We start from the raw sequence: 57,671 nt of genomic DNA, 5'->3' as shown, positions 1-57,671 counted from the left end.
TCCTCTGCGGCCCTGTCGTCGATGGCGTAGTCGATCAGCGGCCTGATCGTGACCACGCCCTCCACTCCCCTGGCGAGCCGTTCGGCGATCTGGGCGGTGCTGTGGTTCTCGACCTCGCCGCGCAGCGTGACGACACCGTCGTGGACCTGGACCTGTACTTCGTCTCCACCCAGCCGCAACATCCCTTTCAGCACGTCGGCACGTATCTCCTCGCGGATCTCCTCGTCGGGGCGCAGGTAGACGTGGAGCAGGTCCGAGCGGCTGACGATGCCGGTGATGTGGTCGGCCTCGTCCACGACCAGCAGCCGCTTGACCCGGTGGCGGTCCATCTCGCGGGCCGCCTGCGCGACCGTCCAGTCGGCGTGAGCGGTGACGACGGGGGTGGTCATCAGCCCGGCGGCGTTCTCCGCGCGTGCCTTGGCCTTCTCGCGGGGCCATCCGGGCGGAGCCGCCTGCCCACCGGCGGGCTGTTCGGCCTGCTTACGGAGCAAGTCGGCTTCGGACACGAGCCCCATCGGCGCACCATGCGCGTCGGCCACGGGCACGGCGCTGATGCCGTGGCTGGACAGGACCGAGGTGATATCCTTGAACGGGGTGTCCGGGCGGACGGTGACGACATCGCGCGTCATCACCTCGCTGACCGTGCTGTGCTGGGTAGTCATCGTCGCGGCTCCTTCCTGCCTGCGCATGGCGCAGCGGACGACGGTTCACCCCCCACCTTCCACTGTGCTCCTTTGCGCTCCTTCTGCGTCCGGTCGCTTCCCAGGACACAGGTGGGAGCTGACGTGCAACCGTGTTGAACCGACCAAGGCTTCCCCCAGCAACTGGTCGGGCCTTCACCCCTGATCCTGAACACGGGTTATGCGGCTTCGGCCAGGGTAGTTGATGTTGTTCGGAGTGCTTGCTCGTAGGCGATCGGGCTGCAATGTCCGAGGCGAGAGTGGCGTCGGACGGTGTTGTAGCGGTGCAGCCAGCGGAAGAGGTCCAGGTGGGCCTCACGCTCGGTGTCCCAGGCCCGGCGGCCTTGGAGGGTCTCCCGTTTGCAGGTGGCGTTGAACGACTCGGCGAGTGCGTTGTCCGCGCTGGAGCCGACAGCGCTCATGGACTGGGTGACGCCCGCCTCGCGGCAGGCGTCGGCGAAGGCCCGGCTGCAGTACTGGGCCCCGTGATCGCTGTGGAAAATGGCGCCGACGAGACTGCCGCGGGTCCGCTCGGCCGCATGCAGGGCGTCGATGACGAGGCCGGCCCGCATGTGGTCGGCGATCGCCCGCCCCGCCAGGCGCCGCGAGGCGAGGTCGATCACGGTCGCCAGGTAGCGGAACGTTCCGCCGCTCAGCGGCAGATAGGTGATGTCGCCGACGTACTTGGTGTTGACCTCGGTGGCCGTGAAGTCGCGGCTGATCAGGTCGGGAACCTTCGTGGACGTGAGGTCGGGGATGGTGGTGCGGTGCCGGCGGCGCAGACGGAGCCCGGCCAGCCCGATGGCGTTCATGACCCGGGCGACGCGTTTGTGGTTCACCACCTCACCTCCGTCGCGGAGTTCGGCGGTGATCCTCGGGACACCGTAGGTGCCGTCCGAGGCTCGGTGGACAGTGCGTATCCGGGCGGCGAGCCTTGCGTCGGCCGCTTGCCGGGCCGCCCGCAGCGACGCCGTCCGGCGCCAGTAGTAGAAGGTCGACCGGGCCAGGCCCAGGACACGGCACAACCGCTTCACGCCGTATCGGCGCTGGTGGTCCTCAACGAACTGGCAGCGGTTCACCAGCCCGTCTCCGCCGCGAAATAGCGGGCCGCCTTGCGCAGGATCTCGCGTTCCTTCTTCAGCTCGGCGTTCTCCCGCCGCAGGGCAGCGACCTCGGCTTCCAGAGCCGAGGGCACCACCGAGGCTGAAGACGGGGCGGCCGAACGGCGGCCCCGCGGGCGGCTGGAGCCGGCCGCCCGGACCCAGTTCCGCAGCGTCTCCGCGTTGACCCCCAGGTCAGTGGCGACCTGCTTGATCGTCGCTTCCGGCCGCGACTCGTACAACGCGACCGCATCCGCCTTGAACTCGGCGGAGTAGTGCTTCATGACCACGACACGTCCATCTCTCAGATCCTCAAGATCCACTATCTCGAGTGTCCAAGATCAGGGGTGAGGGCCCTCCGCGCCCGCGCTGCCCCAGCCACCGCTTCGTGGTCCCAGACATCCGCCTGCAGCAGAGGAATCAAGGAGGGGGGACGAACGCATCACTGACGAGTGAGTACATGCCAGGCGACAGAAGCCTAGTCAGCAGCTCCACATAAGGAAGAACCGGGCGACGCGGCCGCAGGCACGGCCTGCGCAGCCTGCGGTGTCCTGCTGGTGACCGCCGCGCCTGCGGTGGACTGGCCGGGCTTCGTCGTCATGGCCGGTGCCGGAATGGGGGCTGGGCATTCCGGCGACCGTCTCCTGCACGAGAGTGCTGGTGGCCGAGTGGGTACGACATGAGGCCCGAACAGCCGGGTACTCACTGCTGGCCGTGTGGCTCATCGCACCGGGGGGAGCGGGGAGCCCTACCCGGGCTGATCGCCGACCTGCCACATAACGGCGAATCGAGACCCCGCGCGGCGGCGAGCCGGGCGGGGCTTGAACGTGCTCCTCACGTCTCGGATGTGAGGTACATGCCCACAAGTACGGCACACACCGCTACGGTCCAGCCGGTGAACAGCAGAAGCAGTGCGCGCGGCGCTTCCCGTAGTTCCATGAAGTAACGGCCGACCAGGTACACCTTTCCGAACGCCACGACCAGAACCAGTACGGTGGCGGCGTTCCTGGCTCCGTGGCCGTCCCCCAAGTACCAGGAGATGGCGGTTGCCGTCACCAGGACTGCCCAGACGAGGCCGGTGGGTGCTGTGCGGACGGGCTGCTCGGCGAGTGTCGGCAAGTGATCACCTCATGAGGTACAGAAGAGCGAAGAGAACGATCCACAGCACGTCGACCAGATGCCAGTAGCAGGCTCCAGCCTCCAGAAGGCGCAGGTTCCCAGCAGTGGTACGCGGTGCGCGGGCCAGCCGGTACATGATCGCCAGTGCGGCCATTCCGAGAAGCAGATGCAGCAGATGGATTCCGGTGAAGACGAAGTAGTACATGTAGAACGAGTTGGAGGACGGCGTATGCCCGGCACCCACCTCGGTCGCGTACTCAACGCACTTGTCGATGACGAAGCACAGGCCGCACGCCATGGTCGCCAGAATCATCCGTGCACCGCGCTTCGAATCCCCCCGGCGCAGCGCTTCGAGTCCGCGCACGACGAACAGCGAACCCGTCAGCAGCAGGAGGGTGTTCATCGCTCCGAACGACAGGTTCAGACCGCTCCTGCCCAGTTCGTAGAGCTCCGGATCTCGGGATCGCTCGTGTACCAGCACACCGAAGAACAGGGAGAAGAGGAGCAGGTCTCCGAAGATGAAGACCCAGATGCCCGCCTCACCGGGCACCTTGAAGCGCCCCGGGGGGCGCTCGACGGGCGCCTCCCGGGGTAATGCGGAGAACGGGTCCACGAAGAGGTCCGCGGACCGTCGTACGTCATCTGTCATGAGCCGGCGGCGAGTTGCTGTTCGTGGACGAAGCCCGACCGTACGTTCCGCATCGCCAGGTAGCTGAAGTAGAGCACCCAGGCACCGAAGACGACGAACGGCACCCAGAGGCACACCACGCCCGTCCAGCCGAAGGGGCCGCTCTTGAAGAACCAGACGGTACCACCGGGGATGAAGCCAACCCCTGCCCAGATGCTGAAGTAGCCCGTCCAGCGCGGGAACACGGGGTGACCGGACTTGTCCAGGAGGACGTTGAGACCGACGGCGATGGCCCAGATGGTGAACGGCGGCCATGTGCCGAGCAGGATGATGTACGCCGCGTCGTTGAACGCCTGCGTGATCTCGGGCGACACCTCGCCGGCGCGGAAGGCAGCCGTCGCCCACAGGCCGCAGTTCACGACGATCTGTGCCGTACCCGCCGCCATGCAGGTGAGCTGGACGTACGTCAGAACCGGGAAGACGCCTTCCTTGCGCCTGGTCTGAACGGCCACACAGACCCCCCAGACGCCCATGAGCGCATACGCCACGGTGGAGAAGACGAGCCCCCAACGGATGGCGGTGGAGTGGTCCTGGTAGTAGCGCGCGACCTGCTCGGCGGAGTCACTCGGGTGAATCGCCGGCGGGAAGTACCGGGCCAGCCAGACGCTTCCGATCACGAACAGGATCACCATGGCCGGCCCGCACCACGCGATCAGGAGTTGTGCGGTGCGGTTCATGTGCTGACGCTCGGTCCTGGCCGGGTCGGAAACACCCGGAACCCCTCCTGCGGGGGGTGTGCCAACTTCAGAGGTGGCCACGCGGTTCTCCCTTCCACTCGATCGATGTGCATGCGGAATAACAAACAAGTGATTGTTCGGAAGGTAACCTCGCCCGTCAGAGACGTCAATAAGCTCGCACGACACACGCCAGCTTGCAGCAAACAACTGTTTGTTCTAGCGTGCGCACGTGGCGGGGAACCGACCGCGACCGGCAGGTTCCGCTCACCGCCGTGACAGGTTTGGCCTAGCAGAGGGAGCAGGTCGTGACTGCGAGCGCACAACAGACAGGTCTCCTTGACGGACGGACGGTTCTCATCACCGGGGCCGGCTCCGGAATCGGGCGCGCAACGGCACTGCTCGCGTCCGCCGGAGGGGCGTTCGTCTTCGCCGCCGACATCAAGGGGCAGGACGAGACCGTGGCCGCCATCGGCGAGTCCGGCGGCGAGGCGGAAGCACTGAACCTCGACATCACCGACGCCGGAGCGTGGGAGAGCGCCGTGGGCAACGTCCTGTCCGCACGCGGGCGGCTCGACGGACTGGCCAACATCGCCGGCATCGTCTCCAACACGGACACCCTGCTCAGTCAGACCGAGGAAGGATGGGACCGTCTCATCGCGGTGGACCTCAAGGGGCCGTGGCTCGGTATGAGGGCGGTCATCCGTCACTTTCTCGATGCCGGTGCCGGCAAGGTCGTGAACGTGGCGTCCACGGCAGGCCTCATCGGCATGCCCGACGTGCTGGCCTATTCGGCCGCGAAGGGCGGTGTGATCGCGATGTCACGCCAGGTCGCCGTGTCGTACGCGGCCGAGAGCGTCCAGGTGAACGTGGTCGCCCCGGGCGTCATCCGCACTCCGATGCACGGCGATGTCACTCCTGAGCTGATGACCGCGGTCAAGGCGGCGACACCGGCGGGCCGCATCGGCGAGCCCGAGGACATCGGGAACATGATCGTCTACCTGCTCGGACCCGGCAGCGACTTCGTCACAGGGCAGGTGTTCACCGTGGACGGGGGCTGGACCGCGCAGTAGAGCCCGCTTCCCAGCCCCGGACGCAGAGCGGCATCCTGCGTGTGCACGCGGCCGCCGCTCTGCGTCCCGCGGACGTCACTCGGCCGGTTCTGACGTCACTCGGCCAGTTCGATGGCGCGCTCGGGACAGACTCGCGCACCGCGCCTGGCATCTCCGTCCTGGCCGGGCGACACCTCGACGCTGTCACCGCGGCGCAGGTTGTACCCCTCGTCGTCCGGGGCATAGACGGTCGGCGCCACGGTGTAGCAACGGCCGTGTCCCGTGCACAGGGAACCGTCGACGGTGTATTTCATCGGGCGTCGCCTTCCGTCCGTCCGCCGGGGAACACCAGGTGCAGCGATGTCATCGTGCGCAGCACTCCGGTCTCGTACTCCGGCGTGGTGTCCTCCTTGAGGGCGAAGTCGGGGATCCGGCGGAGGAACTCCTCCAGCACGACCCGGAGTTCGAGCCGGGCCAGGTTCGAGCCGATGCATCGGTGCGGGCCCACGCCGAAGGCCGTGTGCAGAATGCTCTCGCGGTTGATGTCCAGCTCGGCGGGCCGGTCGAGGGCATCGGGATCACGGGAGGCCGCCGCGTAGTTCAGCAGGACGAAGTCCCCTTCCTCGAACCGGTGCCCGGCGATCTCGACGTCCTTGGTCACCGTCCGTCCGAGGGCGACCACCGGCGGGTAGTAGCGGACGAACTCCTCGACCGCGTTCGGGATGCGGCTCGGCTCGCGGACCAGGGTCTCGCGGTCCTTCGGATGGGTCGCCAGATGCAGCAGCGCGCCCGCCATGACGAAGGTCGTGGTCGCGATGCCGCCGAAGGTCAGGTCGGTGATGACGCTGACCCGCTCCTCCCAGGAGCAGGGTTCACCGTCGTGCTCGACGCCCCCGGCGATCAGGTCGACGAGATCACCGCGCGGCGGTTCGTCCCGCCGCCTGGCCAGAAAGTCACCGAGGTAGTCGATGGCCCGCCCGAAGGACGCCGCCCGCTCCTCGACGGGACCATAGGTGCCGGCGTCCATCGCCTCCACCAGCATGGCGAGGTCGTCCACGGGCACGCCGATGAGGTTCTTGAAGAACGCTCGGCCCGGGAGTTGCGCGGCGAAATCGTGGATGAACTCGCAGGTGCCGCGGTCGGCGAAGGCGTCGATGAGGTCGTTGGCGTCGGCCCGGATCTGCCCTTCGAACTCCTTGACGGCGTTCGGGGCGAAGAACGGATTGAGCGCGCGGCGCCAATCGGTGTGACGCGGAGGGTCGGACTCCTCGGGATAGAGATAGGGCATGCCCTCCGGGCGGTTGGGCTGGAAACCCTTGGCACTGCTGAAGGTCCGCCAGTCCTGTCCGGCTCGGCGGACGTCCTCGTAACGGTTGAGCAGCGAGTATCCCTTACCGACCTTGCTGTGGGCGACGGGGCACCTTGCCACCATCGTGTCCAGTACGTCGTAGAAGTGCTCGTTGAAGGCGGGGTCGTCGATGTCGAAGTCCGTCTCGATGTCCCGTCCGAACCGATCGGTCTCCACGCGGGAACCTCCAGTGAGATCGGTGGTGAGCACGCCTCGGCGGCTCTGGCGAACAAACGGTTGTTTGTAAGCTAGGATTGAGCCTCGGAAGCTGTCAATGGCGCTGCGCCATGCGGTCCGGAGTCCAGAGAGCCGTCCGTGAGAGGACCACGTCGACGGCCTCGACCTCGGGGAGTTCGAGCAGCACGTCCGTGATGTAGCGACGCATGCCACCGAAGTGGACGCATGACATGTCGGTGAGGACCAGGGTGATCCGAGCCCGGCCCGCCTCGTAGCGGACGTCCTCGACCAGGCCCATCCGGCAGATGTCCATCGGGGTGCGCATCAGCAGCCCGCACGGCTCCGGCACCTTCCGCAGCTCTTCACGGATCGCTTCGACCATGCGTACGGGCGTCCGTCGACCGTCCATGCTCACACGCTCCCGGACGTCGCGCGGCCGGCGCGGATCTCCGACCAGGGCCTCACCCCACCACGCGCGCGAGCACGGCTGAACTCGTCGTCGGCGACGCGTCCGAGAGCGGTGGCGCCGTCGAGTCCGTGCACACGCAGCGCGTTCTCCCCCAGGATCCGGCGTCTGTCCTGCGCGGTGATCTGGGGGAAGCCGTACTGGTCCAGGATGTCGGCGGGGAACTCGTACGTCGCGAACGCCGCCAGCAGCGGAGCGGGATGGCTGAGGTTCGTTCCGCTGCCGTACATGAGCCGGTCGGCCCCGCAGGCCCGCAGCAGCGTGCCGAGCACCTTGGCGAACACGTGCGGGCGGACCACGATGTAGGCGAAGACCGACTCCAGCGTCGCGTACAGGTTGCGATGCCGGGCGAGCAGGGCGGCGGTCGGTTCGAGGAAGGCCGCGCCCGCGTGCACGATGTGGAAGTTCAGCTCGGGGAAGCGCTCCAGCGGACGGTCCAGGTCGTCGACGGCGAAGGCTCCGCGTGGGGCCGGCGGCAGCCAGAGGGCCTTGTGCACCGCCACGTTCCGGATGCCGAGATCGCTGGCCGCCTCCAGCAGCGGTGTGGCGAAGTCGGGATCGTCGAGCCGCCATCCGTCGCCCTTGCCGTCGTAGAAGAACGCGGGGTACAGCTTCAGGCCGTCCACCCCGAACTCCCTCACCTGCCACTCGAGTTGCCCGATGGCCGCGTCGGTGACCGGCGTGTCGACCGTGGCGTAGAGGAGGAACCGGTCCGGGTTTCGCGACCGGAACGCGGCCGCGCGGCGCGGGTCGGTGACGTAGTCGCGGGCGAAACCGAGGTTGGGCAGTGCATGGATGACCGCCAGATCCACCGGGCTCTCGACGAAGAGCGAGCTCGCGATCGCCTCGAAGGGGAAGTCGGAAAAGAACTCCTCCCGGTCGAGCCGGTAGTCGACGTGTTTCTCCCCCGTGGCCAGGAGATGTGCGGCGTAGACGGCCTCCAACTGCTCCCCCGCATCCGGGTTCCGGTTCGCCGCGGAAAGGTTGTACGGGTGGACCACCGCGTCCATCACGACGGTGTCACCGATCATGTGCACCTCCACGAATCAAAGCAAACGAGCGTTTGTGCGTGCACGATGCTCCAGCAAGGGAGACTATACAAACGACTGTTTGTTTTGCCGATGGCGCAGGAGGGCGACACGGATGAGTGAGTCATACACGGGTGCCGCGTCCACGACGGCCGATGTCCTCTGGGCCGCCGCCGACAGCCATCCCGACCGGATGTGCGTGACGGAACTGGACCGCGCCGACGGCGCCCTCAGCTACGACGGCATGCGCCGCCGCACGGCCGCGACGGCGGGGGCGCTGCGCGGTCTCGGTGTCGAACCGGGCGACCGGGTGGCCGTGCTGCTGCCCAACTCCATCGAGTACGTCGCGACCTGGCTCGGCGCCATGGCCTGCGGCTCGGTCGTGGTTCCGCTGAACGTGCGGCTGCTGCGCGACGACTATCTGCACATGCTGTCCGACTCGGGAAGCAGGATCCTGGTGACCGAGGGGGCGTTCCTCGAACGTTTCCCTGAGCTCGGGCGGCTCCCGGATCTGCGGGTCGTGCGCGCCGACGGCACCGGGCCCGGCTCCCTGGTGGCGGCACGGTCCGCCGGGACACCACTCGACCGGCCCGTCCCCCGGAACGGCGACGACGTGGCGAGCCTGATGTACACGTCCGGGACCACCGGCCTGCCCAAGGCCGTCATGCTCACCCACGACTCCTGGCGCAGCGTGGCCGACACCGCGATCCGTGTACTGGGCTTCGGCACCGACGAGGTGACGCTGCATGTCGCACCGCTCACACATGGCGCCGGATTCCTGCTGCCGCCCACCCTCATGAAGGGAGGGCACAATCTGCTCGCCCGCTCCTACGACGCCGCTCGCACCGCGAGCCTGCTCACGAGCCGGGGTGTGACCGGCATGTTCATGGTCCCGTCCATGATCAGGATGCTGTTGGATGCGCTGCCCCCCGGCTATGTCGCCCCGGCAACCCTTCGGCGTATCTACTACGCCGGATCGCCGATCGAGCCGGCGACCCTGCGCGAGGCCACCGAGGTCTTCGACGGCCGCCTCGTGCAGTCCTTCGCACAGATGGAGTCGCCGATGTTCTTCACCGTTCTCGACCAGGAGGACCACGTCCGTGCCGCGCGCGGCCCACGCGCGCACCTGGCGCGCTCCGCGGGGCGCGTACTGCCCGAGGTGGGACTGGCGGTGGTGGATGCGGCCGGCGTGCCCGTCCCGTGCGGACAGCCGGGGGAAATCCTCGCCAAGGCGCCCCAGACAATGGCGGGTTACTGGAACCGCCCGCAGGAGACGGCGGAGGCGCTCACGGACGGCTGGCTGCGCACCGGGGACGTCGGCCGTCTCGACGAGGACGGCTATCTGTTCCTCGTCGACCGCAAGAAGGACATGATCGTGACCGGCGGATCGAACGTGTACGCACGCGAGGTGGAGCAGGTGCTGCTCGGCCTGCCCGGGGTGCGGGACGCGGCGGTGATCGGGCTGCCCCACCGGATCTGGGGCGAAGCGGTGACCGCCGTTCTCGTGCCCGACGGTCCACCGCCCCCGGACGAGGAGATCCTGCGGGGATGCCGGAGCGCACTCGCAGGCTACCGCGTGCCCAAACGTGTCGTGTGGATGGACGAGTTGCCCCGCAACGCCTACGGAAAGGTCCTCAAACGGCGGCTGCGGGAGCGCCTGTCCGTCACGTCGGGCACCGCCCCGCAGTGATCATGCAGCGTTGACAGGCATTGGAGTACGCAGCTAGCGTACAAACGAGTGTTTGTTTGTAAGGAGTGCAGAAGACTGTCGGACCACCCCACGACGGAGGGTATGGAGACCAGTGACGCAGACGCCGCAGAAGACCGGCCTCACGGCGGCGGAGCGGCAGTATCCACTGCCGCCGAGCCGACTGGACGTGTCCGTCTACCGTGACCCGGACCGCTACCGCGCCGAGATCGAGGCGATCTTCCACCGATCGTGGTTCCCGGTGCATCCCTCGTCGGACCTGCCGACGGCACGGGACTTCCTCACCTGGGACCAGCTCGGCCAGTCAGTAGTGATCACCCGGTTGGACGACGGTTCGGTCGCCGCATGGCACAACGTCTGCCAGCACCGGGGCGCCCGCCTGGTCGACGGATCGGGCCACTGCGGCCGCGCCAGGTTCACCTGCCCGTGGCACGGGTTCGTGTACGACCTGGAAGGCGCCGTCAGCAGCGTTCCCCTGCGCGAGAGCTTCGACGAGGACGCCCTGCGCGGCCTGCGCTCCCCCGCTGTGCGCGTACGGGAATGGGGCGGCTGGATCTGGCTGACGCTGTCCGGTGCGGCGCCGCCGCTGGAGGACTACCTCGGCGAGATCGGCAGGCAGCTCGCCGGCTACGGCCTGGAGGGCTTCAGCACCCGGTTCCGTACGTCGGTGCGCCTGAAGGTGAACTGGAAGATCGTCATGGACGCGTTCAACGAGACCTGGCACGTACCGTTCACCCACCGGGACACACTGGCCGGGATGGTGATGTGGCGGGATGCCGTGATCCGGTTGGCTTCGCCGCACTCCTGGATGACCCTGCCGATCCGGGGCTTCACGCAGCGGGCCGCGCCCTCGGCCGACCACCGCGAGTCCCACCTCTGCCACTACCTGGTCTTCCCGAACACCATCTTCAGCTGTTTCCCGACGCACCTGCAGATGTGGAGCGCGTGGCCGGTCTCGGTGGACGAGACGCTGCTGTGTGCCTACGAGGTCGTGGGACCGCCGCCTGCGGGCAGGACCGAGGAGGAGTGGCAGCGGCACAACGAGCGGGACTGGCGGCAGTTCCTCGATGTGCTGGGCGAGGACTCCGAGGTGATCAACAACATCGCCACCGTGGCCGGGTCCCTGGGTTTCCGCCACAGCATGCTGAACACGGCCGAGAGCAGGCTGACCGCTTTCCATCGCGAGGTGGCCGAGCGGATCGGCGAAGAGGAGCCGGCATGATCACGATCAAGGTGGACCGCGAGAGGTGCCAGGGCTACGGCAACTGCGCCATCGCCTTTGCCGCCGCGTTCGATGTCGGTGAGGACGGGCTCGTCGCACTGAAGCGCGATCTGGTGGGAGAGGACGAAGCGGGGGCGCTGCGCCGGGCCGCCTACGACTGTCCTGCCGAGGCCATCGCCTTCGCCCGCAACTCCTGAACCTGAGATTCCCGAGCCGGGAACTCCTGAACGGGTTTCCCCGCGAAGGCCCTGGGCCCTGGGCCCCTACGTCTTCAGTCAGTCCGCCGACCGCAGGCAGGCTATGTGGTCGCGCCACACGACCCGGCCCGCCAGGACGTCCCGCAACCCGTAGTCGAGGGCCGGGACGTCCCACCGGGCGGTGGTCGACGTGAACTGCAACAGGGCCCCGAAGGTCGACCGAGGCGGCAGGAACGTCTCGCTCCACCGGGGTGAGGCGGTGTTGGTGCCGGTCGGCACGTATCCGTTCGCCTCCAGCGCGTCGACCGTCCTGGGCAGGTCGTCCACGAACAGGGTCAAATGATGGAATCCCGGACCCTGGCCGGCAAGGAACGGCGAGACGATCGAGTCGTCCCGCAGCGGCTGCAGAAGCTCGATCTTGAACCGGCCGAGCGCCAGGTGCAGCAACCGGATGCCGGTCGCGTCGTTGTCCCCGCCGGAGAGAAAGCGGCCGCCCAGCACGTCGGCGAAGAGCTCCGCGGCGTCGGCGACGGAAGGCACGGCGATGCCGATGTGGTCGACCGTCCGCACCCTGTCGGCCACCGAGGTGGCGCGGCGGCCCCCGGAGCCCGCCGCGCCGACGCCGTGCTGTGGGGTCACAGCCCCATCTCCTTGGCGATGATGCTCCGCTGGATCTCACTGGTGCCGCCGCCGACCATCGCGTGCTTGGCCTCACGGAAGTAGCGCTCCATGTCGTACTCCGGGAGCTGCGCGTAGCCGCCGAGGGCCTGCATCCCGTTGAACGCGGTACGGAACGCCACCTCCGAGGCGAACACCTTGGCCATGGAGACCTCTTTGAGCGCCCGTTCGCCGCGCGCCATCCTCGTGGCGGCGTCGTAGACCAGCAGCCGGGCGGCCCGGATCTCGCACTCGTCCTGCGCCATGCGGTGCTTGAGCACCTGGAAGGACGAGAGCGGCCGGCCGAACTGGGTCCGCCCCTTGGTGTAGGAGACGGTGTCGTCCAGGGCCGTGCGGGCGTTGCCGACGTAGCTCGCGGCCAGACCCAGCCGCTCGTACTCCAGGTGTTCGCCGATGTAGGCCCAGCCACCGCCGATCTCACCGATGAGGTTCTCCTTCGGTACACGCACGTCGGTGAGGAAGATCTCCGTGGTGCCGAGGCTTCTGCGGACGATCGTGTTGAGCTTCCGGATGTCCACCCCGGGCTCCGTGTTGGGCACCAGGATCAGGCTCAGCCCCTTGTGCCGGTCGGGGCTGGTCCGGGCCAGTACGGTGATCACCGTGCCGGGCAGATGCGCGCCCGAGCAGAACACCTTGTTGCCGTTGAGCACGAAGTGGTCGCCGTCGGCCACCGCCTTGGTCTGCAGGCCGGCGGCATCGGATCCGGCACCGGGTTCCGTGATGGACACGCTGAACTTGACGTCGCCGCGCAGGAATCCGGGGAGGTGGCGCTCGCGCTGCTCGTCCGTGCCGTGGTGGGCGATGTTGGTCGCCGTGAACATCGACGTCATGACGGCGGCGGCGAAGTCGAGACTGAACCTGGCCATCGCCTCGCAGAAGATCGCGTACATCACCGGGTCGGCGGCCAGGCCTCCGTGTTCCTCGGGGATCAGCAGTCCGAGCCAGCCGTGGTCGGCGATCTTCCGGTAGGCCTCCTCCGGGAACTCGCGCGACTCGTCGTGCTTGCGCGTGTAGTCGCGTCCCACCTCACGCTCCATGAACGCGTCGAGCGTGTCCCGCCACAGCTGCTGTTCGTCGGTGAACCGGAAGTCCATCCCAGCCCCTTCGCCGTCCGATGGTCGGTACTGCCGCCCCGTGTTCGCACAAGGCGTTGACCACGTTAGTAGGCACTGCTAATACTAACAAGTGTTTGTTTTGGGGGCTGTCGGGTTCAGCCCGAGGACAAGACACGGGAGGCGCCCGGTGAGCAGTGGAGTGGTGTCGTGAGCCTGGGAAGGACCTACCCCGGCCTGCGCGTGGTGGACCTGAGCGAGAACATCGCCGGCCCGCTGGCCTGCATGGTCCTCGGTGACCTCGGTGCGGACGTGGTCAAGATCGAACCGCCCGGAACCGGTGAGGCGACTCGCCGGCTGTCGCCGCGCTGGGGTGCGGAGAGCGCCGTGTTCCTCACGCTCAACCGCAACAAGCGAAGTGTGGCCGTCGACGCCCGGACCCCGTCCGGGCGGGACGCCGTCCTGCGGATCGCGCGGGGTGCCGACGTCGTCGTCGAGTCCTTCCGGCCCGGGGTGGCGGAACGGCTGGGCCTCGGCTTCGACGACCTCGCCCGCGTCGCTCCCCGGGTCGTGTACTGCTCGGTCAGCGCGTTCGGCGAGGGACCGCTCGGCCGCGGTCTGCCGGGGTACGACGCCCTGATCCAGGCGTTCACCGGCATCATGGAAATGACCGGCGACCCGGACGGCCCACCGGCCCGGACCGCGCCCTCGGCCGTGGACATCTCGACCGGCCTGTGGGCGACGACCGCGATCATGGCCGCTCTCGCACGGCGTCAGGAACGTTCCGGCGCCGAGCGGGTGACGGCCAGCCTCGTCGACAGCGGCTTCTTCCTGCTCTGTCACCAGATCACGGGCTATCTGGGAACCGGAGCGTTCCCGCCGCGTCTCGGCTCCGGCGGGCCCAGCACGGCGCCGTACGAGGCGTTCCGCACCCAGGACGGGACCATCATGATCGCCGCCGCTACCGACCGTCTGTTCCGCCGGCTCTGCGACGCCCTGGACCTGCCTCGGCTGAGCGAGGATCCGCGCTTCCGCCGCGTCGCCGACCGAGTCACCGCCCGCATGGAACTGGCCGCGCTGATCGAGGACCGACTGTGCCAGGCACCTTCCCGCCACTGGCTCGACCGCATCGCGAAAGCCGGGGTTCCGGTCGGTCCGGTCCACACACTGGCCGAGGCGCTGGCGCACCCCCTGACCGCGGAACGGGGCCTTCTGCGCACCGCGGACCCGGGGACAGTACCCGGACTGCGACAGATCCGGCTGCCCATCGACAGCGACGCCGACTGCGCGATGAAGCACCCGCCCGCACTCGGCGCGCACACCGAGGAGGTCCTCACCGAAGCCGGGCTCACCCGCGAAGAGATCGACGACCTGCCCCCGTCAACGGCGATGGAAGGGACGGCACCACCTCGATGACCACCATCTCCCCGCCGCACGATCGGCGTGCCGCCCTGGAGGCACGGCACCCGCGCTGGATCCCGCGCACCACGGCCCAGCAACTCGACGCCGCAACAGAGGAGTTCGGCGATCGCCCACTGCTCCTCGCCGACGACCGGAGCCACAGCTACGCTGAGGTGCGCGAGTGGACCCTACGCCTGGCCGCCGGACTGCTCGCGCTGGGGGTGAGGGCGGGCGACCACGTCGCCGTCGACATGGCCAACTTCCCCGAGGCGGTGGCGCTCAAGTACGCCGTCGCCAGGATCGGCGCGGTTTCCGTGTCGGTCAACTTCCTGCTGCGGCACGAGGAACTGCGCTATGTACTGAACCAGTCCGACACCGTCGTACTGATCACCATGGACGCCTTCCGGGGCATCGACTATCTCGACGCACTGGACCGGATCGCGCCGGACTGGGAACGGCACGCGGGAGGCACCGAACTGCCGTGCCTCCGGCACGTCTTCGTCAGGGGGACCGGGGGACCGCCGTCCCGGGGACGGACACTGGAGGAACTCGTCGGGCTGGGACAGTCCGTCAGCGACGAGGAGGTGTTCGAACGCACGGCGGCGGCCGACCCCTTCGCCCCGTCCGACCTGCTCTACACGTCCGGCACCACGGGTGTGGCCAAGGGCGCACTGCTCCAGCACGACGCCGTGCTGCGCACCGCCTATGCCAGTGCCTACACCCGCGCCTTCCAGGACGGCAGACGGATCCTCTTCGCGCTGCCGATCTACCACGTCTTCGGCTACGTCGAGGCAATGGTTCCCGTGCTGTTCGTGGGCGGTGCGATCTGCCCCCAACCGGTGTTCGACGCAGACCGGATGCTGCACGACATCGGCCGCCACCACATCGACGAGCTCATCTGCGTACCGGCGATGACCAGCGTGGTACTCGCCACCGCCAGGGCCGGGCAGCACGACCTGTCGTCGCTCACCACGATGTTCTCCTCCGGCGCCGCGCATGCCCCCGGGATATGGAGCGAGATGCTCGAAGTGCTGGGCGTCGAGGAACTGTTCACCGCGTACGGGCAGACGGAGACCACCGCGTCCACGCTCTGCACACGCCCCGGTGACCCGATCGAGCGGCTCGTCTCGACGAACGGCTGCCCGAAGCCGGCGGGAGTGGCGGGCGATCCCGGGCTGGGCGGCCTGCTCGCCGTCTACCGGGCCGTGGACCCGGCGACCGGCACCGAGGTGCCGGCCGGCGAGGTCGGCGAGCTGCTCGTCAGGGGACCGGCGGTGACCTCCGGCTACTACGACAAGCCGGACGAGACCGCGGCGGCGTTCGACGCCGACGGCTGGCTGCGCACGGGGGACCTGGGCCGCTTCGACGAGCACGGGTACCTGACCCTGACCGGACGGCGCAAGGACACCTATCGGTGCGGAGGCGAACTCGTCGTCCCCGGCGAGGTCGAGGCGGTGCTGGAGGAGCATCCGGGGGTGCGGGCCGCGTATGTCGTCGGCATCCCGCACGAACGGATGGGCGAGGCCGGGTGCGCGTGGATCGTGGCGGAGGAGTCCGGTTGGCCCTCCCCCGAGGAACTCGTCGCGTACTGCGCCGAGCGGCTCGCCAAGTTCAAGGTGCCCGCCGTCGTCCTGTTCACACAGGCGTCCGACGTCCCGGTCACCGTGACCGGACGCGTGCAGAAGTTCCGGCTCGCCGAGCGGGCGACCGCCGAGCTCGGTCTGGCTCCCGTCGGGACACCGGCATGAGCGCCGGGCATGACGACATCATCATCGTCGGAGCCGGGCTCGCGGGGGTGCGCACCGCCCAGACCCTGCGCGATCTCGGGCACACCGGCCGCATCCGCCTCTACTCCGAGGAGACGGAACCTCCGTACGACCGTCCGCCGCTGTCCAAGGGCTTCCTGACCGGCAGCCGGGGTGACGAGGCGATCCGCTTCCAGGCGCCCGGGGACTACGTCGACCAGCGCATCGAGCTGGTCCTCGGAGCACACGCCACCGCCCTCGATCCGCGATCCCGCACGCTGGGCTTCGCCGACGGGACCGAGACGGGATACGGCCGGCTCGTGGTGGCGACGGGCGCACGCCCCCGGGAACTGCCGGTGCTCCCCGCTTCTACCGCGGTGCACTATCTGCGCACCGCGGCGGACGCCCGGCGGCTCGGCGCGGCGCTGGGGCCGGGGCGTCGGGTGACGGTGGTAGGAGGCGGCTTCATCGGGCTGGAAGTGGCGTGCGCGGCGCTCTCACTGGGCGGTTCCGTGACCGTGCTGGAGGTGGCCGCGCTGCCGCTGGCCGGTGTCGTCGGTGCCACGGCTGCACGGTGGGTGTGCGACTGGCACCTGGCCCGGGGCATGACTTTCCGTACCGGCGTCACGGTCACGGGCGCGTACGAGACGGCAGGCGCCCAGGTGCTGCGGCTCGACGACGGATCGGAGGTCGTCGCCGACGTCGTGGTCGTCGGGGTCGGGGTGGTACGCGACACCGAGTGGCTGTCCGCGGCCGGACTTGAGGTGCACCACGGACTCGTCTGCGACCGCACCGGACGTACCGGAACGCGTGACGTCTTCGGCACCGGGGACGTGATGTGCCTCCACGACGACGCCGGGTGCCGACTCCTGGGGCACTGGACGGCGGCGGCCGACAGCGCGGCGCGCGTCGCCGAGGCAGTCGTCCTCGGCGACGTCGGCGGTGGCGTGGAGGCCGCCGAGGACGACGGGTTCTTCTGGTCCGACCAGGGGAGTCTTCGTCTGCAGTTCGCCGGACACATCGGCGCGGACGTGGAGATCACGGTCGTCGGGGACGGCCGGGGCGGCGACGCCGTCGTCGTGCACTACAAGAGCCGCGGCCGTCTGGCCGGCGTGTTCGCCGCCAACAGTCCCCGCGCGTTCCTGCGGGGCCGTGCGGCCCTGCGCTCCGCCGGGGCCATCCGCACAACGGAAAGGAGCACGCTGTGACCGGATCCGCGCCCCCTCTCGACGACATGGCGCGCCACGAGATCACCGAGTTGTACGCACGCTATTCGTATGCCTACGACGAGGCGCGCCCGGACCAACTGGCCGGGCTGTTCACCGCCGACGGCGCGTTCCTACGGGAGGGCGCACGGCCGGTGCGGGGAACCGTGGCCCTGGCGGACATGGTGCGTTCCGCCGCCCACCACTCCCCCGGCATACGCCACCTGGTCACCAACATCCTGCTCCGGCGGACCGCCGAGGGCGCCGCCGGTACCGCCTATGTGGCCGCACTCCGGATCACACCGGAGGGGCTGCGCGTCCTGGCTGTCGGCCGCTACGAGGACGACTTCGCCCGCACCACGCAGGGCTGGCGGTTCCGCAGCCGCCGGTTCAGCCCGTTCAGCCCGGACGTCCCGGTGTCCGGGACGGAACAGCTCGACACCACACAAACAACCGTTCGTTGAGGTGAGACACATGTCCATCGCCCCCTCCCTGGACGAGTACGCCAAACGGTACGAGAACATCCGTCTCGACCGACACGACAGCGGGGTTCTCGAAGTCACTCTGCACACCGGCGACGACAGCCTCGTCTGGACGGCTCAGGCACACGACGAACTCGCCTACTGCTTCACCGACATAGCCTGCGATCCCGCCAACAGGGCGGTCCTGCTGACCGGGGCCGGTGCGGCCTTCTGCGCGGAGATCGACTTCGGAAGTTTCCGGCTGGGGACGGCGGCCGACTGGTCGCACATCATGTTCGAGGGCCGGCGACTGCTCACCAACCTGATGAACATCGAGGTTCCCGTGGTCGCGGCGATCAACGGACCGGCCCTGATCCACCCGGAGATCCCCGTACTGTCCGACATCGTCGTGGCGGCGGACACGACCGTGTTCAAGGACGGGCCGCATTTCCCGTCCGGCATCGTGCCGGGGGACGGTGCGCACGTGGTCTGGACGCATGTTCTCGGCCCCACCAGGGGCCGCTACTTCCTGCTCACCGGGCAGGAGATCGACGCCCGCCAGGCACTGGCCCACGGTGTGGTGAACGAGGTCCTCCCCGCTGCCCAAGTGCTGCCCCGCGCACGGGAACTGGCCGCGGAGATCGCCGCCAAGCCGGCCCTCGCCCGGCGGTTCTCACGTGTGGTCCTCACCCATGAGATCAAGCGCCTGCTGCACGAGCAGCTCGGACTCGGCCTGGCCCACGAGGCGCTCGCCGCTCTCGACCGGTGACCGCGGGAACGAAGGGCGCCTTCAACCGGTCGCGCCACTACTTCGAGGACTTCGCGGTGGGCGACGCCGTGCTCTCCTCCGGCCGCACGGTCGACATCGGCGACATCACCTCGTTCGCCGGACTCACCGGTGACCACTACCCGCTGCATGTCGACGAGGAGTACGGCCGGGCCACCCGGTTCGGCGGCCGGATCGCCCACGGCCCCCTCACCTTCGCACTCGCCGTCGGCCGGATCGCGCTCTCCGGCTTCCTCGGTGACGCGATCGTCGCCCTCCTCGAATGCCAGAACCTGCGGGCGCTGGCCCCGGTCCGTCCCGGCGACACCATCCGGGTACGGGCCGAGGTGGCTGCGGCCGAGCCCGGCAGCAAACCGGCGTACGGGACCCTGCGCCTCGACTACACCGTGACCAACCAGAGGGACCAGGAGGTCATGCGGTTCCGCACCGTACTCCTCGCACGCCGGCGTCCGCAGGACGCCCCCGGGGGCCCCGGAGCTCCCGGATCCCACCGAGCATCCACGGAAGGAGCGCGGTGACCGCCCCCGCACCCATGGCCGAGGCCGCCTTCGTCGGTATCGCCGAGCTGCCGTCGGGACGTTACCCCGATCGCTCATTCATGGGCAGCCTGGTCGACGTGGCCGTCGAGGCCGTTCGCGACGCCGGCCTGTCCATGACCGACATCGACACCCTCCTGCTCATCCCCTGTCTGCACTCCGCGGCCGACCAGGCCGACCTCGTCTTCTCCCGCGTCGTCGAGGAGCTCGGCCTGGCCGGGCGGGCCAAGAGCAGCGTGATGCTTCACTCCGGCGGGTCGACCAGCGACAACACCGTACGCACCGCGGCGAGTCTGATCGCCGCCGGGCATGCGCGCAACGTGCTGATCCTCCAGGCCGAGAAATGGGGATCGGCGCCGGTCGGCGAAATGATCGACATGCTGACCGCCAACGGGATCCCGCGCGAGTGGGAGAAGGCGTCGGGCCTGTCCTTCAACGCGGTCGGCGCACTGATCGCCCGGCGCTACATGGCGGTCAGCGGCGCGACGGCCGAGGAGATGGCATCGGTATGCGTCGCCCTGCGCGAGTGGGCGCGGCTCAATCCGAACGCCATGTACCGCGACAGGGCGCTCACCGTGGCGCAGGTGCTCGATTCGCGCCTGGTCTCCGACCCGCTGCGCGCCTTCGAATGCCCGATGATGGCCGACGGCGCGGTGGCACTGGTGCTGACCGGCGCGGAGCGGGCCCGCGCGTCCCACGAAACCTGGGTACGCATCGCCGGCTCCGGCGGGTGCGTGTCCCACTACAGCATCGGCCAGGAACCCGACCTCGCCGTGCTGGGCTGGCCCACGGCAAGCGCACAGGCCTACGAACAGGCCGGCTGGGGTCCGGGCGACGCCGACATCGCCGAGGTGTACGACTCCTACGCGGCCGTGCTGGCGATCGCCCTGGAGGGCCTCGGTCTCGCCCCGGTCGGCGACGCCGCCCGGATGTTCGCCGCCGGTGACTTCTCCCCCGGCGGGCGGCTGCCCGTCAACACCAACGGCGGGCTGCTCTCCGCCGGGCACACGGGGGTCGGCGGAGGTACCGCGCTGCTGGCCGAAGCCGTGCGCCAGCTCCTCGGCCGTGCGGGCAGCGCACGGCAGATCGAGGGTGCCGCACGTGCCGTCTGCGGGGGATCCGGCGGTACCTACATGGACAGCCAGGTACTCCTGCTGGAAAGGGTGTCTCGATGACGGAGCCCGGCATGGCCGCGATCACCGAGCCGTACTACGAGGCACTGGGCCGGGGACGGCTCGTCCTCCAGCACTGCAAGGCGTGCGATCAGGCCGTCATGTATCCGCGCCACCGCTGCCCCGTCTGCCACGAACGGGATCTGGGCTGGATCTCCGCTTCGGGCAGGGGGGTTCTGCTCAGCTTCGCCGTCCAGCGGTTCGGCGCGCCCAGTGGATTCGACGCGGACACACCGTACGCGCTCGGCGTGGTGCGACTGGCCGAGGACGTCCAGCTGCTCGGCCGGCTGTGGCCCGACGCCGACGGCGAATGGAACGCGTACGCGTGTGACGCGCCTGTGGAGTTTCATCCCGCTGCCCCGGAGGAGGTCCTCCGGCGTCCGGTGGCCTGGTTCCGGCTCAACCCGCGGTGAAGCGGTCCGCCACCCGGGAATTCCGACGCACGGGCAGTCCGACGCAGGGCAATACGGCGTACAGGCAGTCCGGCGTACAGGCAGTCCGTCACAGGAAGGAGGGTGTTTGTGAGCAAGGTGTTCATCGCCGGCGTCGGCATGACCCGCTTCGGCCGGAATCTCCGGCGCGGCGAACAGGCCATGGTGCAGACGGTCGTACGGGAGGCGCTGGCGGACTCCGGTGTGCCCGACGACGCCGTCCAACGGGTCTTCATGGCCAACGCGGCGGCCGGCCTGGTGTCCGGTCAGGAGATGATCCGCGGTCAAGTCGCGCTGCAGGGGACACGGTTGGCGGGGGTGCCGCTGGTGAACGTGGAGAACGCCTGCGCGTCGGGCAGTTCCGCGGTGCAACTGGCCTTCGAGGCGATCCTCGCGGGCCGGTGCGAGGTCGCGCTCGTCGTCGGTGTGGAGAAGATGTCCCACGAGAACAAGGCCCGGACCTTCGGCGCGTTGCAGGGCGCCACGGACGTCGCCGTCTCCCCCCGCGGTGACGACGGCACCCCCGCGCGGAACTCGGTGTTCATCGAGGTCTACGCGCACGAGGCCAAGCGCTACCTGGACGACTACGAGGCCGCCATCGAGGACTTCGCGGCCGTGGCGGTGAAGAACCGTACGCACGCGTCGCTCAATCCGCGCGCGCAGTACCAGCAGACGCAGACTCTGGAGGAGGTACTGGCCGGACGCATGGTGGTCGATCCGCTCACGCTGCCCATGTGTTCGCCCACCACGGACGGCGCCGCCGCAGTGGTGCTCTGCTCGGAGTCGTACGCGCGCCGGCACGGCAGGGGCAGGTGTGAGATCCGCGCGACCCGCCTGACCGCCGGACAGGGCGAGGGGTCGGCGCCCGTGGCCGTCGCCGCACTGGCCGCGTACGAGGACGCCGGTATCGGCCCCGAGGATCTGCACCTGCTGGAACTGCACGATGCCGCGGCCCCGGCGGAGATCCTCCAGTACGCCGAGGTCGGCCTGTGCACGGCCGGGGAGGGGCATGTGCTGGCCCGCTCCGGAGCCACCGCCCTGGGCGGGCGGCTGCCGGTGAACGTCAGCGGCGGGCTGATGAGCCGAGGCCATCCCATCGGCGCCACGGGCTGCGCGCAACTCGTGGAGCTCTACGACCAGTTGCTGGGCAGGGCGGGCGGACGGCAGGTCGACGGGGCACAGGTCGCCATGGCTGTCAACGCGGGCGGATGGCTCGCGGGCGCCTACGCGGCCGCCGTGGCCACCGTTCTGGTCGGGGTGGGGTAGCGGATGGGCATCTCCCCCGGCAGCGCCGGCGCGGTGGAACGCGGGACCGTGTTCCATGAACGCGTGGCGGACGGCGTGGCCCTGATCACCTTGAACAGGCCGGACCACGGCAATGGCGTGGTCCCCGAGCTGGCGCGTGACCTGCTCGCGGCCCTCACCGAACTGGAGGACGACCGATCGGTCCGCTGCCTCGTCCTCACCGGCGCGGGACGGCAGTTCTCGGCGGGCGCGGACCTGAGAGCCATGCGCCGGTACCTTGACGAGCGGTTCGCCGTCGAGCAGGAGCCGTACAACGCGCGCATTCTCTTCCCGGTCACCCAGCGCCTCGTCGCCTCGCGGCTGCCGATCGTGGCGGCCGTCAACGGCGGGGCCACGGCCGGTGGCCTCGATCTGGCCCTCGCCTGCGATCTGCGTATCTGCTCCACGAGAGCGAAGCTGGGCGAGACCTACATCAACCTCGGGCTGCCGCCCGGCAACGGCGGGTCCTGGTTCCTGCCCCGGCTCGTGGGCTCCGGTGTCGCCGCGGAACTGGCCCTCACCGGCGAGGTGATCGACGCCTCCCGCGCCCTGGAGATCGGCCTCGTCAACCGCGTGGTCGGGCCGGACGAGCTGATTCCGTCCGCGGTGGAACTGGCCTGCCGTATAGCCGCCAAGTCATGGCGTGCCATCGAGGCGACGAAGCAGGCACTCCGTGCTGCCTGGCAGGTCGATCTCACGACAGCGATGAACGCCGGTTTCTGGGCTGTCGCCGCGCTGCACCACTCCGATGACCTGTCCGAGGGCATCGACGCCTTCCTCGATCACCGGCCCCCGCACTTCAACCGCCGGGCCCGTCCGAACGGCACGGCCGGTACGGACGCGGCACGGGGGCGCTCAGAGGATCACTGATCACTCTCCTGTACAATCACTTGTTAGGTAGGTGGTCGGGGAGGTGCTTCTCTTGGCGGTGCGATCAAGGACCCAGGGTCCGGAGCAGAAGGCGGGCCCGGTGTCCGTCGAACGCATCGAAGCGGCCGCGGTGGCCCTGTTCAGCGAGAAGACCTACCCGGTTGTCGGCATGCGGGACATCAGCGACGCGGTCGGGATCCTGCCCGGAAGCCTGTACGTTCACATCCGCAAGAAAGAGGACATCCTCATGCGGATCGTGGAACACGGCATTCAGAACTATCTCGACGTCATCCAGGCCGAGATCCAGTCGGCCACCACCGCACCGGACCGGCTGCGCAGGGCGATCGTCGCGCACATGCGGGTACTCGCCGAGACGCTGCCGCAGACCCGCGTGGCATTCCATCAGTGGACCTATCTGAGCGCTCCGCAACAGGAACGGGTCATCGAACTGCGCGGCCAGTACGAGGAAATCTTCACCCGCATCCTCAGGACCGGCATCAGGAAAAAGGAAATCCGGAGAGTCAAGAACCCCCGGGTCTCGGTGCTTGCCATCATCGGCATGCTCAATTCCGCCACGGAATGGTTCTCACCCGAAGGAGAACTCTCCGCGGAGCAAGTCGGCCAGGAGCTGGCCGACAGCGCACTGATCGGACTCCAGCGGCAGTCCTGACGCCCACAGCGGCAGACGACCGTTGCCCGCCGTCGCCCACGCAACCCCACCGTGCCTCCGACCTCGGCGATCAGGTCCTTCGCAGGTGATCAACCAGCTCACGGCCGCCGTTCTGGTCGCAGCCGATCCTGCTCTGCGCGAGGCACCGAGCCTTGACGGATCCACCACTCACCGCAAGGATCACCGCCGCGATCACCGCCCGCAGCTCGCGCCGTCGAACCGGCGGGCGGCTCGTCACGCTCGACGAGCACGACGTCGGGCACGCCGGCGCGGGCTCAGGAGATCACCGCGACGGCGCGTCCGTCGACCTGGCCGTTGCGGAGCTTGTCGAGGTACTGGGGGATCTGGTCGAAGGTGATCGGCACGGTCCTGGAGCTGATCTTGCCCCGGGCAATCAGGTCAAGCACAGCCTCGCATTCGGCCTTCTCGCCGTTGGAGGCGCCGACCAGGGTGATCTCCTTGAGGATGATCTTCTGCATCGACAGGGTTGCGGACTCGCGGGCCATGCCGATCTGCACGACCCGGCCGCCGTGCCGAACGGCATCGATGGCGGAGGCCGTGGTGGTGCCGAAACCGGCAAAGTCAATGATCACGTCGAGCTGGGCATCCTCGAAGTCACGGATGTCGGCAGACATGCCTGCGGGCTCGAAGGCCCGGATGTTCGGCCAGACGGCTTCGTTGATCTCAGCCACGTAGACCTGTGCGCCGAAGGCCCGGGCGATTTGCGCTCCGAGGGAGCCCAGTCCGCCGAAGCCGATGATGCCGACCCTCGTCCCCTCCTCGACACGGCCGAAGGTGCGCACGGCCCGGTAGGCGGTGCGCGCCGCGTCCGTGGCCGGTGCGGCCTGCTCGAAGCTGACCGCGTCGGGGAGGCGGACGACGAGCCGCTCTTTGACACGTACCTTCTCGGCGAACCCGCCGTCGACAGCCGTCCCGGGGCCTTCCGTCGTGGCGGGGATGCCGACGCGGTCACCGATGGCGAAGGCGTGTACGTCGCTGCCGATGGCCGAGACGATGCCAGCGGTCTCGTGGCCGAGCACGATGGGGACGGATCCGAGTAGTGCGGTGATGGTGCCGTCCACGAAGCTGACGTCACTGTGGCACAGGCCTGCTGCCTTGACGTCCACCACGATCTCGTCCGGGCCGGGCAGGGGGTCCGCCAAGTCGACCAGACGTAGTGGTTCGTCGATGCCAGTGAACTGCCATGCCTTCATGGGGTGGAGCCTTTCGTTCCTTTGTCGGGTGGTGCCGCTGGTGTTCCCGGGAGAGGGTCAGCGCACCGAGGTGAGGCCGCCGTCGACGGGCAGCAGCTGGCCGGTGATGAAGTGGGAGGCATCGCCGGCGAGGAAGACCAGGACCGGGGCGAGGTCCTCGTCGGCGTTGCCGAAGCGACCGCCCAGGGGGATGGACTTGGCGATCTCCGCGTCGTAGGCGGCGAGCTCCTCGGGGGTGAGGGAGTTGCGGTACTTGTCGAACATCGGCGTGTTCACGTAGGGGAGCACGGCATTGACGCGAATGCCGTCGGGTCCCCATTCGCGGGCGACGGTGCGGGTCCAGGTGTGGACGGCGGCTTTGGAGGAGCCGTAGGCGGCATTGGTGAGTTCGCCGGTGAATCCGGACATGGAGCCGAAGTTGATGATCGCCCCGGCCCCGGAGGGCTTCATCGCGCGATAGGCAGCCTGGTTGGTGTGGATGGTGCCGAGCACGTTGACCCGATACACCGTGTCCCACAGCTCGTCCGTGATGTCCGCGGCGGCGGAACTGCGCTGCAGGCCGGCGACGTTCACCAGGACGTCCAGTCCTCCCAGTGCGGTAACGGCATCGTCGAACGCCGCACCGGTGTCGGCCTTGTCGGTGATGTCGGTGCGACGGAACGACGCGGCGCCAGGGCCTGCCGCTGTCGCCTCCTTGGCGACGCGCGCGCCGGCGTCCTCAGCGATGTCGAACGAGTAGACCTGCGCCCCTTCACGGGTGAAGGCTCGCACCGCCGCCTCGCCGATACCTTGAGCGCCGCCAGTGACGATGATCCGTTTGCCGTCGAGCTGCTCCGCCACGACGCCCTCCTCTGCATTTCTGGGGCCGTACCGGCACCCGAACATTTATGGTACTCCGTTCCACAAATATGTCCGGTGCAGGGTTCCACAAGAGGTGGGGTGGCAGGGCAGGCTGGAGCCCCCGGCGAGAAGGGACGGCCGAGGGCGGGCAGAACATGTGCGTCGGATCGGGGAGCTCAGCCCAGATCCGCGGAGGGCAACGGGCGGAGCAGGGCGGCGACGCGCGCCATATTCCGGTCAAGGTGAGCGATGAAGGTGCCACGATCTTGATCGTCCGGCCAGGCACGAAGCTGGGCGACGAAGCCACCGTGGAACGCGCCTGCGAGCGCCAGAGGGATCACCGAGTCAGGAGCGCCGCCCAGACGGCCCGCGATGTGCTCGGCGATGACTCGCTTCCACTGCTCCCAGTGCTGGTGGGATTCCGCTTGCAGCTCGGCGACCGTGTCGAGGAGCTGGAACCGCTCCAGCCAGACCGGGCTGTCGTAGACCGCTGCCCGGGTGGACTCCACGACGGCGGCTCGGACCGTGTCAAGCACGTCGGCGTCCACAGGCGCTGCGGCAATCGCTGCGGCCAACCGTTCAATCGTGCTGTCGAAGGCGTACCAGATGACCCCGGGCTTCGAGCCGAAGTAGCGAAAGAAGGTGGTCCGGCTGATACCGGCGGCGGAGACGATCGAGGCGACGGTGACGTTCTCATAGCCGTCACGCTGCATCAGCGCGACGGCCGCCAACTCGACCTCCTCGCGCGTACTTGCACGAGGACGCCCCCGTCCCCGCCTCCCTGGCTCTGCCGACATGCGTGGGAGTCTAGTGCTGGAGCACGGCCGCCCTCCGCTTCGCGGCCAACCGAAGAACCCGCGTCACGCTGTCCGCCTCACCGACAACAGCCGCCACAGCAGCGACGGGGCCGCCAAGATCTACAACAACGCCAGGACCCCCAGGAAGCGAAGCGGCTCCCCCACGCCGACCGGTTCGCGCGCCTGACGCTCGGCGGTCGCCTGCGCACACCCGATCCTGTCGGCCCTTGTGCTCGCATCGGGTCCTACGCCCGGGCCAGGACAAGGCGAGCCGGACGGTCATCGGTGTCATTCGGTGGCGCCGACGGGGTTGTGTCGGGCGACGATGAGGGGGTCCTGCGGTGTGAAGGGGAACTGAGGCAGTTCCCGCTCCGAGATGCCGAAGGTACCGGCCAGCACCTCACGGGAGAACGCCGTCGCGGTCGCCCGGTAGCCGACATCGCCAGGCGTGGGCTGATCGAAGAAGATGAGGAAGTGGAAGCCCTCCTCGTCCAGGACCTCGATATGGTGCGGGTAGGCGCGCGGCACGAAGTACACATCGCCCGGGCCGAGTTCGTACTCGCCGAGGGTGACGTCGGGTGCCAGTACGCGCATGCGTGCTCGTCCCTTGGCCACGTAGCCCATCTCGGCGGTGACCGGGTGCCAGTGAGGCTCCCGCATCCCGTCTTCCTTGATCTGCAGGGAATACATCGAGATGTCGTCGAGAGCTGCCCAGAACTGCTTGCGCGCCAGGTTCGCTGAACCGTACGCGTACGACAGAGGGGCGTGCTGACCTTGGACGTCGAAGAGACGGGCGTTCGGCAGTTTCTGGGTGGGATCGATCGTGATGCTGCCCCGACGGGCGAAGATCTGCTCCGCAGGGGCCCGCTGGAAAGCGGCGAATGCCGTACTTGGCAGGTCGTAGGTGTTGCCGAGCACCGGGTTGGTCATGGCCGACAGACTGTCGCGCAGCGAGAAGTGCTGGGGGCGCTCGTTCCGCAGAGCGATGATGATTACGGCATCCGCGGAGCCCAGGTTCTCGATGTGGTAAACCGCACCGGATTCCACGTGATACATCTGTCCTTCGCCGACGACGAAGGAGGCGAACTCTCCCCCACTGGCCAGCAAGGAGACCAGTACCTCGCCGCTGACGACGTAAGCCAACTGGTTCGCGTTGACGTTCCACTGCGGTTCACGAATCGCCCCGGGCGCGAGGACCACACGCTTGATGGACAGTCGGCTGAGGATGGGCAGGTTCTGCCCATCAACGATCTGGATACTGCCAAGGTCGCTCTGAAATGCCGCTTCGGCCTCGGTAAGGGACACCCAATATGGCGAGCCTGTCGACATTGCTCTCCTCGCTCGTCTGCCGGAAGGAACACTCCCCGAGGCCCGAACCGAACTTCGCACAGGCCAGGGACAGCAGAAAGCCGTGGATGGCATCCGGGTGACACGAAACGGATCCGTGCTTGCCCCGAGCGCCGACAAGCCAGATGGTGTCCGAGCCGGTCGGGCGAGACGCTGCCCGCCAGGACGCGCGGGTGGGACCGGCTCACTGCCCCCGGTAGTGCGGTGACACCGCCTTCCGACGCTGATGCCGAACCTGTAGCTGTACCGGTCCGGGTCCAGCTGCCCACCGACCCTCCACTGGGGGCCGGCCCGACTGCTCGTCGGCTGTTCGTCGGCGATCGACGCACAGGCGGAAATTCCCTCGCACCGTGGCCGAACCTGGCTGAGACTCGCCTCATGGATGACATGGGGGTGTTCCGGAACGCGGTCACCGCGTGGGCGGCGGGTGGTCTCGGCGACCCCGCCCACGAACTGGCCGCGCGGCTGTCCGTCCGGGCGGCTGTCCTGCTCGAAGGACCGAGCGACGTTGCGGCGGTCAACGCGCTGGCAGAGGGCCGCGACCGGAATCTGGCGGCCGAAGGGGTCTGCGTCCTGTCGATCGGCGGTGCGATGAGCGTCGGGCGTTATGCCCAGCTCCTCGGTTCACCCGGCCTGGGCCTCCGCCTCACCGGACTGTGCGACGAGGCGGAGCGTCCCTACTACGCCCGCGGCTTCGAACGGGCCAGTGCGGCACAGCAGGGCTTCTTCGTCTGCGCGGCGGATCTGGAAGACGAGCTCATCCGCGCGTTGGGCGTGACACGGGTTGAGGAGCTCGTCCGGGAGGAAGGCGACCTGCGTGCCCTGCAGACCTTCCTGCGCCAGCCCGCACAGCAGGGCCGCGCCCCACAGCAGCAGTTCAGGCGCTTCTTCGGAACGAAGAAGGGGCGCAAGATCCACTATGGGCGTGTTCTGGTCGAGGCTCTTGACCCCGACCGCGTTCCAGCCCCACTCGACGGTCTGCTCTCCAGCCTCTGACCACTGGGATACATCGATCCCGGCAGAAACGACGCCCATCCCGGCCCCGGCTCTTCTCGCACTCGCGATCTCGGCCTTCGGAATCGGTACCGCCGAGTTCGTGATGATGGGCCTGCTGCCCAACGTCGCCGACGACGGGTTCGAGCGGCTGGAATTCTTCTACGGGACGAGGCTTTGCCGGCCCCAGTCCAGGCGGTCGGCCAGACCGGCAGCGGTGAAGGCGGCCTCCAACTCGTCGCGGCCTTCGGCGAAGTGGGCCCGGCTGTCGTAGTGGACGGGGACCACGCGGCCGGCGCCGAGGATCCGGGTGGCCTCGGCGGCCTGGGCGCTGTTCAGGACGAGCGGCTGGTTGTCGAAGAGGACGGGGATGCGGGGAGCGCCGGCGAAGAGGAGGGCGGTGTCGATGGGGACGAGGCTGTCGGCGATCTCCCGGACCGCGTCGAGCGAGGCGTTGTCGCCGCCGACGTAGACGGTGGGCAGGCCCTCGCCGGTCAGCACGAACCCGACGATGGTCGAGCGCCGTCGCCGCTCTGTTCCGCGGCGCTTCTGTCCCAAGTCTTGACCCGCTGGGCGGGTAGGTGCACTCTCTCGATAATGCGCATTAGTTAATACGCATTAACAACGCCGGCACCGTCGACAGCGCCGGGCCCTGCGCGGAGGAGAGAAGCCACTGTGGAACCCAGGAAGCGGCCCGGACGTACGCCCGCTCCGGCCGGACGTACATCGCGGCCCCGACAGGCCGAGGTGGCCCGGCTCGCGGGGGTGTCACAGGCGACCGTGTCCCTGGTGCTCTCCCCGAAGCCCGACGGCAAGGGACCCGTCATCTCCGAGGAGACCCGCCGGCGGGTCCTGGAGGCGGCCCGCAGCCTCGGCTACGTGCCCGACCCGGCCGCCCGACGGCTGGCCGCCGCCCGCAACAACCTCCTCGGCGTCTTCAGCTTCACCGCCACGTTCCCCACCGATGTGCAGCACTCGTACTACCCCTTCCTGGTCGGCGTGGAGCGCGAGGCGGCGGCGCTCGGCTACGACCTGGTGCTGTTCACCGGGTCGAGCACCGGCGGCGCGGGGGCCGCGGGGCCCGACGCCCTGAGCCGGGTCCGGCTCGCCGACGGCTGTCTCTTCATCGGCCGGCACACGCCCCGGCCGGAGCTCAAGCGGCTGGTCGAGGACGGCTTCCCGGTCGTGCACCTCGGCCGCCGCGAGGAGTTGGAGGGCGTGGCATGGGTGGGCGCGGACTATGTCGAAGCCACACGTGACGTCGTGGTCCGTCTCGCCGAGTTGGGGCATCGACGGATCGTTCTTGTCCGTGAGGACGACGACGCGCCCGCCTCGACGGACCGTCAGCGCGGCTTCCTGGAAGGGCTGGAAGAGGCAGGACTGCCCTCCGGGCCCACGACCGTCTTCCGGTCCGCTGATCCGCAGCGGGAGCTCACGCCCGAACGGCTGCGTGCCTGGGCCGACGAAGGGGTTACGGCCTTCGTCGCGGAGGAGACCGACACCGGGGCGGCCTGGCGAGGCCTGCTCTCCGCCGTGCGTGCGGCGGGCCTCGACTGTCCTGAGGACGTGTCTCTCGCCCTGCTCGGCAGCCCGCCCGCCGATCTGGCGAGCGAGCCCGTACCGACCGGATTCGACATCCCCCGGCCGCAGTTGGGCGCCGCGGCCGTGCGGCTGCTGGCCGCGCTCGTCGCGGGCGAGGAAGCAAGCGAGCCGCTCGTCGGCTGTGTCTTCCGCCCGGGCCCGACGACCGGGCCGCCGCGTGCCCGCCCCTGAGCACGCTCCACGGTCCACAGGGACCCCACCCCCGATGAACCTGACCAGCTGACCCCCGATCCAGCCAGCCCCGATCCAGCAGCAAGGAGAAGCGTGATACCCGAAGCAGACATCCTCGTCGTGGGCGGCGGCCTCGGTGGCGTGGCCGCCGCACTCGCCGCCTGCCGGGCAGGACGCAGCGTCGTGCTCACCGAGGAGACGGACTGGATCGGCGGCCAGCTCACCAGCCAGGCCGTGCCGCCCGACGAGCACCCGTGGGTGGAGCAGTTCGGCACGACCGGCTCGTACCGGCGGCTGCGCGAGGAGATCCGGCGGTACTACCGGCTCTGGTACCCGCTGCGGGCCGAGGCCATGGCGCTCACCGAGCTCAACCCCGGAGCGGGCCGCGTCAGCAAGCTCTGCCACGAGCCGAGGGTCGCCCTCACCGTCCTGGAGGGCATGCTCGCGCCCCACCGGGCGGCGGGTCGGCTGACGTTACTCACTGAGCACCGGCCGGTCTCCGCCGAGTCCGACAACGATGTCGTACGGTCGGTGACCCTGAAGGACATGCGCGACGGAACGCGTCGCACCCTCACGGGGCGCTACGTCCTGGACGCCACCGAGACGGGCGAACTCCTCCACCTCGCGGGCGTCGAGCACGCGAACGGGGCCGAGGCACGCGCCGAGTTCGACGAGCCGCACGCCCCGGACGAGGCGCAACCCCACAACCAGCAGGGCATCACGGTCTGCTTCGCACTCTCCCACCACGAGGGCGAGGACCATACGATCGACCGCCCGCAGGACTACGACTTCTGGCGCGCCTACCGGCCCTCGTTCTGGCCCGGCCCGCTGCTCGGCTTCGAGGCGCCCGACCCACGCACGCTGCAGCCGGTGCCGCGGACCTTTGTACCGAATCCCGATCTCGACCCGATCGGTGTCTCCGCCGACCAGAGCGCCGACGCCGGCGACAAGGAACTGTGGGGCTTCCGCCGCGTCCTCGCACGCAAGCTGCACAAACCGGGCGCCTTCGACTCCGACATCACACTCGTCAACTGGCCGCTCAACGACTACTGGCTCAACCCGTACATCGGCCAGGAGGCCGAAGCGCTGTGCGAGGCACGGCAGTTGTCTCTGTCACTGCTGTACTGGCTGCAGACCGAGGCACCGCGCCCGGACGGCGGCACCGGCTTCCCCGGCCTGCGGATCCGCCCGGACGTGACCGGCACGACGGACGGCCTGGCCAAGGCGGCGTACGTCCGCGAGTCCCGCCGTATCAAGGCCGTCACCACGGTCACCGAGCACGACGTGGCGATCGACCTGGTCGGCCCGTACGGCGGAACCCGGCACCGGGACTCCGTCGGAGTGGGCGCGTACCGCATCGATCTGCATCCCTCGACCAGCGGCGACAACTACATCGACATCGGCTCGGTGCCCTTCGAGATCCCCCTCGGGGCGCTGGTGCCGCGGCGGGTCCGCAACCTGCTGCCCGCGGGCAAGAACATCGGCACGACCCACATCACCAACGGCTGCTATCGGCTCCACCCGGTGGAGTGGAACGTCGGCGAGGTCGCCGGCGCACTGGCTGCCCACTGTCTGGCCGAGGACGTCGAGCCGCACCAGGTCCAGGCCGAGGACAAGCGGTTCGAGGAGTTCGCGCGGCTACTCGACCGCGACGGCGTGCAACGTCACTGGCCGGACGTACGCGGCTACTGAACGACCCTCGCACGAACGGGAGTCGCGTACGGGGCGGCTTCACTCGCCCCGCCCGGCGACAGCCCGCGCGAACCGATCCAGCACAAGGAGGTGCCCGGACATGAACACACCCCGCATCCGCGTCGGCATCGATGTGGGCGGAACCTTCACCGACGCCGTGGCCGTGGACGCCACGACCCTCGAACTCCTGGGGCAGGTCAAGGTCCCCACCAGCCACCATCACGAGGACGGCGTCGCACACGGCATCGTCGAGGCGCTCGACCGGCTCATGGAGCAGACCGGCTGTGCCCCGGCCGACGTCGCCTTCCTGGCGCACGGCACGACCCAGGCCACCAACGCCCTCCTGGAGGGCGACGTGGCGACCGTCGGACTGATCGGCATCGGGTCCGGCCCCTCAGCGGTGTTCACCCGCCGCCTCGCCTCGTTCGGCAAGCTCGAACTCGCCCCCGGCAAAAGGCTCCCGCTGGCCTACGCGCATGTCTCCGACCCTCAGGACACGTCAGCCGTCCGCCGCGCCGTCGAGCAGCTGAAGGACGAAGGCGCGTCGGTCCTCGTCGCCAGCCAGCCGTTCAGCGTCGACCGCCCCGAGGGCGAGCAGGCCGTCCTGGACGCGGCACGGCCGTACGGACTGCCGATGACCGCCGCGCACGAGATCACCTCGCTGTACGGGCTGCACAAGCGCACCCGCACCGCCGTGGTCAACGCGGCGATCCTGCCCCGCATGCTGGCCACCGCCGACCTCGTCGACGCCTCCATCACCAAGGCGGGCGTGACCGCGCCGCTGATGGTGATGCGCTGCGACGGCGGTGTGATGGCGCTCGACGAGATGCGCCACCGGCCGCTCCTGACAGTCCTGTCGGGACCGGCTGCCGGAGTCGCGGGCGCGCTGATGCAGGAGCGTGTGAGCGAGGGCGCGTTCCTGGAGACCGGTGGCACTTCGACCGACATCAGCGTCGTACGCCGTGGCAAGGTCGCCGTCCGGCATGCCACCGTCCTCGGCAGGACCTCGTATCTGAGCGCGCTCGACGTGCGCACGGTCGGCGTCGGCGGCGGCTCCATGGTGCGGATCGGCGAAGGCCGGGTGACGGGCGTGGGACCGCGCAGCGCCCACATCGCGGGTCTGCCGTACGCCTGCTTCGCCTCACCCGAGCAGTTGCGCGACGCCACGGTGGACACCGTCCGGCCCATGGACGGTGACCCCGCCGACTACGCCGTGATCGACGCGGCGGGCGGGCGGTTCGCCGTCACCATGACCTGCGCCGCCAATGCTCTCGGCCGCGTCCCCGAGGGCGACTTCGCCCGTTGCGCCCCGGAGACCGCCCGCGCCGCGATCGCGCCGCTGGCCGCCGTGTTCGGCACCGACGTGGCGACCGCGGCCACGCGGATCCTCGACGCGGGCATCGCCCAAGTGAAGACGGTGGTGGACGCCATGATCCGCGACTACCGCCTCGACAAGGACACGGCCGTCCTCGTCGGCGGAGGCGGCGGCGCCGCAACCGTCACCCCGCACCTCGCTCACACCAGCGGCATGGAGGGCCGGATCGCCCGCCACAACGAGGTCATCAGCCCCATCGGCGTCGCCCTCGCGCTCGTACGGGAACAGGTCGAGCGGATCGTGCCCGGCGCCACGCAGGAGCAGATCCTCGCCGTCCGCGCCGAGGCGGAGCGGGCGGTCGTCGCCCAGGGCGCGGCCGCCGAAGGCGTCGAGGTCGAAGTCACGGTCGACCCGCAGACCAACACCGTGCGCGCGGTCGCGACCGGCGCCACCGAACTGCGCACCCAGGACCGGTCCCACCGCGGCGACGACACCGAGCGACTCCGTGCCGCGGCGGCCAGTCTCAGGACCGACCCCGCGACGGTCCATGTCCTGGCGGGCACCGCTGCCCACACCGTCTACGGCACGCGGACGCGCCGCCGCCTGCGGCCGGCCCGCCGACCCGTACGGATCGTGGACATGGACGGCGTCGTACGCCACCACGCCGCCGACGCCCGCGTGGAGACCACCACCGTGGCCGGCGCCCCGGAGGTGCTCGCCCGGCTGGTGGGCGAGTCCACCTCGTACGGCGACGGCGGGGTACGCGCTCCCGCCCTGCGGCTGCTGCTCGGCTCCCGCATCGCCGACCTGTCCGGCGTCCTCGATCCGGGGCCCCTGCTCGCGCTGGCCCGCAGCGAGTTGCGGACCCGCGCGGGCGACGAACCGGTGGTCGCGGTCCTGGAGGTGCGGTCGTGACGGCCGCGGAGGATGAACTCGCCGATCACGACAGCGAGTTGTGGGATCCGGCGTCCGTCGACGACATCGAATGGGCCGTCCGGCTCCTGGCGGCCACACCCACCCACGAGGGCCGTGATCCGCGGTTGCTGCGCCAATGGGCCCGAAGGGCCGATGAGTTCGGATCCCGGCTCGCCCCCGTCCCGTCCACGGCGCGCGTGGTCGAGCGGGACGGCGGGCTGGAGCGGATGCTGCTCGCCCGCTACACGTCACGGCCCCCGACGGTCGAGCTCTACACCGACACGCTGGACCTCGCCGAGGAGTTGGTCGACGCCCGCGGCTGGCGTGTCTGGTACCCGCCGGGCTCGGTGCGCGCGGCCGCGCTCGCCCACGAGGCCGTGCACGCCCACCTGCACCACGGCCCGGGCAAGGCCGCGCTCAAACAGGCCCTCGACCACACCGTGCTGCGCCTCGGACGCCACCGCGTGCCCGGCCATGTCGCGGGTGCCGAAGAGGTCGCCGCCCACGCCTACGCACGAACCGTCTGCGGGCTCGGCCGCAGCCCCCTGCTCCTCACCGCCGCGCTGCGCGCGGCGGTGACCCGGCCCGGAAGAGAGAACTGACCCATGGGCGTCGTCATCCTCCTCGTCATGGCCGTCGGCGTCGGCCTGATGCTCACCCGCAGACTCCCCACCGCCTTCGCACTGGTGCTGCTCGCCGTCGTCATCGCCTTCCTCGCCGGAGCACCGCTCACCGGCGAGAACAGCGTGCTGGACACCGTTCTCCAGGAGGGCGCGCCGGCCCTGGCCGCCACCATGATCGCCATCATTCTGGGCTCCTGGCTGGGCAAGCTCCTCGACGAGACCGGCATCGCGGGCACGCTCGTCCGCAAGATCGTCGAGTTCGGCGGTGACCGCCCGACCGTGGTGGCCCTCGGCGTCCTCGCCGTGTCCGCACTCGTCGGAACGGTGACCGGCTCAGCGCCCGCCGCCATGCTCGCCGGCATCATCGGCATCCCCGCCATGATCGCCGTCGGCGTGCCCAAGGTGACCGCCGCGGGCACGGTGCTGATGGGCATCGCCGTGGGCATCCCCTTCGAGCTGCCGGTGTGGCAGTTCTTCTCCACCGCGCTGGATCTGCCGATCCCGACCGTGCGCGGCTTCATGGTGAAGCTCTTCCCGTTCGCCCTGGTCGCCGCCCTCGCGTTCGTCCTCGTCGAGACACGACGGCGCGGCACGGAGCACGCCTGGTCGCTCAAGTCCCTCAACTCCCCTGCCGCGAAGCCGCGTTCACGCCGCGCGGAGCTGGGCGACGCGCCCTGGTACGCACTGCTCGCCCCCGCCGTCCCGCTCGTCCTCGCCCTGGGCTTCGAACTCGCCATCATCCCCTCGCTGTTGGCGGGCGTCCTGTACGCGCTGGCCACCACGACCCGGCCCGGCGAGATGAACAAGCGGCTGCTGCGCACCCTGTACGGCGGCTTCGAGGTGGCCGCCCCGCCGATCGCCCTGTTCGTCGCCATCGGCATCCTGCTCGCGGCCGTGAAACTGCCCGGCGCGGTGGACGCACTCGAACCGCTCGTCAAGGCCGTCAGCCCGCAGAACGCCGTGCTGTTCGTCCTCGTCTTCACACTCCTCGTCCCGCTGTGCCTCTACCGCGGCCCCCTCAACGTGTTCGGGCTGGGCGCGGGCATCGCCGGCGTCCTCATCGCCACCGGCATCTACCCCGCGGCCGTCGTCCTCGGCATGGCCACCTCGTACAACCAGGTCTTCGGCGTCGCCGACCCCACCAGCACACAGACCGTGTGGAGCGCCCAGTACGCGGGCGTCACTCCCCAACACGTCATGGTGCGCACCCTGCCGTACGTCTGGGCGGTCGCCCTCGGCGGCCTGTGCGTCACCGCCGCCACCTACCTCTGAGCCGACAGCCCCGTCCGGACCTGCGTGAGCCGCAAACCTTCTGTCATTGGAGCCCCCATGCACGAGCACCACCTCGACCGGCGTCTCTTCCTGCGTGCCGGCGCCGCCACCGGAGCCGCTCTCACCGTCGGGACGGCCGTGGGTGCGCAGCCCGCGGCCGCGGCGCCCGGCGGATTCCCCGACTACACGTACGTCCGCACCCTGCTGACGGCGTCCCAGCTGAAGTACAACCCCACCGGCGAGATCATCTTCCCCTGCGTCCGGGGCGTCTACGACAAGCTGGGCTCCCCCCTCGGCCGCTACTACCTGTATTACGCGCCGCACGACGCGCCCGGTGGAATCTGCCTGGCATACGGCAACTCACTGGCGGGTCCGTTCACGGAGTACCCGTCGAACCCGATCGTCTCCAACAAGTGGTCACCGCACTACTCCGTCACCCATGTCTCGTCGCCTCACGTGCTGTGGAACCAGGAGGCCAGGGAGTTCTGGCTGTATTTCCACGGAGAGAACACCACGACTCGCCTCGCCCGCTCGGCCGACGGGGTCCACTTCACGTACGACAAGGTCGTGCTGTCGACATCCATGCTCCCGGCAGGCACCAAGGAGACGTCGTACGCCCGGGTCTTCCGCCACGACCTGCCCTCACGCGGCGCCCATTACGTGATGGTCTTCATGCTCAACAACACCACCAACCACCGTGACATCCACTGGGGTTGGTCCGCCGACGGCCGCTCGTGGACCTATGACCAGCAGCCGCTGATCCGGCACGGCGACGTCGGCGCCGTCAACGTCGGCGGTCCGCACCTTCTCCACCGCAACAACAGCACCTACGTCGTCTACAACAAGGACAAGGGAAGCGGCGGCGACATCATGATCACCGAAGTCGGCAACGACTTCAGCAAGCGCAACCACCTCGGCGTCTTCTACAACTCACGCAGCGCGGCTCCGGAGAACGGACGCGCCGCGGCGCCTTCCTTCGGCACCGACGGCGGCGTCCCGTACATGATCTACGAGGCGGGAGAGAGGCTCGCGGGGGCCATCGCGGTGGCCCGGGGCTGACCCGGCAGGTCGACTCCACGTCCGGCTCCGGCTCCGGCTTTGGTCCGCGACGACCACGTACAGGTAGGTCAGGACGGACGGCGCCTTGATCGCCAAGCCGTAACCACCTGAGCTTCTGCGTCGCCCGGCGATACCGCCGAAGATGACCAGAGGCCACGTACCATTGCAGTGAGTCCGTGTTCGTATGGCTGCTGCCGGACGGCGGCGGAGCGCGGGGCACGTATGACGGCTGGAGGCCGGCGCGGCAGGGCAGGGCGGCGGAGTCTTGTCGCCCTGACGGCTCTGGCGGGTGTCCTGCTCACCGTGGTGGTCGGGGTGGCCTTTGGTGTGCTGTTCTGGTCGGTCGGCAACATGCGGCAGGCCAATCTGGCGGAACGGCATTCCGTGGCGGCGGAGAATCAGGCAAGGCTGGTCGACAACCTCATCCTCGATGTCGAGACGTACCAGCGCGGCTTCGTCATCACCCGGCAGGCTCAGTTCCTCCGGCCGTGGAAGGTCGCCCAAGGCCACTTCCCTCCCCAGGCGCAGGAACTCGTGCGCATCAGCACCTCCCCCGCCCAGCGCACGCTGGCCCAGGAGATCGCCCGGGGCGGCGTGTCCTACATCCGTGATTACTCGATTCCCGTGGTCACCATGGCACAGCGAGGTGATCCGCGGGCGAGCAGTGTGGCGGTGACCCTGGACGGCAAGCGCCGCATCGACGCGCTGCGGGGCCTGTTCGACCGCTACACCACCGCCGAGGGCGCCACCGTCGAGGCCCGCGAAGCCACCACCGACTCGGACGCCCAGCGCGCAGGCATCGCGGCCGCGGTCGGCATCGGGGCGTCGGTGCTGCTCATCGCCGCGTACTCCGGGTATGTGACGCGAGTGATCGTCTGGCCGGTCCGCAGGGCGGCCCACCTGGCGAGCAGACTCGCCGAGGGCGACCTGACCGCGCGTATGCCGCGCACCGGCGCGCGGGAGATCGGGCAGCTGGAAACGGCCTTCAACACCATGGCCGGCTCCCTCGAAAACAGTCTTGAGCAGGCACGGGAGGCTCACCGAAGGCTCAGGCTCCTCTACGACGCCGGCATGGCCGTGGGCACCACCCTCAACATGGCGCAGACGGCACGGGAACTGGTGGGAGTGTCCGTGCCGAGGTTCGCCGACTTCGCCACCGTCGACCTCGCCGTGTCCGTCCTACAGGGTGAGGAACCGACTCCTGCCGGCAGCACGCCTCTGCAGCGCGTGGCCAGGGAGGGCGTCCGCGACGACGACCCACTGGATCCCGTCGGCGCACTGATCCCGTCGGCACTGCCGCTCCCGCCGGCCCGCCGCTCCGGGGCGACCGCACTGTTCGTGGCCGACCTGCGTGCTTCCACCGCATGGCAGGCCGCTCACCCGGAGGATGCGGCGGGACTTCTCGACTACGGCATGAACTCGCTGATCATCGTTCCGCTGACCGAGCAGGGCATGGTCATGGGAACGGTCGCCTTCTGGCGTTTCCGCGAGAGCAAGCCGTTCGAGAAGGAAGACGTCGCCGATGCCGAGGAGCTGGCTCTCAAGGCCGCCGTCGCCATCGACAACGCCCGTCGCTACACCCGTGAGCGCGAGACCGCGCTGACCCTGCAGCGCAGTCTGCTGCCGCAGCACCTGCCCGAACAGCCGGCCGTGGAGATCGCCTACCGCTATCTGCCCACGACCACGCGGGCCGGGGTGGGAGGAGACTGGCTCGATGTGATCCCGCTGTCCGGAACGCGGGTCGCCCTGGTGGTCGGAGACATCGTGGGGCACGGGGTCCATGCCTCCGCCGCCATGGGACGACTGCGCACGGCGGTGCGCACCCTGGCCGATGTCGACCTGCCCCCCGACGAGCTCCTCACCCAGCTGGACGACCTGGTCATGCACCTCCCGGGGGCCGACGAAGCGGCGACCGGGGAGCTGGGCGCGACCTGCCTCTACGCGGTCTACGATCCGGTCTCCCGGCGCTGTTCCCTCGCCAGCGCCGGCCACCCGCAGCCGTTCGTCCTCGCTCCGGACGGCGGGGTGACGGCTGTGACCGGACATGCCGGCCCTCCGCTCGGTGTGGGCGGCCTGCCCTTCGAGACCACCGAACTGGAACTGGCACCGGGCAGCACCCTGGCCCTGTACAGCGACGGCCTGGTGCACTCCCGGGAGCTCGACCTCGACCACGGACTGGACCGGCTCCGCCACATGCTCGCGTCGACCGCACAGTCGGCAGACTCGCTGGACGCCGCCTGCGGTGCCGTCATGGACGCCCTGCTCACGACGCCTCCGTCCGACGACGTCACCCTGCTGCTCGCCCGGACGCGTGCGCTGTCGTCCGAGCAGGTCGTCGCCTGGGACATCCCCGCGGACCCGGAGTGCGTCGCACGCGCCCGGATCCTGACCACCGAGCAGCTGGAGGTATGGCGGCTGGAGGAATCCTCCTTCGTCACGGAGCTGGTCGTCAGCGAGCTGGTGACCAACGCCATCCGCTATGGCAGGCCCCCGATCCAGCTGCGCCTCATCCGCGACACCTCCCTGATCTGCGAGGTCTCCGACGGCAGCAACACGGCACCCCACATGCGGCGGGCCCGTGGCTTCGACGAGGGAGGGCGTGGCCTGCTCCTGGTCGCCCAGCTCACCCAGCGATGGGGCACCCGGCACAGCACGGCCGGCAAGACCATCTGGTGCGAGCAGGCGCTGCCCACGTAGGGGCAATGGCGGTGGCAACCACCGAACTCCACCTTGCCGCAGGGCCTCCTCGGCTCCTTGTGCATGCTGAAGCGATCCGTCCCGTTGATGGATTTCGACGCCCGTTGCTTCGCCGACCCAGTGCGCTTCGCCGGTCTGCTCGCGGGGCGGCCCGCGGCTCGTGGTGCTCGGGATGGCACGGTGGCCTGGCCGCGCGGACGCGGTGGGGAAGTGGTCCGCGCGGCCTTCCGTGCCGCCGGGTCAGCTCGTCGCGCGTACCGCTTCGCGGATCAGGTCGGCAACCTCCTTGGGGCGGGAGACGGCTACGGCGTGGGACGCGCCCTCGACCTCGACGACGGTCGCCCCGGCCCGCTTGGCGGCGAAGCGCTCCACCTCCGGGTTGATGGCCTGGTCGGCGTCGGCCACCAGGGCCCAGGACGGCTTGGTCTTCCAGGCGGCGGCGGTGGCCGTCTCCTCGAAGGCCGCGACGGCGAGCGGCCGCTGCGCCGCCGCGAGGACCTTCGTGACCTCCGCGGGCACGTCGGCGGCGAAGACCGACGGGAACGCACCCTCGGCGATGGTGACCTCGACCGCCCGGTCGCCGTCCGCGACCGGGTACGTCCACTGCTTGAGGTTGCTCACCAGCGGCGAAGCGGGGAAGCGTCCCTGCAACTCGCCGAGGCTCTCTCCCTCTTCGAGGACGTAGGCGGCCACATAGACGAGCCCGACGACGTTCTCAGTGGTACCGGCCACGGTGATGAGCGCACCGCCGTACGAGTGGCCGACCAGTACGACGGGACCGTCGATCTGGGAGGCCACGGAGGCGATGTACGCGGCGTCGGACGCCAGGCCACGGAGCGGGTTCGGCGGCGCGATCACGGGAATGCCGTGGCTCTGCAGTTCCGCGACGACCCCGGACCAGCTGGCCGCGTCGGCGAACGCGCCGTGGACGAGAACGACCGTGGGCGTGGAGGTGGTCATGTCTGCGGTGTCTCCTCGGGTTCAGGCGGTGTGCAGGGCCGCGTGCAGGGTGTTGACGGCCATGGTGATGGCGGCTTCGGCAGCGTGGGTCTCGCGCAGGGCGTTGAGCATCACGAAGTCGTGGATGATGCCCTGGAAGCGCACGGCGGTGACCGGTACACCCGCCTCGCGGAGCTTGTTGGCGTACGCCTCGCCCTCGTCCCGCAGCACGTCCGCCTCACCCGTGATGACCAGGGCCGGGGGCAGGTCCCTGAGCTGCTCGGTGGTGGCGCGCAGCGGCGACGCGGTGATCTGGGCGCGCTCTGCCTCGTCGGTCGTGTACTGGTCCCAGAACCACTGCATGCCGTCCCGGCGCAGGAAGTAGCCGGTGGCGAACTGGTGGTAGGAGCCGGTGTCGAAGTTCGCGTCGGTGACCGGGTAGAACAGCACCTGCTGGACCAGGGGAACGTCTCCGCGTTCCTTGGCCATCAGGGTCAGCGCGGCGGTCATGTTGCCACCGACGGAGTCCCCGGCCACGGCCAGCCGCGATCCGTCGAGCCCCTTGGCCGCACCCTGCTCCACGGCCCACCGCGCGACCGTGTAGTTCTGCTCGATGGCGACCGGGTAGCGGGCCTCGGGCGACAGGTCGTACTCGGGGAACACGACCGCGGCGTTCGCGCCGACGGCGAGTTCCCGCACCAGGCGGTCGTGGGTGTGCGCGTTGCCGAACACCCAGCCCGCGCCGTGAATGTAGACGATCACCGGCAAGGGAGCCTCGGCTCCGAGGGGCTTGACGATACGCGCCCGGACGCTGCCCGTCGGACCGCCCGGAACCGTGATCCACTCCTCGTCGACCGCCGGCTTCTCGATCTCCCCGGACTGCACCTCGTCGACGGCCTTACGCCCCTCCGCCGGGGGCAGGTCGAAGAGATACGGCGGGTTGGCGGTCGCCTCCGCGAACGCGGCTGCCGCGGGCTCCAGCACCGGCTGCACAGGCCCAGTGGCATCAGACATGCGAATCTCCTGGAATTCATGGGGGACGCCGGTCCTTCCGGCGAACGACAGGGACCGTTGCGCTGAGCACACCGGTACCGCTGCTCTTCACGGTAAGAGCGCAGCACGAGCGTCCATTGCCCGTGAGCGCACCACTGGCGTCCTCGCAGTGCACCAAAATCGTCCGCTCAGTCCCGTTGTCTCTCGACGTCCTGCCCAGTGGCTCGATGAGTCGGAGACCCCAGTGCACTGAGAGCGGTGCGCTCACGGGCGCCACCGCATGCGTTCCCGGGCAACGCGTCCGCAGGTTCCGCGCCTGGCCTCGCTCACATACGCACAGCTCAGCACAGCACAGCACAGCACCCACTGGAGGCGCGCGATGACCACCAGTTCCAAGCCCGTGCACCACAGTCAGTTGCTGCATCAAAAGGGCGCGCTGATCCAGGAGTTCGGAACCGTCAAGACCGCGGCCGCCGGACGGCGTCGAGGAAGTCCCAGCCATGCTCTCGCGGCTGCTGGAGGCCCACGAGACCATTCTGACGCAGGCTCACGACGCGGCCGCCGGACTGCCGAGCTGGGCGATGACGGTACCAACGACCGCTGGTCTCGCCGGTGATCCGCACCGGGGAGCTCCAGGCGTGGTTCGTGGCAGAGCACCTGGTCGACACTTCCCTGGTGCGCGCCTGACGCGAGGGAGCAGCCGGTGCCGTGAACGGTCAGGCACCGAAGCGACAGCCGGACGCTGCCTGTTGGTGTCGGTCGCCTCGGCAGTGCTCGAGGGGAGGTCCCGCCGGGCCTCCGTGCCGCGGGCGTCGGCCGCGGCACGGGTCACCTGTCCGGCCCGGCAGGACCCCGTGCGGCGTCCCGCGGCGTCTGCGGTGCTCTTGCGCAGGCACGTGTGGCCCCTCGGGGCCGGCCTCGGTCTCAGCGCAGGTCGGAGACCGGCCTCAGTCGAAGCGCAGGTCGGAGAGCTGCCGTTCGAGCGCGGTGACGTCGTCCTCGGGCACCGCGTCGGCCGGGCGGGCGGCCATGAGGGCGGCCAGCTCGGCCCCCGCCCGTTCCATGCGCCCGGGCAAGCCCTCGGTGTAGGCGTCGCCGCCGGATCCCCAGTCCTCGGACGCCGCGTACACCGCGGTGGGAACGACGGTGGCGCGCAGGTAGGCGAAGAGCGGGCGCAGGGCATGCTCCAGGACCAGGGAGTGGCGGGCCGTGCCTCCCGTCGCCGCGATCAGGACCGGTTTGCCGGAGAGGGCTTCGGGATCGATCAGGTCGAAGAAGGACTTGAACAGCCCGCTGTACGAGGCGGTGAACACCGGTGTCACGGTGATCAGACCGCTCGAAGCCGTCACCGTGTCGATCGCCGCGGCCAGTTGCGGCGGCGGGAATCCGGTCACGAGATTGTTGGCGATGGCGACGGCCAGTTCCCGCAACTCGATGACGTGGATCTCCACCTCGTGCCCGTGTGCGACGAGTGCACCATGGACCGACGAGGCGAGACGGTCCGCGAGCAGACGTGTGGAGGACGGCGTGCTCAGCCCTGCGGACACGGCAACCAGCTTCATGCGGTGGTCACTCCCTTCGCGGAGTCCGCGGACTCCGCGGCGGCGACCAGCGCCGCGTGTGTCGGCGCGTCCGGCACGTCGGCCGGGCGACCGTTCGCGAACTCCTCGCGCAGTACGGGTACGACGTCTTCGCCGAGCATGTCGATCTGCTCCAGAACGGTCTTCAGGGGCAGGCCCGCGTGGTCCATCAGGAACAGCTGCCTCTGGTAGTCGCCGACGGTCTCACGGAAGGACAGCGTCCGCTCGATGACCTGCTGGGGAGAACCCACCGTCAAAGGGGTCTGCTCGGTGAAGTCCTCCAGTGACGGCCCGTGCCCGTAGACGGGCGCGTTGTCGAAGTAGGGGCGGAACTCCCGCACGGCGTCCTGTGAGTTCTTCCGCATGAAGACCTGCCCGCCGAGGCCGACGACGGCCTCCTCCGGCCGGCCGTGACCGTAGTGGGCGTACCGCCGCCGGTACAGCTGGACCATCCGCCTCGTGTGCTCGGCCGGCCAGAAGATGTTGTTGTGGAAGAAGCCGTCGCCGTAGAAGGCCGCCTGGTCGGCGATCTCCGGAGACCGGATGGAGCCGTGCCAGACGAACGGCGGTACTCCGTGCAAGGGACGAGGCGTTGACGTGAACCCCTGAAGGGATGTCCGGAACTTCCCCTCCCAGTTGACGACGTCCTCGCGCCACAGACGGCGCAGCAGCCCGTAGTTCTCCTTGGCCAGGTCGAGTCCCTGCCGGATGTCCTGCCCGAACCACGGGTAGACCGGTCCGGTGTTGCCACGGCCCAGCATCAGGTCGACCCGGCCGTCGGCCAGGTGCTGGAGCATCGCATAATCCTCGGCTATCTTCACCGGGTCGTTGGTGGTGATCAACGTCGTGGCGGTGGACAGGATCAGCCTCTTGGTACGGGCTGCGATGTAGCCGAGCATCGTGGTCGGGGACGACGGTACGAACGGTGGGTTGTGGTGCTCCCCGGTCGCGAAGACGTCCAGCCCGACCTCCTCCGCCTTGAGCGCGATGGTGACCATCGCATTGATGCGTTCGTGCTCCGACGGAGTACGTCCGGTGGTCGGATCGGTCGTCACATCACCGACCGTGAAGATGCCGAACTGCATGGGTCCCTCTTCTTCCTGCATTCGTACGAGAGGTAGGGAACGGTAGGCGCCGGACGAGCGGTCGCCATGACTGTGCGTGCACCGGAACGAGCCCTCCAGCGCCCTCCTCGTGCGGATGCGGAACTCGGCACTCTCAGACACGGAGCTGTGCGCCACGAGGCGATTCGCCCGGCCGTCACGTGCCTACGGTGGGGACCAGCGGAACCGGCCATGTCCGGCCCACGACGAAGGGAACTCTTCGATGGTCGATGAGACGATCTTGGTGCTTGCGGCAACCGGAGGACAGGGCAGAGCTGTGACCGAGGCGCTGCTGGGTCGCCGGGCACGGGTACGCGCGCTGGTGCGCGACCCCGAGCGGCCGGCGGCGCGGGAACTCTCCGGCCAGGGTGCCGAACTGGTGGCGGGCTCCTTGACCGATCGCAGGTCGCTCGCCGCTGCGATGACCGGCGTGGCGGGCGTCTTCGCGCTCACCACTCCCTTCGAGGCCGGCGTGGAGGCGGAGGTGGTCCAGGGACGAGCGATCCTGGCTGCCGCGCGGGAGGCGGGCGTGCCGCATCTCGTGTTCAGCTCGGTCGCCGGAGCCGACCAGAAGAGCGGGGTACCGCATTTCGACAGCAAGGCACGCATCGAGGCCGAGCTGACTTCCGGCGATGTGCCTTACACGATTCTGGGGCCGACGTACTTCTTCGACAACGCGCTCGGCGGAGCGGAGCGCATCCTCGGCGGCGTTCTCGATCTGCCGCTGCCGCCCGACCGGCCGTTGCAGCAGCTTGCCCGCCGCGACCTGGGTGCGTTCGCGGCGGAGGTCCTGTTGAACCCCGCTCCCTACCTCGGGCAGCGTGTCGAGCTGGCCGGTGACGCGCCCACTCCCCAGCAGATGGCGGCCGCGCTCAGCGCGACGCTGGGACGCGAAGTCCGCCATGAGCGAGTGCCGCTGTCAGCGATCGGCAACCCTGACATGCACGCGATGTGGACGTTTCTGAACGGCCCCGGCTATCGCGTCGACGTCCCCTCACTGCACGCCGCTCACCCGGAGGTCCGCTGGACCAGCTTCGCCGACTGGGTGCGCGTCACCTTCGCGGGGGCCCGTTGAGGCAGCCATGCCGGTACCGCCTCGGCACACATGACGTGGCGGTACCGGCATGGGCATGGCTGTGTTCGCGTGCTGTGCGCCGGCCACTGCGGATGGCTCTGCGCGACGCCCTCGCCTCACTCGCCTGTGCCCTCATGCCGCCGACGTCCCGAGCATGCTGCCGACGTCCCGAGAAGACCGGCACATGATCCGGCTCGCAGGGCCCCTGCGTCCCGCCGCGCACTTCCCCGTCCCGGTCCCGCACCTCTGATCTCACGCATCCACGCGATGCGCCGGCCAAGGCCCGGCTGGCACCGTGTCCGGAAAGGACACCCGCCGGAAGTACGGAGATCATGTCGCCGGATTCACCGCTACTCGAAGCCGACCCCTCGGCCACGCTTTACACCACGGATTCGGTGCCGACGCACCGAAGGCGCACGTACTGGTGCGAGGCCCTGTCCCGGACGTTCGGCGCCGTGGACATGACCGTCCCCGACGAGGTGGACCGCGGCACGATTCGTACGTCGCCACTGGGCCAGATGCTGGCAGTCACGGTGGACGGTGATCCCCTGCGAGCCGTGCGCACCCGACGGCTCATCGCGGGAAGCGACAACGACGACTACGTGGTCGTGAAGCTGGTGAGCAGAGGGGCCGCCCGCATCGAGCAGGACACCCGTGACGTATTCGTGCGGCCGGGGCAGCTCTTCATCTACGACATGGCGCGTCCGATCCAGTTGACCCTCCCCGAGCGCTTCCAGACGAAGTCTCTCGTCCTGCCGCGCCAGGTGCTGGGCCTGAGCGAGTCGGACCTGCGGCAGATCACGGCATCGCCCCTCGATACCGAGACGGCACTCGGCGGGCTGCTGTCGCCCTTCCTGTCCCGGCTCGTGGACACCGCGGGGTCGTATCCGCAGCGCACCGGCGAACTGATCGCCAGTAACGTCGTGAACCTGCTGACGGTGCTGGCCGACGAGCGACTGAGCAGGGACACCGTGGGCACGCCGAGCGCCGCTCGGGTGTTGCTGCTGCGGATCAGGGCCTACATCGACCGGCACCTCGCCGACCCGGACCTGACGCCGGACGCCGTGGCCCGCGCCCACCACATCTCCGTGCGCTATCTGCACAAGCTGTTCCAGGCCGAGGACATCACAGTAGGCCGGTGGATTCAGCGCCGTCGGCTGGAGGAGTGCCGGCGTGAGCTGACCCGCCGGGAGGCGGCGAACGTGACCATCGCCGCAGTGGCCCACAGGTGGGGTTTCACGAGCGCCTCCCACTTCAGCCGGGTGTTCCGGACCGCTTACGGGATGTCCCCCGCCGAGTGGCGGGACCACACGGCCCGAGAATCTCGTGTCGCCCCCGTTGCCACATGGCGCGTCTCAGATGCCGAAACCGGTGAGGGCGCTGCGGTGCCCTCGTTCCAGCCCTCCCCTGTCCGGCGTCCCGCCGACGAAACGGACGACACGGCGGGCCACGGCGGGGGAAGTTCCCGGTCCGCGGCGTGAGCGGAGTCACTCGCCCCCCATACCACGTCTGCATGGAGCTGTCGTTCTTGCGATAGTGGACCCGCGGCGCGTCGTCTGCGTCCTCCGGCACTGTCAGGCGACGCTGAAGAGCGGAGTCACCAGTCGGCGCGTGCGGAGCCCGGCTCGGGTCGGCCGGTGCGGACGAGGAGAGTGTGCGTGGCGGGGTCAGGCGGATCGCTGTCCCGGAGCGGTCTGCGCGGCCGAGAGGTCGAGCTCGACGAACTACGGACTCTGATCGCCTCGGTGCCCCACACCGGAAGCGGTGCCCTGGCCCTGGTCCAGGGCGAAGCGGGCATCGGCAAAACCACGCTGCTCGCCGAGGCCGTCGCCAGGGCTTGCGAAGCGGGGTTCTCGGTCGGCCTCGGCAAGGCCGATGAGCTGCATCACATCGTGCCGCTCTCGTCGTTGGCGGCTTGCGTCCTGCACGGCGATCAGCCGCTGCTGTCCGGCGATGCCTTTGCCGATCTCGCCCGTCATCACGATCAGCGGATCTGGCTGGTGGAGCGTCTGGCGGAGGCGATCGAAGCCAGAGCCGACAGCGTGCCGGTGCTGATCGCGCTGGACGACGTGCACTGGGCCGACCAGCTGAGCCGGTTCGCCCTGAAGCAACTTCCGGCACGCCTGCGCACCTCGCCGGTTCTGTGGATCCTCACCGCGCGACAGGAGCCCGCCGGCCCGGCGGAGGAGATCGTCGCAGCGGCGACGGAAGAACTCCCCACGGTGACTGTGCCGCTGGGCCCGCTGTCCGGTGCGGCCATCGGCCAACTGGCCGGCGACACCCTGGGGGCAGCCGCCGACGAACGGGTACGGGACTTGCTCGACGGAGCCGGCGGAAACCCGTTTCTGGCGGTCGAGATGCTCACAGGACTGCGGAACGACGGCGCCTCGGCCGAGCCCGTGCCCTCAGGGCTCGTGCTGGGTGTGCGCGCCAGACTCAGGTCTCTGGGGCCCGAAACCCTGCGCTTCCTTCGACTGGGAGCAGTGCTGGGACGCAGGTTCGGCTTCCACGACGCTGCCCTGCTCTGCGGCCAACCGTCCACCACCTTGATCCCCGCGCTCGAGGAGGCGGTGCGCGCGGGGATCCTGGACGACGACGGGGACCAGCTGGTCTTCCGGCACGATCTGCTGCGTCAGGCGGTCTACGTCGACATCCCGCCGTCGGCCCGGAAGGTCCTGCACCGCGAGGCTGCCGACCATCTGGTCTCCGCGGGCCACCGGCCGATCGACGCGGTGTCGCACATCCTCAGGGGCGCCCAGCCCGGAGACGAGGAAGCGGTGACGCTGCTGCGGCGAGCCGCTGACGACGTGCTGCCCGTCACACCGGGCCTCGCGGCCGACCTCATGACGCGCGCCCTGGAGTTGGTGCCGCCCGCGCGGCCGCAAGGGTTCGTCGTGGGTGAGCAGGCGATCGTCTGCCTGACCCGGGCCGGCAGGAACCGAGAGGCGCTGTCGACCGGCGACCGGCTACTGGCCCGCCGGCCGCCGATGGAGGTGTTCAGCCGACTGCAGGCTGCTCTCGGCGGAACGCTGTGGAACATGGATCTCGCCGACGAACTGCGCCGCCGGACTGAAACAGCACTCGCGGTCGGGGGCGCCGCCCCAGAGGTCGGGGCGAGGCTCGCCGCCCTTCGTGCCCTGGCCCTGTCCCGGGGCCATGATCTTGACGCGGCGCGTGAGGCCGGCGAGACCGCGCTGCGTGCCGCCATCACCGTCGGTGACAGAAACGCGCACGTCCTGGCCCTGTTCGGACTCGGCGAGATCGCGCTCAACGCGGGTGAGAACGCGATCGCGCTGGAGCGCTTCACCGCGCTCAGTGCCGTCGATCCCGCCTACTCCCCCGAAGAGATCGTCGCGTACCAGCACATGGACGACTTCAACACCGGCGAACGGCTGCTCCTTCAGGCAGCGGACAATGCCGGGTCGTTCCGTCAGGCGATGCTGCTGTGGGCGCAGGCTCAGCAGCATCTGGGGCTGGGCAGGCTCGACGACGCAGAGGCCGACTTCGTGACGATGGAGCGCCTGGAGGACGACGTGCAGATACCTGTCCAGCAGGTGAACGCACGCGTGATCCGCTCCCGGATCGCTCTTCTGCGGGGCGACCGGGACGCGGCGCGACAGCATCTGGCCGCGGCGCAGAAAAGGCTGGCGGCCAAACCGAACCCGGGCAACACAGCCGCGGTGCGCTTCCTGGAAGCGGTCATCGCCGAGGACGACGGGGACATCGGGCTTGCCGTCGACAAGATCCGGCAGGTGCAGGAGGAAGGTCCCTTCATGCGCTGGCGGCTGTTGCGCACGTGGGTCGATTCCGCGATACGCACAGCCCTGTCGGGCGCGGACCGCCAACTCGCCGAGGACTTGGCAGCACAGGCCGAAGCCCACGCCGAACGCAATCCGGCCGTTCCCACCGCCACGGGCATCGCCGCGCAAGCCCTCGGGCTCGTGAAGAACGATCTCGCCATGCTGGAACGCGCCACAGCACTGCTCGGCACAAGCCCTCGCCCACTGGTCCGGGCCGCAGCCCACGCCGACCTCGGCCAGGCGCTTCTGGCGGCAGGCCGCAAACCTCAGGCAGTAGCGGCCCTGACTCGCGCCCATGCCACGTTGGCGGAGTCAGGCGCCCACGCCGCCGCCGCACGCGTACAGCAGGTTCTCGATGGCGCACAGGCGGGCGGCCACAGGGCAGCGACGAAACAGAGGCCGGTCCAGGGATGGGAAGCCCTGACGGCCTCGGAGAAGAAAGTCGCGCGCCTGATCGCCGAGGGCCACACCAACCGGTCGGCCGCCGACTTCCTCGTCGTCTCCCCGCACACGGTCAACACGCACCTGACGTCCGTCTTCCGCAAGCTGTCGGTCAACTCCCGGGTCCAGCTCGCCAACGTGGTCGTGGCCTTGCGCGACCACTGAGCGGATCTTGTTGGTACGTTCGCGCGATGCGCGCCGTATCCGCACGCGCTTCGCTGGGCAACCACATCCTTCGGAGGCCAGCGACGTGCACGGACCCACCCCACCACCGCCGACCGTCGTCCTCGTGCATGGGGCGTTCACCGACGCCTCGTCCTGGGCGCCGGTCATCAGGCTCCTTCGCACCGACGGCCTCACGGTGCTCGCCCCGGCGAACCCGCTGCGCGGCCTGACGCAGGACGCCTCCTACATCAGGAGCGTGCTGCGCCAGATCGCCGCCCCGGTCGTGCTGGCCGGCCACGGCTACGGTGGCGCGGTCATCACCCATGCCGCCACCGACGCGGACAACACCGTGGCGTTGTGCTACGTAGCGGCGTTCGGCCTCGATGCCGGAGAGTGCGTTGGGGACATCACGAAGCGGTTTGCCCCCATGCCCGTGACCGAGGCGAACCTCACCGACGCCCGCCCTGCCCGCTTTCCCGCCGGCCTGGAGAGCGAGCTGTACATCCGCCAAGAACGGTTCAGGCAGGTGTACGCCGCCGACCTGTCAGCCCGCGTCACCGATGTGCTGGCCGTGACGCAACGCCCGATCGCTCAAAGCGCGCTCAGCGATACCTCGGGCCCGCCGGCATGGGCCTCCAAGCCGTCCTGGTTCGCCATCGCGGCCGCCGACCAGATGCTCAACCCCATCGCTCAGCGCTTCATGGCACAGCGCATGGCGGCCACCGAACACCTGCTGAAGGCTTCGCACGCCGTTGTGCTGTCCCAGCCCGGCGCCGTAGCGGCGATGATCCAGGAAGCTGTCGAGCACGCCACCGACTGTGGCGACGGCAACAGCGACAGCAACGGCGGCAAAATTGAACAAAATTCCCAACTGGGCAAATAAGGTAATTATTTACCCTTTCGGTCACTCTCTCCTCCCCGAGCCGCATCGGGGAGACACCCACCCGAGAAACGGCTGGACAGCCGCTGACCTGCCCTCGAAGCCGATCTTCCGCGGGCTCGACGCCACCGGTGTTCGATATGCTCGTTGAGGCGGGAGAGTCTCGTACGGACCATCCCGCCGGCGATCCGGACTCCTTGCCGTCGCGCGCAGGTTCTGCACTGCGCCGGTCGCCACGGGACGTCCTGGACTCCGTCCGACTTCCCGAGACGGGTATTGCGGCAACAGACACCACTCGGGAAACAGGCACCACCATGATCTCACCGGTCAGACCGTCGGTTCGGCAGACCAGCGCCCTCTTCGGAGCTCTCGCCCTGCTCCTGGCCGCCACGGGGTGCGGTGGCGGAGCCGGCGCCGGATCCGCCACCGGTGAGGTCACCGCGATCACTGCCCTCGACTACTACACCGATGAGCCGGAACACACCCAGTGGGGCAACCTGCTCACCGCCTGCGGCAAGAAGGCCGGCGTCACGGTCGAGCACACCAGCGTTCCCGGGGCGTCGCTGGTCCCCCAAGTGCTGCGGCAGGCGTCGTCGCGGACCCTTCCGGACCTGTTGATGCTGGACAACGCCGACCTCCAGCAGATCGCAGGGACCGGCGCGCTGACCCCGCTGGACCAGTACGGCATCGACTTCAACGGCTTCGCCAAGGGCATCCTCTCCGCTGGCACCTACCAGGGGAAGGTGTACGGACTGGCGCCCGCCGTCAACACGGTCGCCCTCTTCTACAACAAGGACATGCTCTCCAATGCCGGTGTTGCCGTGCCGGAGACCTGGGGCGAACTGAAGACGGCAGCGGCCAAGTTGACCCGTCCGGGGCGCTACGGCATGGCCGTCGACGCGAACGCCACTTTCGAAGGCAGCTGGCAGTTCCTGCCCTTCCTGTGGTCCAACGGCGGGCACGAGAAGCAGTTGGACACCCCTCAGGCCGCGCAGGCACTCCAGCTGTGGGTCGACCTGGTGAAAAGCGGATCCATGTCGAAATCGGTGGTGAACTGGAACCAGTCCGACCTCCACGATCAGTTCCTCGCCGGCAGGACAGCCATGATGATCAACGGCCCGTGGCGGATCCCCGCCCTGAACCAAGCCGAGAACCTGCATTGGGGGGTGGCGCCCGTTCCCGTCCCCCGCGCGGGGCAGACCCCCGTCACACCGCTCGGCGGTGAGGTGTGGACAGTCCCGCAGAGCGCTTCCAAGTCCCGGCAGGAGAAGGCCGCCCGGGTACTCGCCTGCCTGAACGACTCCTCGAGCATGCTCACCGTGGCCAAGGAACACTTCACCGTGCCCTCCCGCACCACGGTGGCCTCCCAGTACGCCGAGCAGGTCCCGTCCATGGCCGCCTTCGTCCACAGCGTCGAAGGGGCCCGGTCCCGTACCAGCGAACTCGGTGTGAAATGGCCGAAAGCGGCGACCGGGATATACACCGCGATTCAGTCCGCGCTGACTGGCGAGCAGACACCGGAAAAGGCACTCGAGCGTGGGCAGCAGATCGCGACCGGCTCGTGACCTGTCCGCTGGGAAGGGACAAGGACCGCAGGGACAAGGACCGCAGGGACAAGGACCGCAGGGACAAGACCGTGGCCCGGGTTCGCCTTGGAGAACGGCTCGCCCAGTGGATGTTCCTCGTGCCCGCCATGGCATACCTGCTGCTGTTCTTCGGCTACCCCATCGTCAAGAACATCGTGATGAGCTTCCAGCAGTACACGCCGACGACGTTCTACACCAGTACCGCACCGTTCGTCGGACTGCGGAACTACTCCACCATCCTGTCGTCGGACCTGCTCTCCAAGGCGCTGCTCACCACGGTCCTGTTCACCGCCGGTTCGCTGCTCGGGCAGTTCGTGCTCGGCCTCGCCTTCGCCCTGTTCTTCCAGCGCAGCTTCCCGCTGGGCGGCGTGCTGCGGTCGCTGTTGTTGCTGCCATGGCTGCTGCCGCTGGTGGTCTCCGGGACGACATGGAGGTGGATGCTCGACACCGACACCGGAGTCGTCAATGACACGCTGCGCAACCTCCACATCCTTTCGTCCGGTGTCCCCTGGCTCACCGGCACCTCACAGGCACTCGTGTCGGTGATCCTCATCAACATCTGGGTGGGAATCCCCTTCAACACCACCATCCTGTACGGCGGTCTGCAGGACATCCCGACTCATCTGTACGAGGCGGCGGAGCTGGACGGCGCCGGTCCGGTGACGTCGTTCCGCCACATCACCTGGCCACTGCTGCGGCCCACGGTCAGCGTTGTACTGGTGCTGGGCGCGGTCTACACGCTCAAGGTGCTGGACCTCATCCTCGTGGTGACGGGTGGAGGACCTGCCGACGCCACGGAGACCATCGCCACCCGGTCCTACGAACTGTCCTTCCAGCAGTTCGAGTTCGGCCCCGGCGCCGCGATGGGCAACGTACTCATCGTCATCTCACTCGCCTTCGCCATCGTCTACCTGCGCGCCAACCGACGCGCCCGGAACGTCTGAGGGGGACACCGTGATGCGCGCTCCGAAGCGGGGCCGGCCGTCCACGATCATCGGGATCGTCCTGCTCGGGCTGATGCTGTTCCCCGTCTACTGGATGGTGAATGTGTCCCTCCAGCCGGCGGGCAGCGCACTGCGGGGAAGCTGGTTCCCCTTCCACCCTGACGTCAGCGGTTACGCCACGGCAATCCGCGATCAAGGGCGCAACCTCGTCACCAGTCTCGTCGTGGCTCTCGGCAGCGTCCTCCTCAGCCTCGCGCTCGCCGCGCCGGCGGCCTACGCGCTCGCCCAGTTGCGCGTCCGAGGAGCCGACCTCGTCCTTTTCGGCGTCCTGGTCACACAGATGGTGCCGAGCATCGTCGTGGCCAACGCGCTGTACAGCGCCTACAACGACCTGGGACTCCTGAACTCCTACCTCGGACTGGTCCTCGCCGACTCCACCACAGGCGTCCCCTTCGCGATCATCGTTCTGCGTTCGTTCATGCAGGGCATACCCCAGGAGATCATCGAGGCAGCGCGCGTGGACGGTGCCGGGAGGCTGCGCGCCTTCCGCTCCGTCGTACTCCCGGTGAGCGCAAACTCCCTGATCACAGCAGCCCTCTTCACCTTCCTCTTCACCTGGAGCGACTTCCTCTTCGCTCTCACGCTGACCACGACACCGACCGTGCGGCCGATCACTCTGGGCATCTACGAGTACATCGGCGCCCACACGAACCAGTGGAACGCCACCATGGCAACCGCCGTTCTGGCCTCCGTCCCGGCAGCCGTACTGCTCGGCCTCGCCCAGCGCCACGTCGCCCCTGGAGTCACCGGCGGAGCCATCAAGTAAGGGGACATACCGTCTCCGCCCAGTGCGTCGGCGACGCACGCCCCTACGTCCTGCGCGAACGGGTGCGTCGTGTGCCGACCCCTGGACCAGTGGATCGCCCGAGCCTTCCCCTGGGTGGTCACGGTGTTGATGGGTCGGATGGGCTGTCGTACGGTCCGGAGCATCCAGCGACCCCGGGGGGCGAGATCACCACGGCCACGCCCCGGCCGGTCTGCTGGATGCCGTGAAGGCCGGGATTCTCAGTCGCTGAACCCCAGGTGGGCGAAGATGACATCCCGTACTCGCAGGACCGCATCGGGATCGATCGCGGCGAGCACCGGTATCGCATGATGCCGGCCCTCCGGGGTGAGGGCCTCCGCGAGGAGGGCCCGTGCGCGCGGGAGGTCGGGGCCGGAGGGGGGACGAGGAGCGTGGCCAGGCGGCGGGCGAGGGGCATGATGTCGAACTGGGCGTAGAGCGGAACCGGTACACGGTCGCCGGGCAGCGAAGCCACGTACGCGGCGAGGTGAGGGTGGGACCCGTCGTAGTCCTCGTACGAGATTCCAGGACGTACGGGGCGTGCAGGACCTCCCGGACGCGCGCACTGCGTTCGCCGTCGTGGAGCCTCACAGCAACGAGCAGTGGTACGAGGTGCGACACGGATCGGAGTGCACGCCGTCGAGCACGTCGTCCACCAGTCGTCCTGCCAATTCCGGGTCGTACGGCCACAGGCCTGCCGCAGCCTCCATACGGGCACGATCCTTCTCGTATCCCCTCCGCAGTCCGCCCTCGCGCGACGGTGCCTGAAGGATGTCCGCGACGCGATCGGCCGCGCCCGCCCACGCCAACGCCTGGACTGCGGAAATCATGGAGGAGGCAGACGCCCAGCCCCTGTCGACCGCCAACGACCGGTCAACGGCCGCCTCGGCGAGACGCAGTGCCCGGCCGGGGTCGCCGCCGACGACCGCCAGGGACGCACAGGAGACTCATCTCACCTGGGGTACCGAAACGACCTGACCAGGCCGTGGTGGGGGCGAACCCTGACCGCCCGTACCAGTCGCCCCGGATCTGCTCACCGTCCCGCCGGCGAACCGTACAACCCGAACGCCCCGGCCCGGTCCGTCACTCCTCGCCGCGGACGCGCGCGTTACGGAAAGGAGCAGGTCACGGCATATGGGTGGCGACAACCCCCTAGGGTGTTCTGGGGGCAGCACCCCTGCGCATACGGTGACTGGCAGGCTGCCCCGGCCGGACGACCATCCGCAGACTCGGCTTCATGACGTTTTCCACCAACCCATCCGCCCCGGCCCAGACACCCGCCACCCGTCCCCGTACGTCCGGCACCGGCACCGGCACCGGCAGCGACTTCGCCAGGCTCTCCCAACGCATCTCCGCTGCAGGCCTGCTGGAGCGACGCCCGGGTTACTACACCTTCCGTCTCGGTCTGGTGACTGCCCTGCTGGCGGCGGGCTGGGTGGCCTTCTTCGCGCTCGGCGACACCTGGTGGCAACTGGCGGTCGCCGCCTGTCTGGCGCTGATCTTCGGCCAGATCGCCCTGGCGGCACACGACCTGGCGCACCGTCAGGTTTTCCGCCGCCGCCGGCCGAGTGAGATCTGGGGCCGGCTGTTCGGCAACCTCGGTATCGGCATGAGCTACGGCTGGTGGATGAACAAGCACACCCGCCACCACGCCAACCCCAACCACGAGGAACTGGACCCCGACGTCGCCCCGGACATCCTGGTGTGGTCCACCGCACAGGCCCGCTCCAGCCGCGGCCTGTCCCGCTTCCTCGGCGGTCACCAGGCGTTCCTGTTCTTCCCGCTGCTGACGCTGGAAGGCTTCAACCTGCACGTCGCGAGCGTGCGGGCGCTGCGCTCACCCTCCATGAAGAACCGACTGCTGGAGGGCACCCTGCTCTTCCTGCACATCGCGGGCTTCCTGTCCGCCCTGTTCCTCGTGCTCTCCCCTGGCAAGGCGGTGGCGTTCCTCGCCGTGAACCAGTGCCTGTTCGGCGTCTACCTCGGCTGCACCTTCGCCCCGAACCACAAGGGCATGCCGACGCTCACCGGCGACGAGCGCCCCGACTTCCTGCGGCGCCAAGTACTGACCTCCCGCAACGTGCGCGGCGGCAGGCTCACCGACGTGATGCTCGGTGGGCTCAACTACCAGATCGAGCACCACCTGTTCCCGAGCATGCCCACTCCCCATCTGCGGCGGGCCCAGGTCATCGTGCGCGACTACTGCGCCGAGATCGGAGTGCCGTACCACGAGACCGGGCTGATCCAGTCCTATCGCGAGGCCCTGGCCCACCTGCACCGGGTAGGGGAACCGATCAGGCAGCAGCGCAGCGCGTCGTGACAGCGGCCCGGCGTGCCCCCGCACCGCGGGGGCGGCGGGCCCATCGCGGCCATGACAGGTGCTTCTCTACCGCCCAGCCGCCCCACCTGCAGCCAACCACCCATCACACCGCTGACCTGGCCGGATGATGTATCGGCACCTGCACAGTCAGCTGGAGCCGCGCAGGCGGGTCATCTGTTTGTCGAGGTTGCGGACTTGAGTCGATTGGGCCCCAAAGGCGTTGGCCACTAGAGGGCTGACGGCTTCGAGTTCGGCGAGGGCATCATCATGGGTAGCCTGATGCCGCCAGCATGTGTGCGATGAGGTACCGGGAGTCGCGGACTTGGTCCGCAGTTTCGCTGTTCAGAGCGGCGTCGGTGTTCTGGACGTAGAACCGCAGCTGCGGGAGGGCTTGGCCGGGTTTGCCAGTCTCGGCGTATGCGTGTCCCGCGTGATAGGTGCAATCCAGGACCAGGGGACTGTTCGGCGGCAGGTGCTTGCGACAACCGCGCCCCACGAGGTCGAACAAGACGGCGGCGCCTGCGTTTACGCCTGCGTAGACTCGGCAGGCCAGGACGGACATCGCCGTCACGCCGGGGGCATCCCCCTCCATGCTCAGGATCCGTGCCTACGACCAGCAGGTGTCCCGCATCGGCGGATACCTCGACAGCATCGAGCTGACGTATGCCCGTTGAGGGATCGGAAAGGCGGCCACCGCAGTGGGGGGGCGGGTG

The 57,671-nt window shown here is 69.2% G+C and carries 51 protein-coding genes and 2 pseudogenes (1 of these 53 running past the window's edge); 32 read left to right on the top strand and 21 right to left on the bottom strand.

Features of this window, described 5'->3' with window-relative positions; genetic code table 11:
* The 5 genes from FPZ41_RS02400 to FPZ41_RS02380 all read right to left on the bottom strand — a co-directional run.
* A protein-coding gene (locus FPZ41_RS02400; RefSeq protein WP_152858503.1) for a CBS domain-containing protein crosses the window boundary here: on the bottom strand, positions 1-662 show its 5' portion. 52 nt of this gene lie to the left of the window's left edge; 662 of the gene's 714 nt are visible here — the first part of the coding sequence; the start codon lies at positions 660-662; its stop codon lies beyond the left edge, outside the window.
* A 197-nt stretch (positions 663-859) separates the two neighbouring features.
* A protein-coding gene (locus FPZ41_RS02395; protein WP_322619738.1) for an IS3 family transposase occupies positions 860-2,070 on the bottom strand; the annotation gives its coding sequence in 2 pieces (ribosomal slippage) (positions 860-1,776 and positions 1,776-2,070; 1,212 coding nt in all).
* Between the two features lie 544 nt (positions 2,071-2,614).
* Positions 2,615-2,899: a cytochrome C oxidase subunit IV family protein gene (locus FPZ41_RS02390; protein ID WP_152858498.1), complete on the bottom strand. Its 285-nt coding sequence runs from the start codon at positions 2,897-2,899 to the stop codon at positions 2,615-2,617.
* 4 nt (positions 2,900-2,903) lie between these two features.
* Positions 2,904-3,548, bottom strand: coding sequence for a cytochrome c oxidase subunit 3 (locus FPZ41_RS02385; RefSeq protein ID WP_152858495.1), 645 nt, complete (start codon positions 3,546-3,548; stop codon positions 2,904-2,906).
* On the bottom strand, positions 3,545-4,264 hold the full coding sequence (locus tag FPZ41_RS02380; RefSeq protein ID WP_152858492.1) for a hypothetical protein: 720 nt from the start codon (positions 4,262-4,264) through the stop codon (positions 3,545-3,547). Before FPZ41_RS02380 ends, FPZ41_RS02385 begins: the two co-directional genes overlap by 4 nt.
* Positions 4,265-4,569: 305 nt before the next feature.
* On the opposite strand from FPZ41_RS02380, the gene FPZ41_RS02375 reads away from it, so the two are divergent.
* Positions 4,570-5,334 (top strand): SDR family NAD(P)-dependent oxidoreductase, encoded by a 765-nt coding sequence (locus FPZ41_RS02375; RefSeq protein WP_322619737.1) that lies wholly within the window; start codon positions 4,570-4,572, stop codon positions 5,332-5,334.
* Between the two features lie 95 nt (positions 5,335-5,429).
* On the opposite strand, the gene FPZ41_RS02370 is transcribed toward FPZ41_RS02375, so the two are convergent.
* The 4 genes from FPZ41_RS02370 to FPZ41_RS02355 form a co-directional block, all read right to left on the bottom strand.
* Positions 5,430-5,627, bottom strand: a complete 198-nt coding sequence (locus FPZ41_RS02370) for a ferredoxin (protein WP_152858489.1) — start codon at positions 5,625-5,627, stop codon at positions 5,430-5,432.
* On the bottom strand, positions 5,624-6,838 hold the full coding sequence (locus tag FPZ41_RS49780) for a cytochrome P450 (protein WP_322619736.1): 1,215 nt from the start codon (positions 6,836-6,838) through the stop codon (positions 5,624-5,626). Before FPZ41_RS49780 ends, FPZ41_RS02370 begins: the two co-directional genes overlap by 4 nt.
* Before the next feature lie 94 nt (positions 6,839-6,932).
* Complete coding sequence (locus tag FPZ41_RS02360; protein WP_152858487.1) at positions 6,933-7,247, bottom strand: iron-sulfur cluster assembly protein; 315 nt, start codon at positions 7,245-7,247, stop codon at positions 6,933-6,935.
* Between the two features lie 2 nt (positions 7,248-7,249).
* The gene (locus FPZ41_RS02355; protein WP_152858484.1) at positions 7,250-8,335 is read right to left on the bottom strand and encodes an amidohydrolase family protein; all 1,086 of its coding nucleotides are present in this window, start codon (positions 8,333-8,335) and stop codon (positions 7,250-7,252) included.
* A 112-nt stretch (positions 8,336-8,447) separates the two neighbouring features.
* On the opposite strand from FPZ41_RS02355, the gene FPZ41_RS02350 reads away from it, so the two are divergent.
* From FPZ41_RS02350 to FPZ41_RS02340, 3 genes are all read left to right on the top strand, one after another.
* Positions 8,448-10,022 carry a class I adenylate-forming enzyme family protein gene (locus tag FPZ41_RS02350; protein WP_194235960.1) on the top strand — a complete coding sequence of 525 codons (1,575 nt, stop codon included), beginning with the start codon at positions 8,448-8,450 and terminating at the stop codon, positions 10,020-10,022.
* 112 nt (positions 10,023-10,134) lie between these two features.
* A complete protein-coding gene (locus FPZ41_RS02345) occupies positions 10,135-11,262 on the top strand; it encodes an aromatic ring-hydroxylating oxygenase subunit alpha (RefSeq protein WP_322619735.1) in 1,128 nt (375 codons plus the stop codon).
* Positions 11,259-11,459 (top strand): ferredoxin, encoded by a 201-nt coding sequence (locus tag FPZ41_RS02340; RefSeq protein ID WP_152858476.1) that lies wholly within the window; start codon positions 11,259-11,261, stop codon positions 11,457-11,459. The genes FPZ41_RS02345 and FPZ41_RS02340 overlap by 4 nt, the downstream gene beginning before the upstream one ends.
* 78 nt (positions 11,460-11,537) lie before the next feature.
* Here FPZ41_RS02340 and FPZ41_RS02335 read toward each other — a convergent pair whose 3' ends face one another.
* Positions 11,538-12,098, bottom strand: a complete 561-nt coding sequence (locus tag FPZ41_RS02335) for a VOC family protein (RefSeq protein ID WP_322619734.1) — start codon at positions 12,096-12,098, stop codon at positions 11,538-11,540.
* Positions 12,095-13,231, bottom strand: coding sequence for an acyl-CoA dehydrogenase family protein (locus tag FPZ41_RS02330; RefSeq protein WP_152858473.1), 1,137 nt, complete (start codon positions 13,229-13,231; stop codon positions 12,095-12,097). The genes FPZ41_RS02335 and FPZ41_RS02330 overlap by 4 nt, the downstream gene beginning before the upstream one ends.
* A gap of 168 nt (positions 13,232-13,399) precedes the next feature.
* Between FPZ41_RS02330 and FPZ41_RS02325 the strand changes: the two genes are divergently transcribed.
* The 11 genes from FPZ41_RS02325 (at position 13,400) to FPZ41_RS02275 (ending at position 23,751) form a co-directional block, all read left to right on the top strand.
* Positions 13,400-14,605 carry a CaiB/BaiF CoA transferase family protein gene (locus tag FPZ41_RS02325; protein WP_322619733.1) on the top strand — a complete coding sequence of 402 codons (1,206 nt, stop codon included), beginning with the start codon at positions 13,400-13,402 and terminating at the stop codon, positions 14,603-14,605.
* Positions 14,602-16,338, top strand: coding sequence for a class I adenylate-forming enzyme family protein (locus FPZ41_RS02320; RefSeq protein WP_152858467.1), 1,737 nt, complete (start codon positions 14,602-14,604; stop codon positions 16,336-16,338). Before FPZ41_RS02325 ends, FPZ41_RS02320 begins: the two co-directional genes overlap by 4 nt.
* Complete coding sequence (locus tag FPZ41_RS02315; RefSeq protein WP_152858464.1) at positions 16,335-17,543, top strand: NAD(P)/FAD-dependent oxidoreductase; 1,209 nt, start codon at positions 16,335-16,337, stop codon at positions 17,541-17,543. The genes FPZ41_RS02320 and FPZ41_RS02315 overlap by 4 nt, the downstream gene beginning before the upstream one ends.
* A complete protein-coding gene (locus FPZ41_RS02310) occupies positions 17,540-18,004 on the top strand; it encodes a nuclear transport factor 2 family protein (RefSeq protein WP_152858462.1) in 465 nt (154 codons plus the stop codon). The genes FPZ41_RS02315 and FPZ41_RS02310 overlap by 4 nt, the downstream gene beginning before the upstream one ends.
* A 10-nt stretch (positions 18,005-18,014) precedes the next feature.
* Positions 18,015-18,770 carry an enoyl-CoA hydratase/isomerase family protein gene (locus FPZ41_RS02305; RefSeq protein ID WP_152858459.1) on the top strand — a complete coding sequence of 252 codons (756 nt, stop codon included), beginning with the start codon at positions 18,015-18,017 and terminating at the stop codon, positions 18,768-18,770.
* Positions 18,767-19,306: a MaoC family dehydratase gene (locus FPZ41_RS02300; protein WP_322619732.1), complete on the top strand. Its 540-nt coding sequence runs from the start codon at positions 18,767-18,769 to the stop codon at positions 19,304-19,306. The genes FPZ41_RS02305 and FPZ41_RS02300 overlap by 4 nt, the downstream gene beginning before the upstream one ends.
* Positions 19,303-20,499 (top strand): thiolase family protein, encoded by a 1,197-nt coding sequence (locus tag FPZ41_RS49775; protein ID WP_322619731.1) that lies wholly within the window; start codon positions 19,303-19,305, stop codon positions 20,497-20,499. Before FPZ41_RS02300 ends, FPZ41_RS49775 begins: the two co-directional genes overlap by 4 nt.
* Positions 20,496-20,909, top strand: a complete 414-nt coding sequence (locus FPZ41_RS02290) for a Zn-ribbon domain-containing OB-fold protein (protein ID WP_152858456.1) — start codon at positions 20,496-20,498, stop codon at positions 20,907-20,909. Before FPZ41_RS49775 ends, FPZ41_RS02290 begins: the two co-directional genes overlap by 4 nt.
* A 108-nt stretch (positions 20,910-21,017) precedes the next feature.
* Positions 21,018-22,193 carry a thiolase family protein gene (locus FPZ41_RS49770; RefSeq protein ID WP_322619730.1) on the top strand — a complete coding sequence of 392 codons (1,176 nt, stop codon included), beginning with the start codon at positions 21,018-21,020 and terminating at the stop codon, positions 22,191-22,193.
* A 3-nt stretch (positions 22,194-22,196) separates the two neighbouring features.
* Positions 22,197-23,081 carry an enoyl-CoA hydratase/isomerase family protein gene (locus FPZ41_RS02280; protein WP_152858453.1) on the top strand — a complete coding sequence of 295 codons (885 nt, stop codon included), beginning with the start codon at positions 22,197-22,199 and terminating at the stop codon, positions 23,079-23,081.
* 100 nt (positions 23,082-23,181) lie between these two features.
* The gene (locus FPZ41_RS02275; protein ID WP_322619729.1) at positions 23,182-23,751 is read left to right on the top strand and encodes a TetR/AcrR family transcriptional regulator; all 570 of its coding nucleotides are present in this window, start codon (positions 23,182-23,184) and stop codon (positions 23,749-23,751) included.
* Between the two features lie 275 nt (positions 23,752-24,026).
* On the opposite strand, the gene FPZ41_RS02270 is transcribed toward FPZ41_RS02275, so the two are convergent.
* From FPZ41_RS02270 to FPZ41_RS02255, 4 genes are all read right to left on the bottom strand, one after another.
* Positions 24,027-24,965, bottom strand: coding sequence for an alcohol dehydrogenase catalytic domain-containing protein (locus tag FPZ41_RS02270; protein ID WP_152858450.1), 939 nt, complete (start codon positions 24,963-24,965; stop codon positions 24,027-24,029).
* A gap of 57 nt (positions 24,966-25,022) precedes the next feature.
* Positions 25,023-25,805 carry an SDR family NAD(P)-dependent oxidoreductase gene (locus tag FPZ41_RS02265; RefSeq protein WP_322619728.1) on the bottom strand — a complete coding sequence of 261 codons (783 nt, stop codon included), beginning with the start codon at positions 25,803-25,805 and terminating at the stop codon, positions 25,023-25,025.
* Positions 25,806-25,981: 176 nt separating this feature from the next.
* Entirely contained in the window at positions 25,982-26,536 is a 555-nt protein-coding gene (locus FPZ41_RS02260) for an acyl-CoA-like ligand-binding transcription factor (RefSeq protein ID WP_194235959.1), read from the bottom strand.
* Positions 26,537-26,890: 354 nt separating this feature from the next.
* Positions 26,891-27,931, bottom strand: a complete 1,041-nt coding sequence (locus tag FPZ41_RS02255; protein WP_152858441.1) for a cupin domain-containing protein — start codon at positions 27,929-27,931, stop codon at positions 26,891-26,893.
* 396 nt (positions 27,932-28,327) lie between these two features.
* Here FPZ41_RS02255 and FPZ41_RS02250 point away from each other — a divergent pair, with 396 nt between their 5' ends.
* Positions 28,328-28,945, top strand: coding sequence for a TOPRIM nucleotidyl transferase/hydrolase domain-containing protein (locus tag FPZ41_RS02250; protein ID WP_152858438.1), 618 nt, complete (start codon positions 28,328-28,330; stop codon positions 28,943-28,945).
* A 159-nt stretch (positions 28,946-29,104) separates the two neighbouring features.
* On the opposite strand, the pseudogene FPZ41_RS02240 reads toward FPZ41_RS02250, so the two are convergent.
* Positions 29,105-29,455 (bottom strand): annotated as a pseudogene (locus FPZ41_RS02240) (MBL fold metallo-hydrolase); the annotation flags it as partial.
* A 162-nt stretch (positions 29,456-29,617) separates the two neighbouring features.
* Between FPZ41_RS02240 and FPZ41_RS02235 the strand changes: the two are divergent.
* The 7 genes from FPZ41_RS02235 to FPZ41_RS02205 all read left to right on the top strand — a co-directional run bounded on the left by FPZ41_RS02235 (position 29,618) and on the right by FPZ41_RS02205 (position 40,288).
* Positions 29,618-30,715: a LacI family DNA-binding transcriptional regulator gene (locus tag FPZ41_RS02235; protein ID WP_322619727.1), complete on the top strand. Its 1,098-nt coding sequence runs from the start codon at positions 29,618-29,620 to the stop codon at positions 30,713-30,715.
* Between the two features lie 93 nt (positions 30,716-30,808).
* Complete coding sequence (locus FPZ41_RS02230; RefSeq protein WP_322619726.1) at positions 30,809-32,407, top strand: FAD-dependent oxidoreductase; 1,599 nt, start codon at positions 30,809-30,811, stop codon at positions 32,405-32,407.
* 100 nt (positions 32,408-32,507) lie between these two features.
* Positions 32,508-34,637: a hydantoinase/oxoprolinase family protein gene (locus FPZ41_RS02225; protein ID WP_152858430.1), complete on the top strand. Its 2,130-nt coding sequence runs from the start codon at positions 32,508-32,510 to the stop codon at positions 34,635-34,637.
* Positions 34,634-35,239, top strand: coding sequence for a hypothetical protein (locus tag FPZ41_RS02220; RefSeq protein ID WP_322619725.1), 606 nt, complete (start codon positions 34,634-34,636; stop codon positions 35,237-35,239). Before FPZ41_RS02225 ends, FPZ41_RS02220 begins: the two co-directional genes overlap by 4 nt.
* A 3-nt stretch (positions 35,240-35,242) precedes the next feature.
* Positions 35,243-36,532, top strand: a complete 1,290-nt coding sequence (locus tag FPZ41_RS02215) for a TRAP transporter large permease (protein WP_152858428.1) — start codon at positions 35,243-35,245, stop codon at positions 36,530-36,532.
* 57 nt (positions 36,533-36,589) lie between these two features.
* A complete protein-coding gene (locus tag FPZ41_RS02210) occupies positions 36,590-37,591 on the top strand; it encodes a glycoside hydrolase family protein (RefSeq protein ID WP_152858425.1) in 1,002 nt (333 codons plus the stop codon).
* Positions 37,592-37,813: 222 nt separating this feature from the next.
* Complete coding sequence (locus FPZ41_RS02205) at positions 37,814-40,288, top strand: SpoIIE family protein phosphatase (protein WP_194235958.1); 2,475 nt, start codon at positions 37,814-37,816, stop codon at positions 40,286-40,288.
* Between the two features lie 240 nt (positions 40,289-40,528).
* Here the strand turns inward: FPZ41_RS02205 and FPZ41_RS02200 are convergent, their stop codons facing one another.
* Complete coding sequence (locus tag FPZ41_RS02200; RefSeq protein ID WP_152858423.1) at positions 40,529-41,248, bottom strand: alpha/beta fold hydrolase; 720 nt, start codon at positions 41,246-41,248, stop codon at positions 40,529-40,531.
* Between the two features lie 21 nt (positions 41,249-41,269).
* Positions 41,270-42,241, bottom strand: coding sequence for an alpha/beta hydrolase (locus FPZ41_RS02195; RefSeq protein ID WP_152858420.1), 972 nt, complete (start codon positions 42,239-42,241; stop codon positions 41,270-41,272).
* A gap of 437 nt (positions 42,242-42,678) precedes the next feature.
* Here FPZ41_RS02195 and FPZ41_RS47800 point away from each other — a divergent pair.
* A pseudogene (locus FPZ41_RS47800) lies at positions 42,679-42,907 on the top strand (ferritin-like domain-containing protein); the annotation flags it as partial.
* A gap of 260 nt (positions 42,908-43,167) precedes the next feature.
* On the opposite strand, the gene FPZ41_RS02185 reads toward FPZ41_RS47800, so the two are convergent.
* Both FPZ41_RS02185 and FPZ41_RS02180 read right to left on the bottom strand, forming a co-directional pair.
* On the bottom strand, positions 43,168-43,782 hold the full coding sequence (locus tag FPZ41_RS02185; RefSeq protein WP_152858417.1) for an FMN reductase: 615 nt from the start codon (positions 43,780-43,782) through the stop codon (positions 43,168-43,170).
* Positions 43,779-44,885, bottom strand: coding sequence for an LLM class flavin-dependent oxidoreductase (locus FPZ41_RS02180; protein WP_152858414.1), 1,107 nt, complete (start codon positions 44,883-44,885; stop codon positions 43,779-43,781). The genes FPZ41_RS02185 and FPZ41_RS02180 overlap by 4 nt, the downstream gene beginning before the upstream one ends.
* 241 nt (positions 44,886-45,126) lie before the next feature.
* Here FPZ41_RS02180 and FPZ41_RS02175 point away from each other — a divergent pair, with 241 nt between their 5' ends.
* From FPZ41_RS02175 to FPZ41_RS02145, 7 genes are all read left to right on the top strand, one after another.
* Positions 45,127-45,978 (top strand): NmrA/HSCARG family protein, encoded by an 852-nt coding sequence (locus FPZ41_RS02175; protein ID WP_152858412.1) that lies wholly within the window; start codon positions 45,127-45,129, stop codon positions 45,976-45,978.
* Between the two features lie 395 nt (positions 45,979-46,373).
* On the top strand, positions 46,374-47,459 hold the full coding sequence (locus tag FPZ41_RS02170) for a helix-turn-helix domain-containing protein (protein WP_322619724.1): 1,086 nt from the start codon (positions 46,374-46,376) through the stop codon (positions 47,457-47,459).
* A gap of 177 nt (positions 47,460-47,636) precedes the next feature.
* Positions 47,637-50,384: a helix-turn-helix transcriptional regulator gene (locus tag FPZ41_RS02165; RefSeq protein WP_322619723.1), complete on the top strand. Its 2,748-nt coding sequence runs from the start codon at positions 47,637-47,639 to the stop codon at positions 50,382-50,384.
* Between the two features lie 85 nt (positions 50,385-50,469).
* Positions 50,470-51,267, top strand: coding sequence for an alpha/beta hydrolase (locus FPZ41_RS02160; RefSeq protein WP_322619722.1), 798 nt, complete (start codon positions 50,470-50,472; stop codon positions 51,265-51,267).
* A gap of 311 nt (positions 51,268-51,578) precedes the next feature.
* Positions 51,579-52,829 carry a sugar ABC transporter substrate-binding protein gene (locus FPZ41_RS02155; protein ID WP_194235957.1) on the top strand — a complete coding sequence of 417 codons (1,251 nt, stop codon included), beginning with the start codon at positions 51,579-51,581 and terminating at the stop codon, positions 52,827-52,829.
* Positions 52,830-52,939: 110 nt separating this feature from the next.
* On the top strand, positions 52,940-53,794 hold the full coding sequence (locus tag FPZ41_RS02150) for a carbohydrate ABC transporter permease (protein WP_152858619.1): 855 nt from the start codon (positions 52,940-52,942) through the stop codon (positions 53,792-53,794).
* A gap of 13 nt (positions 53,795-53,807) precedes the next feature.
* Entirely contained in the window at positions 53,808-54,620 is an 813-nt protein-coding gene (locus tag FPZ41_RS02145) for a carbohydrate ABC transporter permease (protein WP_152858406.1), read from the top strand.
* Positions 54,621-55,225: 605 nt separating this feature from the next.
* On the opposite strand, the gene FPZ41_RS02140 is transcribed toward FPZ41_RS02145, so the two are convergent.
* On the bottom strand, positions 55,226-55,468 hold the full coding sequence (locus FPZ41_RS02140) for a hypothetical protein (protein WP_152858403.1): 243 nt from the start codon (positions 55,466-55,468) through the stop codon (positions 55,226-55,228).
* A gap of 407 nt (positions 55,469-55,875) precedes the next feature.
* On the opposite strand from FPZ41_RS02140, the gene FPZ41_RS02135 reads away from it, so the two are divergent.
* Positions 55,876-56,958, top strand: a complete 1,083-nt coding sequence (locus tag FPZ41_RS02135; RefSeq protein WP_152858400.1) for a fatty acid desaturase family protein — start codon at positions 55,876-55,878, stop codon at positions 56,956-56,958.
* Positions 56,959-57,671 lie beyond the last annotated feature (713 nt).

The organism is Streptomyces acidicola, assembly GCF_009377235.1.
GTDB classification, from domain to species: Bacteria; Actinomycetota; Actinomycetes; order Streptomycetales; family Streptomycetaceae; genus Streptomyces; species Streptomyces acidicola.
Note: the sequence above shows the minus strand (reverse complement) of the source record. Positions and strands in the feature narration are given on the sequence as shown.

What these genes read in the sequence shown, in the direction of transcription:
- FPZ41_RS02215 (WP_152858428.1), top strand. Translation starts at nt 35,243, where the DNA reads ATGGGCGTCGTCATCCTCCTCGTCATGGCCGTCGGCGTCGGCCTGATG.
- FPZ41_RS02305 (WP_152858459.1), top strand. Translation starts at nt 18,015, where the DNA reads ATGTCCATCGCCCCCTCCCTGGACGAGTACGCCAAACGGTACGAGAAC.
- FPZ41_RS02195 (WP_152858420.1), bottom strand. Translation starts at nt 42,241, where the DNA reads ATGTCTGATGCCACTGGGCCTGTGCAGCCGGTGCTGGAGCCCGCGGCA.
- FPZ41_RS02145 (WP_152858406.1), top strand. Translation starts at nt 53,808, where the DNA reads ATGCGCGCTCCGAAGCGGGGCCGGCCGTCCACGATCATCGGGATCGTC.
- FPZ41_RS02280 (WP_152858453.1), top strand. Translation starts at nt 22,197, where the DNA reads ATGGGCATCTCCCCCGGCAGCGCCGGCGCGGTGGAACGCGGGACCGTG.
- FPZ41_RS02180 (WP_152858414.1), bottom strand. Translation starts at nt 44,885, where the DNA reads ATGCAGTTCGGCATCTTCACGGTCGGTGATGTGACGACCGATCCGACC.
- FPZ41_RS02370 (WP_152858489.1), bottom strand. Translation starts at nt 5,627, where the DNA reads ATGAAATACACCGTCGACGGTTCCCTGTGCACGGGACACGGCCGTTGC.
- FPZ41_RS02205 (WP_194235958.1), top strand. Translation starts at nt 37,814, where the DNA reads ATGACGGCTGGAGGCCGGCGCGGCAGGGCAGGGCGGCGGAGTCTTGTC.
- FPZ41_RS02135 (WP_152858400.1), top strand. Translation starts at nt 55,876, where the DNA reads ATGACGTTTTCCACCAACCCATCCGCCCCGGCCCAGACACCCGCCACC.
- FPZ41_RS02330 (WP_152858473.1), bottom strand. Translation starts at nt 13,231, where the DNA reads ATGGACTTCCGGTTCACCGACGAACAGCAGCTGTGGCGGGACACGCTC.
- FPZ41_RS02315 (WP_152858464.1), top strand. Translation starts at nt 16,335, where the DNA reads ATGAGCGCCGGGCATGACGACATCATCATCGTCGGAGCCGGGCTCGCG.
- FPZ41_RS02255 (WP_152858441.1), bottom strand. Translation starts at nt 27,931, where the DNA reads ATGTCGACAGGCTCGCCATATTGGGTGTCCCTTACCGAGGCCGAAGCG.
- FPZ41_RS02270 (WP_152858450.1), bottom strand. Translation starts at nt 24,965, where the DNA reads ATGAAGGCATGGCAGTTCACTGGCATCGACGAACCACTACGTCTGGTC.
- FPZ41_RS02385 (WP_152858495.1), bottom strand. Translation starts at nt 3,548, where the DNA reads ATGACAGATGACGTACGACGGTCCGCGGACCTCTTCGTGGACCCGTTC.
- FPZ41_RS02155 (WP_194235957.1), top strand. Translation starts at nt 51,579, where the DNA reads ATGATCTCACCGGTCAGACCGTCGGTTCGGCAGACCAGCGCCCTCTTC.
- FPZ41_RS02360 (WP_152858487.1), bottom strand. Translation starts at nt 7,247, where the DNA reads ATGGACGGTCGACGGACGCCCGTACGCATGGTCGAAGCGATCCGTGAA.
- FPZ41_RS02200 (WP_152858423.1), bottom strand. Translation starts at nt 41,248, where the DNA reads ATGACCACCTCCACGCCCACGGTCGTTCTCGTCCACGGCGCGTTCGCC.
- FPZ41_RS02150 (WP_152858619.1), top strand. Translation starts at nt 52,940, where the DNA reads ATGTTCCTCGTGCCCGCCATGGCATACCTGCTGCTGTTCTTCGGCTAC.
- FPZ41_RS02210 (WP_152858425.1), top strand. Translation starts at nt 36,590, where the DNA reads ATGCACGAGCACCACCTCGACCGGCGTCTCTTCCTGCGTGCCGGCGCC.
- FPZ41_RS02290 (WP_152858456.1), top strand. Translation starts at nt 20,496, where the DNA reads ATGACGGAGCCCGGCATGGCCGCGATCACCGAGCCGTACTACGAGGCA.
- FPZ41_RS02355 (WP_152858484.1), bottom strand. Translation starts at nt 8,335, where the DNA reads ATGATCGGTGACACCGTCGTGATGGACGCGGTGGTCCACCCGTACAAC.
- FPZ41_RS02175 (WP_152858412.1), top strand. Translation starts at nt 45,127, where the DNA reads ATGGTCGATGAGACGATCTTGGTGCTTGCGGCAACCGGAGGACAGGGC.
- FPZ41_RS02250 (WP_152858438.1), top strand. Translation starts at nt 28,328, where the DNA reads ATGGATGACATGGGGGTGTTCCGGAACGCGGTCACCGCGTGGGCGGCG.
- FPZ41_RS02320 (WP_152858467.1), top strand. Translation starts at nt 14,602, where the DNA reads ATGACCACCATCTCCCCGCCGCACGATCGGCGTGCCGCCCTGGAGGCA.
- FPZ41_RS02380 (WP_152858492.1), bottom strand. Translation starts at nt 4,264, where the DNA reads ATGAACCGCACCGCACAACTCCTGATCGCGTGGTGCGGGCCGGCCATG.
- FPZ41_RS02140 (WP_152858403.1), bottom strand. Translation starts at nt 55,468, where the DNA reads ATGATTTCCGCAGTCCAGGCGTTGGCGTGGGCGGGCGCGGCCGATCGC.
- FPZ41_RS02350 (WP_194235960.1), top strand. Translation starts at nt 8,448, where the DNA reads ATGAGTGAGTCATACACGGGTGCCGCGTCCACGACGGCCGATGTCCTC.
- FPZ41_RS02340 (WP_152858476.1), top strand. Translation starts at nt 11,259, where the DNA reads ATGATCACGATCAAGGTGGACCGCGAGAGGTGCCAGGGCTACGGCAAC.
- FPZ41_RS02185 (WP_152858417.1), bottom strand. Translation starts at nt 43,782, where the DNA reads ATGAAGCTGGTTGCCGTGTCCGCAGGGCTGAGCACGCCGTCCTCCACA.
- FPZ41_RS02225 (WP_152858430.1), top strand. Translation starts at nt 32,508, where the DNA reads ATGAACACACCCCGCATCCGCGTCGGCATCGATGTGGGCGGAACCTTC.